59 protein-coding genes, 1 tRNA gene and 1 pseudogene (2 of these 61 cut by a window edge) are annotated in these 57,671 nt (G+C 38.4%); 14 read left to right on the top strand and 47 right to left on the bottom strand.

The window, feature by feature from the left end; genetic code table 11:
• The 6 genes from AB7942_RS10685 to AB7942_RS10710 all read right to left on the bottom strand — a co-directional run.
• A protein-coding gene (locus AB7942_RS10685) for a sulfite exporter TauE/SafE family protein (RefSeq protein ID WP_369446833.1) crosses the window boundary here: on the bottom strand, positions 1 to 434 show its 5' portion. The gene continues 340 nt to the left of window position 1, outside the view; 434 of the gene's 774 nt are visible here — the first part of the coding sequence; the start codon lies at positions 432 to 434; its stop codon lies beyond the left edge, outside the window.
• A gap of 35 nt (positions 435 to 469) precedes the next feature.
• Positions 470 to 697, bottom strand: a complete 228-nt coding sequence (locus AB7942_RS10690; RefSeq protein WP_369446834.1) for a sulfurtransferase TusA family protein — start codon at positions 695 to 697, stop codon at positions 470 to 472.
• Positions 698 to 718: 21 nt separating this feature from the next.
• The gene (locus AB7942_RS10695) at positions 719 to 1,843 is read right to left on the bottom strand and encodes an MBL fold metallo-hydrolase (protein WP_369446835.1); all 1,125 of its coding nucleotides are present in this window, start codon (positions 1,841 to 1,843) and stop codon (positions 719 to 721) included.
• A 61-nt stretch (positions 1,844 to 1,904) separates the two neighbouring features.
• Complete coding sequence (locus tag AB7942_RS10700; protein ID WP_483310861.1) at positions 1,905 to 2,474, bottom strand: sulfurtransferase TusA family protein; 570 nt, start codon at positions 2,472 to 2,474, stop codon at positions 1,905 to 1,907.
• Positions 2,475 to 2,579: 105 nt separating this feature from the next.
• Positions 2,580 to 3,062, bottom strand: coding sequence for a DsrE/DsrF/DrsH-like family protein (locus tag AB7942_RS10705; protein ID WP_369446836.1), 483 nt, complete (start codon positions 3,060 to 3,062; stop codon positions 2,580 to 2,582).
• 155 nt (positions 3,063 to 3,217) lie between these two features.
• On the bottom strand, positions 3,218 to 3,478 hold the full coding sequence (locus AB7942_RS10710; protein WP_098934384.1) for a metal-sensitive transcriptional regulator: 261 nt from the start codon (positions 3,476 to 3,478) through the stop codon (positions 3,218 to 3,220).
• A 125-nt stretch (positions 3,479 to 3,603) separates the two neighbouring features.
• Here AB7942_RS10710 and AB7942_RS10715 point away from each other — a divergent pair, with 125 nt between their 5' ends.
• Positions 3,604 to 3,783, top strand: a complete 180-nt coding sequence (locus AB7942_RS10715; protein WP_369446837.1) for a hypothetical protein — start codon at positions 3,604 to 3,606, stop codon at positions 3,781 to 3,783.
• A gap of 35 nt (positions 3,784 to 3,818) precedes the next feature.
• On the opposite strand, the gene AB7942_RS10720 is transcribed toward AB7942_RS10715, so the two are convergent.
• On the bottom strand, positions 3,819 to 5,252 hold the full coding sequence (locus AB7942_RS10720; protein ID WP_369446838.1) for an MDR family MFS transporter: 1,434 nt from the start codon (positions 5,250 to 5,252) through the stop codon (positions 3,819 to 3,821).
• Between the two features lie 272 nt (positions 5,253 to 5,524).
• Here AB7942_RS10720 and AB7942_RS10725 point away from each other — a divergent pair, with 272 nt between their 5' ends.
• The gene (locus tag AB7942_RS10725) at positions 5,525 to 5,776 is read left to right on the top strand and encodes a DUF2533 family protein (protein WP_335437537.1); all 252 of its coding nucleotides are present in this window, start codon (positions 5,525 to 5,527) and stop codon (positions 5,774 to 5,776) included.
• Between the two features lie 58 nt (positions 5,777 to 5,834).
• On the opposite strand, the gene AB7942_RS10730 is transcribed toward AB7942_RS10725, so the two are convergent.
• From AB7942_RS10730 to AB7942_RS10740, 3 genes are all read right to left on the bottom strand, one after another.
• Entirely contained in the window at positions 5,835 to 6,335 is a 501-nt protein-coding gene (locus AB7942_RS10730) for an aminodeoxychorismate lyase (protein WP_369446839.1), read from the bottom strand.
• Complete coding sequence (locus tag AB7942_RS10735; RefSeq protein WP_369446840.1) at positions 6,325 to 6,708, bottom strand: hypothetical protein; 384 nt, start codon at positions 6,706 to 6,708, stop codon at positions 6,325 to 6,327. Before AB7942_RS10735 ends, AB7942_RS10730 begins: the two co-directional genes overlap by 11 nt.
• Before the next feature lie 202 nt (positions 6,709 to 6,910).
• Positions 6,911 to 7,714, bottom strand: a complete 804-nt coding sequence (locus AB7942_RS10740; protein ID WP_369446841.1) for an RDD family protein — start codon at positions 7,712 to 7,714, stop codon at positions 6,911 to 6,913.
• A 114-nt stretch (positions 7,715 to 7,828) separates the two neighbouring features.
• Here AB7942_RS10740 and AB7942_RS10745 point away from each other — a divergent pair, with 114 nt between their 5' ends.
• Positions 7,829 to 8,800 carry a stage II sporulation protein M gene (locus AB7942_RS10745; protein WP_369446842.1) on the top strand — a complete coding sequence of 324 codons (972 nt, stop codon included), beginning with the start codon at positions 7,829 to 7,831 and terminating at the stop codon, positions 8,798 to 8,800.
• Here AB7942_RS10745 and AB7942_RS10750 read toward each other — a convergent pair.
• The 5 genes from AB7942_RS10750 to AB7942_RS10770 are packed head-to-tail and all read right to left on the bottom strand — an operon-like array spanning position 8,781 to position 13,716.
• Positions 8,781 to 10,139, bottom strand: coding sequence for a DUF58 domain-containing protein (locus AB7942_RS10750; RefSeq protein WP_369446843.1), 1,359 nt, complete (start codon positions 10,137 to 10,139; stop codon positions 8,781 to 8,783). The two genes, AB7942_RS10745 and AB7942_RS10750, sit on opposite strands and share 20 nt — an antisense overlap.
• On the bottom strand, positions 10,090 to 11,019 hold the full coding sequence (locus AB7942_RS10755; protein WP_369446844.1) for an AAA family ATPase: 930 nt from the start codon (positions 11,017 to 11,019) through the stop codon (positions 10,090 to 10,092). Before AB7942_RS10755 ends, AB7942_RS10750 begins: the two co-directional genes overlap by 50 nt.
• A complete protein-coding gene (locus AB7942_RS10760; RefSeq protein WP_369446845.1) occupies positions 11,016 to 12,137 on the bottom strand; it encodes a DUF4350 domain-containing protein in 1,122 nt (373 codons plus the stop codon). Before AB7942_RS10760 ends, AB7942_RS10755 begins: the two co-directional genes overlap by 4 nt.
• Positions 12,134 to 12,772 (bottom strand): DUF4129 domain-containing protein, encoded by a 639-nt coding sequence (locus AB7942_RS10765; RefSeq protein ID WP_369446846.1) that lies wholly within the window; start codon positions 12,770 to 12,772, stop codon positions 12,134 to 12,136. The genes AB7942_RS10760 and AB7942_RS10765 overlap by 4 nt, the downstream gene beginning before the upstream one ends.
• 29 nt (positions 12,773 to 12,801) lie before the next feature.
• Complete coding sequence (locus AB7942_RS10770; protein WP_088087844.1) at positions 12,802 to 13,716, bottom strand: hypothetical protein; 915 nt, start codon at positions 13,714 to 13,716, stop codon at positions 12,802 to 12,804.
• 236 nt (positions 13,717 to 13,952) lie between these two features.
• On the opposite strand from AB7942_RS10770, the gene AB7942_RS10775 reads away from it, so the two are divergent.
• Both AB7942_RS10775 and AB7942_RS10780 read left to right on the top strand, forming a co-directional pair.
• Positions 13,953 to 14,585 carry a glycosyltransferase family 2 protein gene (locus AB7942_RS10775; protein WP_369446847.1) on the top strand — a complete coding sequence of 211 codons (633 nt, stop codon included), beginning with the start codon at positions 13,953 to 13,955 and terminating at the stop codon, positions 14,583 to 14,585.
• A gap of 374 nt (positions 14,586 to 14,959) precedes the next feature.
• A complete protein-coding gene (locus AB7942_RS10780) occupies positions 14,960 to 15,496 on the top strand; it encodes a hypothetical protein (RefSeq protein ID WP_369446848.1) in 537 nt (178 codons plus the stop codon).
• Positions 15,497 to 15,550: 54 nt separating this feature from the next.
• Here AB7942_RS10780 and AB7942_RS10785 read toward each other — a convergent pair whose 3' ends face one another.
• The 3 genes from AB7942_RS10785 to trhO form a co-directional block, all read right to left on the bottom strand.
• Positions 15,551 to 16,738, bottom strand: coding sequence for a CapA family protein (locus AB7942_RS10785; protein ID WP_369446849.1), 1,188 nt, complete (start codon positions 16,736 to 16,738; stop codon positions 15,551 to 15,553).
• 132 nt (positions 16,739 to 16,870) lie between these two features.
• Positions 16,871 to 18,658, bottom strand: coding sequence for an oligoendopeptidase F (gene pepF, locus AB7942_RS10790; RefSeq protein ID WP_369446850.1), 1,788 nt, complete (start codon positions 18,656 to 18,658; stop codon positions 16,871 to 16,873).
• 151 nt (positions 18,659 to 18,809) lie between these two features.
• Positions 18,810 to 19,769, bottom strand: coding sequence for an oxygen-dependent tRNA uridine(34) hydroxylase TrhO (gene trhO / locus AB7942_RS10795; protein WP_369446851.1), 960 nt, complete (start codon positions 19,767 to 19,769; stop codon positions 18,810 to 18,812).
• A gap of 205 nt (positions 19,770 to 19,974) precedes the next feature.
• On the opposite strand from trhO, the gene AB7942_RS10800 reads away from it, so the two are divergent.
• Positions 19,975 to 21,147, top strand: a complete 1,173-nt coding sequence (locus AB7942_RS10800) for a glycosyl hydrolase family 18 protein (protein WP_369446852.1) — start codon at positions 19,975 to 19,977, stop codon at positions 21,145 to 21,147.
• A 231-nt stretch (positions 21,148 to 21,378) separates the two neighbouring features.
• Positions 21,379 to 21,765 carry a hypothetical protein gene (locus AB7942_RS10805; protein WP_098934214.1) on the top strand — a complete coding sequence of 129 codons (387 nt, stop codon included), beginning with the start codon at positions 21,379 to 21,381 and terminating at the stop codon, positions 21,763 to 21,765.
• Between the two features lie 63 nt (positions 21,766 to 21,828).
• Here the strand turns inward: AB7942_RS10805 and AB7942_RS10810 are convergent, their stop codons facing one another.
• From AB7942_RS10810 to AB7942_RS10835, 6 genes are all read right to left on the bottom strand, one after another.
• A complete protein-coding gene (locus AB7942_RS10810) occupies positions 21,829 to 22,605 on the bottom strand; it encodes a dioxygenase family protein (RefSeq protein ID WP_369446853.1) in 777 nt (258 codons plus the stop codon).
• 21 nt (positions 22,606 to 22,626) lie between these two features.
• Entirely contained in the window at positions 22,627 to 23,058 is a 432-nt protein-coding gene (locus AB7942_RS10815; RefSeq protein WP_088087851.1) for a DoxX family protein, read from the bottom strand.
• 30 nt (positions 23,059 to 23,088) lie between these two features.
• Positions 23,089 to 23,739: an alpha/beta hydrolase gene (locus AB7942_RS10820; protein ID WP_373408539.1), complete on the bottom strand. Its 651-nt coding sequence runs from the start codon at positions 23,737 to 23,739 to the stop codon at positions 23,089 to 23,091.
• Between the two features lie 330 nt (positions 23,740 to 24,069).
• Complete coding sequence (locus AB7942_RS10825) at positions 24,070 to 24,855, bottom strand: alpha/beta fold hydrolase (RefSeq protein WP_369446854.1); 786 nt, start codon at positions 24,853 to 24,855, stop codon at positions 24,070 to 24,072.
• A gap of 162 nt (positions 24,856 to 25,017) precedes the next feature.
• Positions 25,018 to 25,266, bottom strand: a complete 249-nt coding sequence (locus AB7942_RS10830; RefSeq protein ID WP_369446855.1) for a hypothetical protein — start codon at positions 25,264 to 25,266, stop codon at positions 25,018 to 25,020.
• A gap of 130 nt (positions 25,267 to 25,396) precedes the next feature.
• Positions 25,397 to 25,678: a DUF1292 domain-containing protein gene (locus AB7942_RS10835; RefSeq protein ID WP_088087854.1), complete on the bottom strand. Its 282-nt coding sequence runs from the start codon at positions 25,676 to 25,678 to the stop codon at positions 25,397 to 25,399.
• 147 nt (positions 25,679 to 25,825) lie between these two features.
• Between AB7942_RS10835 and AB7942_RS10840 the strand changes: the two genes are divergently transcribed.
• On the top strand, positions 25,826 to 26,125 hold the full coding sequence (locus AB7942_RS10840; RefSeq protein WP_369446856.1) for a hypothetical protein: 300 nt from the start codon (positions 25,826 to 25,828) through the stop codon (positions 26,123 to 26,125).
• An 87-nt stretch (positions 26,126 to 26,212) separates the two neighbouring features.
• Here the strand turns inward: AB7942_RS10840 and AB7942_RS10845 are convergent, their stop codons facing one another.
• A complete protein-coding gene (locus tag AB7942_RS10845) occupies positions 26,213 to 27,133 on the bottom strand; it encodes an LCP family protein (protein WP_369446857.1) in 921 nt (306 codons plus the stop codon).
• 180 nt (positions 27,134 to 27,313) lie between these two features.
• Here AB7942_RS10845 and AB7942_RS10850 point away from each other — a divergent pair, with 180 nt between their 5' ends.
• From AB7942_RS10850 to AB7942_RS10865, 4 genes are all read left to right on the top strand, one after another.
• Entirely contained in the window at positions 27,314 to 28,810 is a 1,497-nt protein-coding gene (locus tag AB7942_RS10850; RefSeq protein WP_369446858.1) for a spore germination protein, read from the top strand.
• Between the two features lie 25 nt (positions 28,811 to 28,835).
• On the top strand, positions 28,836 to 29,915 hold the full coding sequence (locus AB7942_RS10855; RefSeq protein ID WP_369446953.1) for a GerAB/ArcD/ProY family transporter: 1,080 nt from the start codon (positions 28,836 to 28,838) through the stop codon (positions 29,913 to 29,915).
• A complete protein-coding gene (locus AB7942_RS10860; RefSeq protein WP_369446859.1) occupies positions 29,908 to 30,993 on the top strand; it encodes a Ger(x)C family spore germination protein in 1,086 nt (361 codons plus the stop codon). The genes AB7942_RS10855 and AB7942_RS10860 overlap by 8 nt, the downstream gene beginning before the upstream one ends.
• A 46-nt stretch (positions 30,994 to 31,039) precedes the next feature.
• A tRNA-Gln gene (locus AB7942_RS10865) sits at positions 31,040 to 31,125 on the top strand.
• Between the two features lie 84 nt (positions 31,126 to 31,209).
• Here the strand turns inward: AB7942_RS10865 and AB7942_RS10870 are convergent.
• The 10 genes from AB7942_RS10870 to AB7942_RS10915 all read right to left on the bottom strand — a co-directional run bounded on the left by AB7942_RS10870 (position 31,210) and on the right by AB7942_RS10915 (position 43,751).
• Positions 31,210 to 32,583, bottom strand: coding sequence for a nucleoside recognition domain-containing protein (locus AB7942_RS10870; protein ID WP_369446860.1), 1,374 nt, complete (start codon positions 32,581 to 32,583; stop codon positions 31,210 to 31,212).
• Entirely contained in the window at positions 32,558 to 33,277 is a 720-nt protein-coding gene (locus AB7942_RS10875) for a FeoB small GTPase domain-containing protein (RefSeq protein ID WP_369446861.1), read from the bottom strand. Before AB7942_RS10875 ends, AB7942_RS10870 begins: the two co-directional genes overlap by 26 nt.
• Entirely contained in the window at positions 33,270 to 33,521 is a 252-nt protein-coding gene (locus AB7942_RS10880) for a FeoA family protein (RefSeq protein ID WP_088087862.1), read from the bottom strand. Before AB7942_RS10880 ends, AB7942_RS10875 begins: the two co-directional genes overlap by 8 nt.
• A gap of 173 nt (positions 33,522 to 33,694) precedes the next feature.
• Positions 33,695 to 36,001, bottom strand: coding sequence for an ATP-dependent DNA helicase (locus tag AB7942_RS10885; RefSeq protein ID WP_369446862.1), 2,307 nt, complete (start codon positions 35,999 to 36,001; stop codon positions 33,695 to 33,697).
• 163 nt (positions 36,002 to 36,164) lie between these two features.
• Positions 36,165 to 37,406 carry a glutamate-5-semialdehyde dehydrogenase gene (locus AB7942_RS10890; protein WP_369446863.1) on the bottom strand — a complete coding sequence of 414 codons (1,242 nt, stop codon included), beginning with the start codon at positions 37,404 to 37,406 and terminating at the stop codon, positions 36,165 to 36,167.
• A 6-nt stretch (positions 37,407 to 37,412) separates the two neighbouring features.
• Positions 37,413 to 38,525 carry a glutamate 5-kinase gene (gene proB, locus AB7942_RS10895; RefSeq protein ID WP_088090457.1) on the bottom strand — a complete coding sequence of 371 codons (1,113 nt, stop codon included), beginning with the start codon at positions 38,523 to 38,525 and terminating at the stop codon, positions 37,413 to 37,415.
• Between the two features lie 347 nt (positions 38,526 to 38,872).
• Complete coding sequence (locus tag AB7942_RS10900; RefSeq protein ID WP_369446864.1) at positions 38,873 to 39,478, bottom strand: alpha/beta hydrolase; 606 nt, start codon at positions 39,476 to 39,478, stop codon at positions 38,873 to 38,875.
• Positions 39,479 to 39,674: 196 nt separating this feature from the next.
• Positions 39,675 to 40,523 (bottom strand): DUF3307 domain-containing protein, encoded by an 849-nt coding sequence (locus AB7942_RS10905; RefSeq protein WP_369446865.1) that lies wholly within the window; start codon positions 40,521 to 40,523, stop codon positions 39,675 to 39,677.
• Positions 40,524 to 40,549: 26 nt separating this feature from the next.
• Entirely contained in the window at positions 40,550 to 41,347 is a 798-nt protein-coding gene (locus AB7942_RS10910) for a hypothetical protein (RefSeq protein ID WP_369446866.1), read from the bottom strand.
• 160 nt (positions 41,348 to 41,507) lie between these two features.
• Complete coding sequence (locus tag AB7942_RS10915; protein WP_369446867.1) at positions 41,508 to 43,751, bottom strand: AAA domain-containing protein; 2,244 nt, start codon at positions 43,749 to 43,751, stop codon at positions 41,508 to 41,510.
• A 107-nt stretch (positions 43,752 to 43,858) separates the two neighbouring features.
• Between AB7942_RS10915 and AB7942_RS10920 the strand changes: the two genes are divergently transcribed.
• A complete protein-coding gene (locus AB7942_RS10920; RefSeq protein WP_369446868.1) occupies positions 43,859 to 44,764 on the top strand; it encodes a hypothetical protein in 906 nt (301 codons plus the stop codon).
• Positions 44,765 to 44,825: 61 nt separating this feature from the next.
• Here the strand turns inward: AB7942_RS10920 and AB7942_RS10925 are convergent, their stop codons facing one another.
• The 11 genes and pseudogenes from AB7942_RS10925 to AB7942_RS10975 all read right to left on the bottom strand — a co-directional run bounded on the left by AB7942_RS10925 (position 44,826) and on the right by AB7942_RS10975 (position 56,953).
• Positions 44,826 to 46,181: an aspartate aminotransferase family protein gene (locus AB7942_RS10925; protein ID WP_369446869.1), complete on the bottom strand. Its 1,356-nt coding sequence runs from the start codon at positions 46,179 to 46,181 to the stop codon at positions 44,826 to 44,828.
• A 60-nt stretch (positions 46,182 to 46,241) separates the two neighbouring features.
• On the bottom strand, positions 46,242 to 47,708 hold the full coding sequence (locus tag AB7942_RS10930; protein ID WP_369446870.1) for a CoA-acylating methylmalonate-semialdehyde dehydrogenase: 1,467 nt from the start codon (positions 47,706 to 47,708) through the stop codon (positions 46,242 to 46,244).
• 158 nt (positions 47,709 to 47,866) lie between these two features.
• Positions 47,867 to 49,495, bottom strand: coding sequence for a PucR family transcriptional regulator (locus AB7942_RS10935; protein ID WP_369446954.1), 1,629 nt, complete (start codon positions 49,493 to 49,495; stop codon positions 47,867 to 47,869).
• 83 nt (positions 49,496 to 49,578) lie between these two features.
• Positions 49,579 to 49,812, bottom strand: coding sequence for a hypothetical protein (locus AB7942_RS10940; RefSeq protein WP_168243998.1), 234 nt, complete (start codon positions 49,810 to 49,812; stop codon positions 49,579 to 49,581).
• A gap of 38 nt (positions 49,813 to 49,850) precedes the next feature.
• The gene (locus AB7942_RS10945; RefSeq protein ID WP_088087879.1) at positions 49,851 to 50,069 is read right to left on the bottom strand and encodes a hypothetical protein; all 219 of its coding nucleotides are present in this window, start codon (positions 50,067 to 50,069) and stop codon (positions 49,851 to 49,853) included.
• Between the two features lie 43 nt (positions 50,070 to 50,112).
• Positions 50,113 to 50,561 (bottom strand): annotated as a pseudogene (locus tag AB7942_RS10950) (cytosine permease); the annotation flags it as partial.
• Between the two features lie 115 nt (positions 50,562 to 50,676).
• Positions 50,677 to 52,095, bottom strand: a complete 1,419-nt coding sequence (gene hydA / locus AB7942_RS10955; RefSeq protein WP_369446871.1) for a dihydropyrimidinase — start codon at positions 52,093 to 52,095, stop codon at positions 50,677 to 50,679.
• Positions 52,096 to 52,116: 21 nt separating this feature from the next.
• Positions 52,117 to 53,403 (bottom strand): NAD-dependent dihydropyrimidine dehydrogenase subunit PreA, encoded by a 1,287-nt coding sequence (gene preA, locus AB7942_RS10960; RefSeq protein WP_369446872.1) that lies wholly within the window; start codon positions 53,401 to 53,403, stop codon positions 52,117 to 52,119.
• A gap of 32 nt (positions 53,404 to 53,435) precedes the next feature.
• On the bottom strand, positions 53,436 to 54,791 hold the full coding sequence (locus AB7942_RS10965; RefSeq protein WP_088090458.1) for an NAD(P)-dependent oxidoreductase: 1,356 nt from the start codon (positions 54,789 to 54,791) through the stop codon (positions 53,436 to 53,438).
• 655 nt (positions 54,792 to 55,446) lie between these two features.
• Positions 55,447 to 56,253 (bottom strand): uroporphyrinogen-III synthase, encoded by an 807-nt coding sequence (locus tag AB7942_RS10970; RefSeq protein WP_369446873.1) that lies wholly within the window; start codon positions 56,251 to 56,253, stop codon positions 55,447 to 55,449.
• A gap of 22 nt (positions 56,254 to 56,275) precedes the next feature.
• Positions 56,276 to 56,953, bottom strand: a complete 678-nt coding sequence (locus tag AB7942_RS10975) for an NAD-dependent epimerase/dehydratase family protein (protein WP_369446874.1) — start codon at positions 56,951 to 56,953, stop codon at positions 56,276 to 56,278.
• Between the two features lie 257 nt (positions 56,954 to 57,210).
• Between AB7942_RS10975 and AB7942_RS10980 the strand changes: the two genes are divergently transcribed.
• Positions 57,211 to 57,510, top strand: coding sequence for a hypothetical protein (locus tag AB7942_RS10980; protein WP_215004417.1), 300 nt, complete (start codon positions 57,211 to 57,213; stop codon positions 57,508 to 57,510).
• A gap of 66 nt (positions 57,511 to 57,576) precedes the next feature.
• Here AB7942_RS10980 and AB7942_RS10985 read toward each other — a convergent pair whose 3' ends face one another.
• Positions 57,577 to 57,671, bottom strand: partial view of a cobalamin-binding protein gene (locus tag AB7942_RS10985; RefSeq protein ID WP_369446875.1) — the 3' portion only. Its footprint extends 679 nt past the window's final position; 95 of the gene's 774 nt are visible here — the last part of the coding sequence; its start codon lies off the right edge, out of view; it ends in the stop codon at positions 57,577 to 57,579.

The following is a 57,671-nucleotide window of genomic DNA, read 5'->3' on the forward strand; positions in this document are numbered from 1 at the left end:
ATTGTCGCCAATCCTTTATTAAAATCTCCGCTCCACTGAAATTCCAATTCCTTTTTAGGAACCAACATAAGTACCCCAGCTATTAACGCCACTAGCCCATAAATTACATTGATACTCTTCTCTGAAAAGAAGTGTGAGCTATAACTCCCAATCAGACTTCCAACTAAGATGCTAGACCCCATATAAACAATCAAAGTTTTTTTTATATATCCTCCATTTCGGTGTGCCCAAATACCCCCAATTGCTGCAAAAAATACTTGAACCGCAACTACTCCAGAGACTTCATGGGCTGTTAACCCATGAAAACCTAATAACGGAGGAATATATAAAAGAAGGGGGAAATTAATGATGGCTCCGCCAATTCCCAACATGCCTGAGAATAATGAACCGATAAATCCAATGATTAAAATGGTGATGATCCAGCCAATCTCCATAATCTCGCCACCTTACATGACTTAGTAATTAACAATTACCCTTTTTTTAAGTAGAATTTTAAAACACCGTTTTCTTCGGTATACTCTAACAATTCATGTCCACCTGACTTTGCCCAAGCACTTAAATCGTTTTTTGCCCCTTTATCGGTGGCGAGAATCTCTAAAATTTGTCCACTTACTAATTGATCCATTGCTTTTTTTGTTTTAACAATTGGCATTGGGCAGGCAAGGCCTTTTGCATCTAAGATTTTATCTGATTTCATTTTTATAGTTCCTCCTAGTTATTATTCATGAACCGCACAACGGTTTGGTCCAATTTCCATTTCTCGTTGCATCTCTGCATCAGGCGTTATTTTCCCCATATTGGTTTGACGAATTTCTTGATAGGAATTTGGTTGTGGAGGTAAGTTATCCGTTACCAATTTGCGAAATTCAACTTCTTCCAAATGAAGCCCTTTATTTCGTTCATATAATTCACCTAAATTTGCACTTACTTCTCCGTTTCCGAGTTCAGAAATTCTAGAAAAGTGAGCTGGTAAAACCATTAAGTCTTTAGGGAACAATTTGTATTTGTTATAAAGAGACTCTCTAAGGTCAGCTACCCAGTCCTCCGCCTTACCAGCCAAATCTGGTCGACCGATGGACTCTACAAACAAAATGTCTCCTGATAATAAATACTTTTCATCAACGACTAAAGATGTGCTTCCGATTGTATGCCCAGGAGTATAAAAAGGATTCACACCTACTTTTGTATTGCCAACCACAATATCGTTTCCTTCTACCAACCCTCTATAATTAAAAACAACTTCCTCCGCATCTTTTGGAGGCAAATAATAGGTTGCTCCTGTTTTTTCTGCAATTTTTCTTCCGCCAGAAATATGATCGGCATGAAGATGAGTGTCCACAACATGTTTAATTTGAATATTATGAGCTGATGCAAATGATTCATACTCTTCAATCATTCGGGATGCATCTACAATTACTGCTTCCCCATTTGATTCGATTAAGTAAGATAAACAACCCTTTCCAATTCGAACAAATTGATAGATGCTTCCTCCATCTTTTAAATCACCAATTTTAACGGGCTCTAAATGTTCACTCCATTCCTTCATTCCACCTTTAAGGTAGTGAACAGTGAGTCCTTTATCAGACAACATTTCAGCAACCATAATAGATGACCCTTCCTTTGCACATACCACTAATATCTCTTTATCTGTTGAAAGTTTATCAATGATTTCTTCCACTCCGTCAAGTAAGTCAAAATACGGCACATTTAGATATTCAAAGTTCACACCTTCGATTTTCCAATCTTTAAAATCATTTTCATTACGAACATCTAAAATAAATAAACTTTCTTGATTGAACACTTTCTTCGTTACCGCTTTACTTGTCATCTGCAATACCGACACTACACATACCCCCTACAGTATATTTTTTCATAAAATTTTTTCTAAATAATCGGTACTTATACTAATTCACTGATTTTTCCGTTACACCATTCCATTCACTCATACCTGGAACGACATTTTTAACTTGTGTGAATCCAGCTGATGCTAATTTTTGTGCAGCTAGATCACTTCGGTTCCCAGTTCTACAAACAACATATATTTCAGTCTCTTTATCGAACTGATTCAAATAGTTATCTAATTCACCTAATGGTGCAGATTTGGCATATGGGATATGGTTAAAAGCATATTCGGCCGATTCACGAACATCCAAAACAATAATATTTTTCTTTTCTTCTAAAACTTTTAGTAATTCATCATTAGAAATCACAACTGGGTGCTTTTTTTCTTCCTTTTCTTCCGTACCTGCTTTACGAATATAATGCTTTAAAACTTGACCTTCCTCAATTGTTCCTAAGTATTGATTTCCTGTACTATTAGCCCATGCCTTCATATCAGCTGTTGACCCTTTGTCTGTCGCTTGGACCTCTATTACTTGACCATCTTCTAAACTGTTCATTGCCTTTTTGGTTTTTACAATGGGCATCGGACAAGCAAATCCTTTTGCGTCTAAAACAATATTTGTTTGAATCATCGTAATCCTCCAGCTTATACCACTATGGGTATATTTTATTGTAAAAAAATTATTGTATTGGACCATGCCACTCCAACATGCCACCAGACAAGTTAATTTGACAGATTATATAAATAAATTAACATTTCCGTCTGTTGCTTCTCCTAAGTATGCAGCAACTCCAGCATACTCAATGCCATCCATTAATTCTTCCTGTTGTAATCCAAGTAAATCCATGGTCATGGTACAAGCGATTAATTTTACTTCTTGCTCTTGTGCCAATTCAATCAACTGTGGAAGTGTCATGGCATTATGTTTCTTAATTACATGTTGAATCATTTTAGGACCCATACCAGCAAAGTTCATTTTAGATAATCCCATTTTTGATGCACCCTGGGGCATCATCTTTCCAAACATTTTTTCTAGGAATCCCTTTTTTACTGGTTTCTGTTCCTCTTTACGTAGTGCGTTCAAACCCCAAAAGGTATGAAAAATAGTCACTTCATGATCATAAGCGGCTGCTCCATTTGCAATAATATAAGCTGCCATTGCTTTGTCATAATCTCCACTAAATAAGACAATTGTTGTTTTTTTCTTCTGTTCAGTCATGATTTGTCCTCCTTGCATTTATACCCATATGGGTATATTTTTGTTCAAAAAAAATACCTTCTTTGAAATTTTATAAAATACCGTTACCCCTATGGGTATATTACTATACAAAAGATAAGTTCGTCAACCTAATTTAAATAAGGTTGATGAACTTTTTATCGGCTCTTGATTAATAATTCAACAGCTTCTTTTACAAGATGTTCCGTTGCTTCACCTTTTTCAACATTTTCCCTTACACATTGTTCTAGATTTTTACTAACAATAACACCCATCGTACGGTCGATTGCACTTCTTGCTGCGGATAATTGAGTAATGATTTCCCTACAATCTTTTCCTTGTTCCATCATGCTTAAAACACCTTTAATTTGTCCTTCAATTCGCTTTAAGCGATTTTTAACATCTTTATCGTATTCCACTAGCTTCACCTCATTCTTTATTTTTGCCTACAAGGGCAATTTATTAACATATAATTAGCTATTTTCAAGCCCATTGAGGTTATTAAGCGTAATCCCAAATTAAGCTCTAATGAGAGGATATTCACATGATATACCCAACAGGGTATATTGTCAATAATATTAAAATTGCTACCCATCCAAACAATTCAAATATGATTGGCATTTCAAGAGATAAATTTAAGTTCTTAACGGTAGAAAACAATGAAACAACAACGGACCATTCTAGTAAAACTTTAATTAGTGAAAAAATGTTGTGTCCCCGTTAACTGAAAAGGGAGCCCCTAGGCTCCCTTTTCGAACATTAATGGATCGAATTCATAGACGCATGTTTGACGACAACGCGGCGGATGAAGAACGCCATAGCCAGACCGATTAGCGTAACGGTCAACGTGAACAAGAACACGTTCTGTGAGCCGAACGTCATCGCGTTAGCCATCTCAGACTGTTTCGTTGGCGTTGGGGAGTTGTGCAAATACTTATCCATACCGCTTGTAAGGATGATAATGGCAATCGCTGTTCCAATTGCTCCTGCGACCTGCTGAAGCGTGTTCATGACTGCCGTACCATGTGGGTAAAGCTCCGGTGGCAGCTCGTTCAGTCCGTTAGTCTGCGCCGGCATCCAGACCATTGAGATACCGACCATTAATCCGATATGCAACGAGACGATAAAAGCAATCGAAGATGCAGCTGATATGTCGGAAAGAAACCATATCGATATCGCTACGACGATGAGACCGGGAATAACTAGCCACTTCGGCCCATATTTATCGAACAAACTCCCCATGCGCGGCGACAGGATGCCGTTCAACGCGCTGCCCGGCAACAGCATAAGTCCAGCGGCAAACGGTGACAGGCTCATACCATTCTGAAGAAACATTGGCAGAATAATCATGCTAGACAAAATGATCATCATCGATGACAGTACCAAAAGCAGCCCCACGATGTACATCGGGTACTTGAAGACGCGCAAGTCCATCATAGGTTCGCGCATAACCGTCTGCCGCCGCGTGAACAACACGAGTGCGACTAGCCCGATGATGATTGAAGTGACCACGACCGGGCTGGTCCAGCCTTCGGTGCCTTCTCCTGCCTTGCTGAAACCGAAGACGACGCCACCGAAGCCGATCGTTGATAATACAACTGACAAAAGATCAATCCGAGGTTTCGTCACCTCTGTGACGTTTTCCAAATACTTCAACCCTACCAAAAGCCCTATCACCAAAAATGGCAGTGATAGCCAAAATATATAATGCCATGTTAAGTATTCAATAAGGAGACCAGCTACAGTCGGGCCGGTCGCCGGAGCGAACATGATGACAAGTCCGACAAACCCCATCGCCGCCCCACGTTTCTCAGGTGGATACACGACGAGGATCGTATTGAACATGAGTGGAATCAACAGGCCCATTCCGACCGCCTGTAGAACACGAGCGACCATAAGAATTTCGAAATTGAACGCAAGCGCCGCAATTAAAGTGCCGATAATCAAGCTCGTAAGTGAACCAGTAAACAATTGCCTTGTCGTAAACCATTGTAGCAGTAACCCAGTCATCGGCATCAAAATGCCGAGAGTAAGTAAGAACCCTGTTGTCAACCACTGTGCGGTTGCCGCTGAAATTTGGAACACATCCATTAAATTACTAATTGCAATGTTGAGCGCCGTCTCGCTGAACATGCCAACGAAACCGCAGATAAGCAGCGACGCCATAATGGCTCGCGTATTGTATTGTTTCATTACCGACTCCACTTCCCTCTACTAAAAAAGTACACCTAATTCTTTATAAAGATTATTTTTGATTTTAATATTAACATATCCTTAATAAAACTAATTTATCTCCCTCCGTCTTCAGGTTTGTTCATCCCCACGTAATCGATGCTGACTTTCGATGTGAGTCTAATATTTTACCATACTTCTCACCTGGAGCTTCAACATAAAATCTTATTGAACTGATAAAAATTATCAATTATGGTATGATTGTATAAGTTAATTATTTAAGGAGTGAAATCATGAGTGTACATAAAGATTTAATTAAACACGCGGCAAATCAACATGAAACCTATCAAAAATTCTTAGCGCTCGATCAACAACGCGAACAATATATCGAAGAAGCGATTGAGTTATGTAAGCAAGGTAAACCTTTTTCAACCGATAAAATCAATGCAGTCACCAATAGTATTAATAAAATAAACCTGCGCTTTATTCCAACGAGGCAAAACGTTACGGGTGAAATGATCCAGGAATTCGTTAAAAAAAACTAATAATAAATAAAGAACGGACAGCATCGTTAGATACTGTCCGTCTTTGTTTTATAGATGGTTACTTTTTAAAAATAGTCGCGATGACTTGATCATAGGTCATTGCTGAATCGACTGTGAATGTACCCGGACGCAAATTTTTCTCGACACCTTTTTTCTCTACATCTCTTGAGAATTTAAAATCATCAGGTACGATTTTTGCTTTTTCAAGCATTCTACCGACATCGATGCTGGTCATCCCTTGTGTCACTGAAATAACTGCTCGATAGACGATCTTTTTGGAATTATTATTGGCTGAAGCTGCTGAAGCTGCTGAAGCCGCTTTTTTGGTTGCTTCTATTGTCTTATCATAGTCTGCCTTCGGTTGAACAATATACCCAGCTGTTAAAAGCTTATCTTTCATCTCTGCTTCAGTTGGCTGAACGACTGTTTTCTGCTCGCTTTTAGTAGGTTTGGGAGCTGCTTTTGTAACTGCAGGATCTTCAGTGAAGTAAACAGCACCACAAATGGTCGAAGCTAGAAGAATTCCGGCCGCAAAACTGCTCACTACATTAAATTTCATTTGCTAATTTGCTCCTTTCATCCTTTGCTGCTAGAAAAGGTGCAAGGAATTGGTTAATTTCACTCTCTGAAACTTGTTTTTTCTGAGCAATGGTCTCAATCGAATATTTGCGTTTATATAAATCTAGTACTTCACGCTTAAATATCATTTCTTCTGGAGTCAGTTGAACGCCCGCTTCCTTTGTGACCACTTCTATATCAAGTTCCAAATTGCGAATTTGCTCGTGCACGTTATTGATATCTTTCATAACAGCCACATGAACCATATCAATTTCCTTATGTTTTTGTTTTTCTAAGTTGCGATTCGATATAATTGAAACGATTAGCAACACAGCTGATATCGCAATCAACAGAATTAAAGTCCATTCCATCATATTAGTTTCCTCCTTTTTTACATAGCAATCCACAATTCCCTATTATACATCCTAAATATAAATATTTCGATTAAAACCGACTAAATGAGACACAAGTCGGATGGATTTGACAAATTGAACCTCCTTTTCTATAAAATTACTACACGAAAAAAAGCAATGCAGGTACGAATGCATTACTTTTTTCATGGTTTTATATTCATCCTCACAGTTCAAACTCCCATTCATCCTTAAGAATTAAATAAAGAACTAGAAGAGTGTTTTCTAAGTCAGAGGTTTTTTCCCCTTCTGGATCCAGGCCGATTTTCGGAAATAACAGTTCGGCGATTTGTTCCGTGAGTTGATTTCTTTCCATTAACGGGATTTGCAAAAAACGGCTGGCATATGTACTGATGAGCTTCCAATCCTTTGTTCCCAATGATTTCAGCGTCCATTCATCAATAGTGAGATCTTCCTTGGTAAGCCCTCTGTTGTTGATTTCTTCCTCGAGAGGTGATTGTTTCTTATTCCGTTTTGCCTTGCGCTCATGAACAACAATCGTCCCAGCGACAAGATCGCCGAGCCGTTTATGCTTTGAATGAAAAAAGATCATAATAATACCAAGAAAATAAGCTGTCGGCAAGGAATCAATGATTCTGATCAGATTCCGGATAAAGCTGGAAAGCAACGTGATGCTATGACCGTTTTCCTGAATGACCCGGATTCCCATTAACTTCTTCCCAAATGTTCTTCCCCCCGAGAAAAACTCAAACGCAAAAAAGTAGCCCCAATTAACGAGAAACAACGCGATAATCGTTATTGCAATAGGCAGTGAATTCCCGATCATAATAAATTCCATTTTTGACATCCCGTCCAGGACAAAAAATAGGACAATCAAGGACAAAATGTTAATGGCCCATAATAGCAACTGATCAATGATAAAGGCTGCAGACCTGCTTCCTAAACCAGCAATTTGAAACTGAATCGACACGAATTCGGGTGTTTTTATATCTACATGTTCTTCATTCATAAGCTTCCCCCGTCACATGGTTGATTATTTCTATTTCTATTTTTCTACAATATTACTATAATAAGGAGAATAAAGACAAAATTAATACATAGCCCCATTAAAGTAGGTGTCAGGATGAATGTAAAACAATTTGTAAAAATACATCGTGAAGAATGGAAACAGCTCGAACAGTTAATCACAACGATAAGCAAGCACAGAAATAATATAACAGGTGACCGAATCACTCAATACCATCGTCTCTATCAAAAGGCGGCTCAACATCTTTCCTACAGTCAAACTTATTTTCCTAAAGATGATGTCACCCAATATTTGAACGGACTTGTAGCTAAATCACATAATCTATTGTATAAAGACCAGGTATCAAGCTTCAAACAAATCCGTCATTTTTTTAGTGAAAAATTTATTGGGCTCTTGTTAGAGCAATGGAAATTTGTCATGTTTGCAATGGTCTTATTTATGATTGGTGCTTTGGGGAGCTTTCTTTCAGTCATGAATGACCCTCTGCATATCTATTCCATTCTCCCAGCGGAAATCGCAAAAGGTGTGGACCCGGAACAACTTGGGACGGGCCATGATGCGGTGGACTCATCCCTCATGTCTGCAAGCATTATGACAAATAATATCAAGGTCGCGGTCTTTGCTTTTGCCGGTGGTATTACATTTGGGCTTGTGACCGTTTATTTGATGGTCTACAATGGCATCATCATTGGTGCGCTCGCTGCCCTATTTTGGCATCACAGTAAATCGTATGACTTTTGGGCATTTATTGTTCCCCATGGGATGATTGAGCTTACAGCCATATTTATTGCCGGAGGAGCTGGTCTTTTAATGGGCTATAAGCTGTTTGTCCCAGGGCAATATTTAAGGAGTTTTCAATTAAAGCAGCAAGCGATGCGCTCCGTTCAACTTCTGCTTGGAACGATTCCCTTGTTTGTTATTGCTGGCATCATTGAAGGGTTTATCACACCAGCAGATATTTCATTAGAAGCAAAGTATATTGTTGCATTCTTAACGGTAATCGGGTTGCTCCTTTATATTGTGATTGGAAAGCTAAAACTTACAAAGGTTATAAAAGATTCTGATTGATAGTGTCAATATAATGCGAAACAGCTGTAATCGCCAACTTTTCTTCACGGGCCTCAATCATTTGGAGGCCTTGTTTTTCCCATTTGATTTTTTCTCTTTTCTTAACAAGAATTTGCTGCTGTGCAATACTTTTTCTCATCGCTGCTTGGACCGTATTCGGTTCCTCTTTGACTCTTCTTAAAAGTGTCTGATCCTCAATCCCAATCATTAAAAATAAATGCCGTTGTCTTAGACGTCTTAATAGCATAAGAGCACTTTCCTCATGAAGAAAGGTGCGGACATCACTAAATAATAGGAGCAGACTTCGTTTCTTTTGAACCATTTCTAAATATTGCAGGATGGCAGCATAATTAGACTCGGCTGCATCCACTTTTAATGAATAGATTGCTTGAAGGATGGTCTGTAGATGGGCGATCCCTTTGGCAGGGGGCACAAAGACCTTCATGTCCTTTGAAAAGGCAAGTACCGACACATAATCCCCCTTTTGGAGTGCTGCCGCAGTAACGGTTAATGCCGCTTCTAATGCTTTTTCTAAGCGATTCCCCTTCGATAATTCTGCCCCCATCATTCTTCCGCAATCAATTAAGATCGTAATATACTTTCCATGCTCCGGTTCATATTCATTCGTCATCACTTCACGAAGCTTCGCTGTTTGGCGCCAGTTGATTTTACGCGGATCATCCCCGACGACATAATTTCTAATCTTGGAAAATTCGCCAACTCCACTGCGCTGTCTTCGAATCTTTAACCCTTCGTAAACCAAATACTTCTGTGCATTTTCTAAATACTGTTTGGTCTCGGTTAAATCAGGAATGACTTTCACTGAATCTGCTAATTCAACTGTCATTTGCTTTTCCCACAACCCCATTAAACTCGCATAACGAAAATATAGCTTCTTGATCTCGTATTTTCCCCGCATCAACGCACTCGTACAATACGAAATCTCGACCGTTGATTCCTTAGATATTGATCCGATGATAGGAAACGGCCTTTCGAAGGACTGCGGCAAACCATCGACCAATCGGTATGAAAAAGGATAAGGAGAGTCATTCTGAACCTCAATCTTTACTGTATATGAAATTCCTCTTTCAAACTCTTCCGCCATCAATCGTTGAAAGAATAGTTGCTTCTTTTTGGGTGAAAAAAACAAGTCTGTCAGACTTATGAAAAGCACAATGATATTAGTAGTAATAACAAAACCCCAAGAAATTTCCCAAATCGTACCGAGACCTAAACCTAAAGATAGGATTAGGAAAACAAGTAGTAATCGTTTAGTTGGTAAAATCCCTCTATCTTGGAACAGGAACCGAGCCCACCAGCTCTTCAATGATTTGGTCAACGGTTGCTCCCTCCAATTCTACATGCGGGGATAACTGAATGCGATGGCGCAGGGCCGGTTTGGCGACTATTTTGATATCGTCTGGCGTCACATAATCCCTTCCTGAAAGGTAGGCCCATGCTTGTGCTGCCTTTCCTATCGATATTCCTGCTCGGGTACTGGCACCAAATCGGATGGCATCTGCATCCCGCGTTTTTCTGACAATTTTCATCATGTAATCTAATACATTCTCACTAACAGTAACTTTTTCGATTTCTTTTCTAATCCTTAAAAAATCTTCCATATCTAAGATGGGTGAAACAACCTTTTCGTCAAAGCTGTTTTCAATTACTTGTTTTAAGACATTTTTCTCTTCCTCATAGCTTGGAAATTCAATTCTCAGTTTAAAAAGGAATCGATCCTGCTGTGCTTCTGGGAGCGGGTAGGTACCTTCAAATTCAATCGGATTTTGAGTGGCCACAACAAAAAACACCTTGGGTAACGGATAGGTTTCACCTTGGATCGTCACCTGTTTTTCTTCCATTGCTTCTAAAAGGGCAGCCTGGGTCTTTGCAGGTGTCCGATTTATTTCATCAGCTAAAAGGATATTTGTAAAAATTGGTCCCTTTAACGTTTGAAAAGTGTTTTCCTTCATATTGTAAATTGTGCTTCCTGTAATATCACTTGGCAATAAGTCAGGTGTAAACTGGATCCGGTTAAAGGTACCTCCTAACAGATTCGCTAGAGTACGCACCATTTGAGTTTTTCCGGTGCCAGGCACTCCTTCTAGCAGGACATGCCCTCCTGCTAAAATAGCGGATAAAAGGAGTCTTAAATTTAGACTCTGACCTAAAATCCTCTCTTCATATTTTTCCAAAAAGGATGTTAATTCTGTTTTCATTCTTCAACCTCTCTCCTTAATTGCTCAAGCTTTTTCGACCATAATAAGTATTCCTGTTTTGTGATCTTTTCTTTTTCGAGGATGTTTACTAACCCTATAAGAAAAGGTCTAATCTCATTTGCGGACACTTTAGTCCATTTTCTTTCAAAATAACTCGATAAATCCTTCCATTCCCGATTATATGGGATTTGCCATCGTTCCTGGAGAAGCAGTTTGACATAGTCTGCTTGGATGATGATTGAATCACAATAGCGTTTGCCGCGTAGAAACCAGGCAGCAACTGCTTGAATTCCCTCATCACTAAAACGAACCGCCTCTTCCCTTGGGACAAAAATAGGTCCGAAACGCTTTCCCTTCGACCATAACCAGAGAATCATCAATAGTCCCCCTTGCAAAACAAGGAGTAAAAACCACATCGGGTACACATTCAAAAAAGTAGACGCATTTTCTCCACCATGAATGTATTCATCAAACAGAATCTTAGCCGTGAACCCTTCATTGATCAGATAGAGAAGAAGTCGTAAATGGTCTTTTTTTAATAGATCCTCATTTGTCATCCACCCAGGGGTTATCGCCACAATTAAATGACCATTTCCATATGATTGTTTAACCGCAATGGGACCAGCCTCATCATATATTAATACTTCCTCTTCCTTCTTGGTCTGCAAACGGATGCCTGAATCGATTTGAGCAAGGTAAGAAGTATGACCTTGAGTGTAAACCTTCATTGTTTCTTGTGTGTCAACTGATACTGTTTTTACGTCAAACATCCCTTGTGGATTGTTTTGTAATAACAAGATGGTGTTTCCGGCCTTCATAAAATTGATATAAGCGTTCATTTCTTCCTTTTTAGGAATAAAAGCAGGTTCAGCCATAACTAGTAATTGGTGGTCAGCTGTTGCTTTTAGTAAATCTGGTGATTGACTCCAGATTTCCCCTGCTTTATCTTTTTTTACATATGTATAAAATGCCTTCACACCAGTCGGCGAAGGTGAATCAGTAAGATATGCTGGGAAAACTTGCGGTTTAGGTGAATAGCTAAAATAGCTGAAGACTAGAAATAAACTGAGCAGGATCAAAAGCCCGATCCAAGTGCGTATTTTGGAAAGAGATTTCATAAAATATTCTTCTCCCCTGTATCGCCAAGTACTTTTCTTGCTTCATAATAAAACTGGGAGTATTCTTCTTTCTGTACGTTGCGTTCCCCATAGGTCACTTCCTCAAAGAAGTGTGCAAGCTTAAAAAAGAGTTCTGCCTTTTGTGAATCTACTTTACTTAGTTCATCATAATATTCCCAATTCGTTTTCCAAATTCTAGCCTCCAGCAATCCCTTTTCATGAAAGTAAAGAAGCAGTGCTAAAAACAAATGGCGGGTGGAAAGTGTATATGCTCCTAACGCCTCTTGTTTTTCTGCCTCTTCCAGATGTTTTTGATACGTCCAATTCATTTCCTTCATCGATTGAAGCGGCTTTTGTTTGCGAAGGAGCCGAGTTCGGCGAGTATGACGGATGAGAAAAAAAGTTGATAAAGCTAACAGGAAGATGATAACCACTATGATTGAAATAAGAATCGGACCGGAAGCTCCGCTTGCTGAATCGATGGCAGGAAACAATTTTTCGAGCTGTGCTGCGATCCAGTCTTTGGCATGATCCCACCATGTTGCAATGAAACCCTTTGATTCGTAATAAACTGTATATTCTTTTGTTTTTAATATTTCTTCAAGGTCATCGCGTGCCTTGTTTGCATCTAACATAATCATCACCTAACATAATAGGTTTTTTATTAAACAGTCTTATAGTCTTCTAGCATCTCTTTGATATCATCCGCATCGTGTCTTGTTTTTAAATCAAGATACATAACCCCATAGCCCACGGAGAAAATCATTGTCGTAACTAGAGTGACGAGGTTTGAAATCAAGGTTAACAACACACTATTACCTAAAACCATTCCAAACGTTACTTGGACACCAAAGCTGATACTTGAAATAATAAAATAAAACACAATATAGAGACCCATCAACACCCATGTACGCTTCCTTGACAATCTCCAGCTTCTTCCTAAACCAGGTGAATCCTTATCCAGTACGACAGAGCCAAAATAAAAGCTCCAGCGGGTTAATAATAGTCCAATTCCAAGGGCAAACCCCAGAAATAGAACAACTCCTAGAAGGATCCCTAAAACCGGATTTACTGTCGTCGCAACCACACCACCGGTGACTCCGACGATCGCGAGTGGAATAATGATAATCCCCATGGTAATCAGAAAGAATAAGATACTGCTGCCAATCATCGGCCAAAATCGTGAAAAGGCTTGTTTAATTACGGAACCGACGGTATATTCTTCATTTTTTCGAACATGATTGATAGTAAATAGGATCGCTGCCTCCGCAACAGGTGCCAAAATGGCACTAATCAAGCCAACTACGATTAATCCGATATCTGCGCTCAAACTGCTGGAATCGAAGGTCCCTGATTCTTCAAAGCTCGTAAGTATTTGCTCAAACCAAGCACCATCGCTGCCAACCTCTCGAAAAAAGCTGGTTCCAGCCATGAGCTGGAGTATCGCTTGAAGCAAGTAAACCGGTCCCATGAAAATCAGTAAAATCATAAAAAAGTCCTTAAAGCGATTTTTAGTTAAATGAAAAGTATGATCGAGTATTTCTCCAAAACCTTTTGGGCTAGAAAACTTTTTATCCACTGGTAATATCCTCCTAGAATCATTATCAATAAGAATTATTTTAACATTATTCAGATATATTTAGTGTAAAAAGTTGTCAAAGAACGTAAATTATGGACTGCTTCCAAAGTAATTATACGTAGGAGATCTGTTTTTCGAATAATATTGTAATTTTTGTCAAAGAATAAATAATGGTTTTGCTTTTTACATATTAGTAAAAGTAATAAAAAGAGGGACAGAAAGTTGAGGTATAAAACATGCTATGGAAATGGAAACAAAAGCAGCAAATAATGAATTATAACGCTGAAGGATATTATATCGTTGATCAAAAATTAAACACCCAGCGGAATCCCACATTAGTTTCTGTCATTACCCCCGTTTATAATGCTGAAAAATATCTGAGAAAAACGATTAACTCTGTCCTAAATCAATCCCTTGGCATGGAAAATTTCGAATATATATTAATCGATGATGGTTCTACCGATTCCTCAAGAGATATTTTATTAGAATACTCTTCAAAATTTGATAACATCATTGTCGTTTTTCTTAAAAAAAATACTGGTACACCTGGACATCCGCGTAATATCGGTATTCAATTGGCTAGCTCCAAATATATTACTTTTTTGGATGCGGATGATTGGCTTGAACCCAATGGACTCGAAGTATTATCGACCATTTTGGAAGAAACAAGTGATGATTATGCAGTTGGGAAAACCATTCAGATTCAAGCAAAAGGTAAGACAATTATTATCGGAGAGCATGAATCATGTAAAGAAAGAAGAAGTGAATCACCATTTACGATCCCACATATCTTTCATCATTTAGGACCCAGGGCACGAATGATAAAAACGAGTGTAATTAAGGACAATCAGATTTTTTTCCTGAAATGAAATTTGCTGAAGACAAACAATTTTTCATTGACGTTTTAACGCATTGTCAGTCAATTTCCACGACGCAACATCCAATTTATTATTTGAATCGAATCGATAATCAAAACACTCGTTTGTCAAATCAGACCAACATTATCCAAAAGACAAATTGTAATCTTAAAGTGATTAACCATATTATAAACAAGAATTTAGAAATAGAAAAAAAGAAGATGGTTTTAAATCGATTATATGAATTTGATTCAATTACGAGATTTTTCACTACACCTCATTTTCAAAAAACAAGACTTAAGCGCGTCTATTACTATAAGTTTAATCAAGTGTTAAAAACAACGAAAAAGTTAAATTATGAGTTTTCAGGGGAATTCTTTCAACCAATGAACAAAGTCGTATATAACTTGTACACTGATCGAAAATATAAGCAACTTGAGAACCTTTTTGCGTGGGATAAGAATGAAAAAATAAAGGATGTTATCATTAAAGATAATCTTCCCTATGTTGTTGTCCCCTTTCTAGAAGACCCATTCAAATATATAAGAATTCCAATGCATTCGACATTTGAAGAAGAATATGTTGATAAGAATAAATATTATCTTAAATTTAAGGTATTTGGTGATCATCTGGATTCACTCACACATGGACTGATTCGTGATACAAACAATGGCCTGCTTGAATCTTCCCTGCCTGTGAACGTTGATAAGAGTGGGAATGGGATATTAGAGTTGGATTTAGAGCTACTAAACCATTATCCGTCATCAAATTATGCTATCTTTCTACGTTTCAATGATTATTTAAAAATTAATATCAGAAAACAGATCCAAAGTAAGAACCAATATCAATATAAGAATCGTGATTTTACTTTTTACAATACCACCTACTCGAACGTTGGATTAAAAATATCTTCCATAAAATAAAGGGTCAGTGGTTACTGACCCATTAAACTTTATTATTAAGCCACTAGAAAAAGACTAATTCTCTTTGTTCACTACTTGATCTTTATTTTCATATACAAGCCAAGCAGAGCCATTGATTTTGTTAGAACCATCAATGATCTTCTGCTTGACCCTTTCCCGTTCTGAGCCAGTTAATAACGTAGGTTGATAATCATTTCTCGAGGAAACCGAAGAAATTGAAAAAGGAACCACATTAATTTCTTTTGCATCTGAAAGTACTCCATTTTTCAAATGAAAGGTCTGTTGAAAAACAAACGTATCCTTGTCACTTGGATTTCTATTTCCGCCAAACATAAAGTTGCCTAGACTATAGACAATAAATTTCCCTTTGTATTCTTCAATCCCTTGAACTACATGAGGATGATGTCCAAGAATAAGGTCTGCACCGCTATCGATGGTAAACCGTGCTAGTGACTTTTGGGAGCTATCAGGAACATAATGCCGTTCACTACCCCAATGATAATGAACTAGAACGATTCGCGCACCTTGTGTCCGTAAATCCTTAATATCCTGCTCCACCTGACTGCGTATTTCTGGTGTGTCCGCCCACCCCTCATAACCTAAAGCGCCAATTTTCGTATCTTTGACAGTCGTAATATATTTATGATCATAACCAAAGTAACCAATTTTCTCATTTTGCAATGAAGTTATCGTATCCTGATAGCCTTTATCTAGGTAATCATGGATATGATTGTTTGCTAGATTTACCGCTTCAATTCCGCCAAATTCTAAAATTTTCGCATAGGATGGATCACCTTTAAAACGAAATGTCTTCACCGCTTTTTGGGTTGCATTTGTTAGTGTCGTTTCCAAATTGACAGTTGTGAAATCATCATTTAAAAAAATATTATCCATGCCTTTGACAAAATACGCTAGTCCTTTGTCAGAAGCTGCTTTGATGAAGGAAGAACTATAATTAAATGATTCATCCGACCCAAGTGTAAAATCCCCAGCAGCACTTATTTTTATCGTTGTTTCTTTAACTGGTTCAGGTTTTACTTCCGGTTTAGTTCCTTGCTTTGGTTCCTCTTTTATCTTCTTAGCAGGTTTTTCCTTAATCTTGGTTGTTTTTGAAACAGCATTCTTTTCCTTCATACTACTATTTAAGTAAAAACCACCAGTAATAAGTAATATAACCGCAATGATAATGAACGGTACCAATGATTTCATTTTTCCTCGTTTTTTGTCTTTTCTACTCATCATAGTACCAATTACCCCTTTTATTTACTGAACTTTCCTAATTCTACAATAATTTCACCCATAACTCTATAAAAAAATAACCCACGATTGTCTCCATTAGGAAGACAACATGGGTTTTTTTTGAGTAGGTTATTTTTACAATCGTGAGAATTCTTCTACCAATTCACCAAACCGTTTCATTGAATTCTCAATTGGAAATGGAGTGGTTAGGTCGACGCCGGTCTTTTTTAACAGTTCAAGCGGATAATCCGAACTACCGCTCTTTAAGAATTCCAAATAGGAAGTTAGCGTTTCTTGGTCGCCTTCAAGAATCTTAGTCGCCAAATGAATCGCAGATGCAAATCCTGTGGCATACTTGTAAACATAGAATGGGCGGTAGAAATGAGGGATTCTGGACCATCCAAATTTTACTTCCTCATCAAAGACAACCTCATCCCCGTTGTATTCCCGGAATAGTGTCTCATAGGTTTGATTAAATACTTCCACATTTAAAGGCAGCCCCTTTTCAGCCATTTCATGTGTCTTCATCTCAAACTCGGCAAACATGACTTGTGTGAAAAATGTCCCCTTAAATTGATCGATAAAATGATTAACTAAATGTTTTCGAACATCAGGATCTTTCTCGTTGTTTAGTAAATAGTTAATTAACAGAACTTCATTGACGGTTGACGCCACTTCGGCCACAAAGATGCTGTAACGTGCCGTAATCTGTGGCTGGTACTGCGAACTCAGCCGGCTGTGGACACCATGCCCGCATTCATGTACCAATGTGAATAAACTGTCCAAATCATCCTGATGATTTAAGAGGATATATGGATGGACCCCATAGACACCAAGATTGTAGGCACCTGAACGCTTTCCTGGTGTTTCCCTAACATCAAGATAACGAGCATCTTTAAACTCCTTAAGAATCTGGATATAATCTTCCCCGAGCGGTGCTAAAGCTTTACACATCGTGTCATAGGCTTCATCATATGAAATCACTTGTTTGACTCCACTGACAAGCGGGACACTCATATCATATTGACGTAGTTCAACTAGCTCCAACTTTTCCTTGCGGATTCGTGAATATTGATGGAGTGGACCGATATTTTGTTTGGTTGTTTTGATTAGATTCTCATAGACCTCTTTTGGCACCTTATCCCCAAATAATGCCTTTTCTAATGCAGAAGGATATTGACGGATTTTAGCAGTTGTCACATTATTTTTGATGGCGGCGGATAGGGTGGCGGCAATCGAATTTTTCAATTGCAGGTATGGTTGATAATAAGCTTTATAGGCCTCTCTTCGCTTTTCACGATCTTTTTCTTCGATTAACTTTGAATACATGCCCCTTGTTAATTCCACCCGTTCCCCGTTATCACTGGTTACTTCCCCAAACTTAATATCAGCGTTATTCATCATTCCAAAGATATTACCTGGGGCCGAGAGTGCTTCACCTAATTGGGAAAGAACTCCTTCCTGTTCCTTTGTTAATACATGCTGCTTGTATCGAAACGACTCCCATAAATCCTCTTCAAAGTAATCCAGCCTCTTTTCAGATGATATGTACCCTGATAAAGTCTTTTCATCCAGGCTTAATAAATAAGGCATAAAGAAAGAGGTGGCAGCACTAACCTTAACACTCAGTTGTTTTGCTCTGTCTAAGTGGGACTGTGCCTGGGTATCCCTTGTATTTTCATCTACACTCAACATAGCATAGGCATAAACTTTGTTGAATAGAAAAGATAACTCTTCTCTTTGCTTAAGATATTGATATAGTGAGTGTCCGTCTTGAATGGTTCCATCATATTGTTTTAGGTTAGCTGCCATCTTTTCAATTAGCAGATAATCTTCTTCCCATTTCTTGATATCCGAATAAATATCAGTTAAGTTCCACTTTTCATGCGCTGGGACTTCTTTTCGATTTGTATAGGTTACCATTTGTCCAATCCGCTCCTCTCAATGTAAAAAATTACAATCAACTTATACTTTCTATCATAATAAATCTATTCTTAAATTCCTATTCGCAAACCTTAAAAAAGAAGAACAAAAAAAGCAGGCCATTAATTTTGACCTACTTCTTAAATATTACTTATTGGATTAATTCTTTCTCAATCACCGCTAATCTTTCCTTTACCTCATCTTCGCTTAAACCGTGCTGTGCAACATAACGGTTGCGAGGATGAACGCGGCACTCATGGGAACAACTCCGTAAGTGTTTATGTTCGTTTTCCTCAGAGCAAAGGATTTTTCGATTACATGCAGGGTTAGCACAATTTACATAGCGCTCGCAAGGCTCACCAGTGTAATAATCCTTTCCGACAATTACTTGCTCTTTTTGGTTAACAGGAACACTTATTCGCTCATCGAAAACATAGAGCTGACCATCCCATAAATCCCCTTTAACTTCTGGGTCTTTTCCGTAGGTAACAATTCCGCCCTCTAGTTGCGATACATCCTCAAAGCCTTCTTTCAATAACCAGCCTGAGAATTTTTCACAACGAATGCCACCCGTGCAATAGGTAAGTATCTTTTTGCCTTCAAACTCCTGCTTATTTTCTCTTATCCATTGTGGGAGGTCACGGAAGTTAAGAATATCCGGTCTTACAGCCCCTCTAAAATGACCTAAATCATATTCATAATCATTTCGGGCATCGATGACAACCGTATCTTCCTTTTGCATTTCCGCAAAGAATTCTTTTGGTTTCAAATGCTTACCGGTTTGCAAATTGGGGTTCACATCATCTTCCAAACGCAAAGTAACAAGCTCTGGTCTAAACCGTACCTTCATTTTTTTGAAAGCATGCTCGGACACTTCATCAATTTTAAAAATAGTCCCTGCAAAAAGTGGATGCTCATTCATATATTTCATGTAAGCGTCAGTTTGTTCAATGGTGCCTGACACCGTTCCATTAATTCCTTCCGCCGCAATGATAATTCGACCTTTTAGACCTAGTTCATTACAGTAGTTAAGATGTTCCTGGGTCACTTCTTCAGGATTCTCTATTGAGACATATTTATAATACAATAACACTCTATAGTCTTGATTCATGTTTACCACCTTACAATTTTATATATATTAAATACTTAGTTTTTAACATTAACCTTATGATTATAGCAATAACCAACAAATAAATTCAAATTATTTTACTCTCCGTAGGCTGTTTTACCTACATAGGTTGATATTACCAACCGTTCTTCTTCGTTTTTTCTGTTACAATTTTATATATGAGAAATAATAAGGAGGAACACAATCTATGAATAAACGTCATCTCCTCCTTGGTCTGGTCATTGGAGTGACCTTCATTGGAGGAATACTAACTGGAGTCATTTTCACTAATAATAATGAAAAGCAAGATCGTCCCAATACGCAAATATTAGAAGATGCACCTAAATCGGCCATAAAGCCAAATTCAAAAGAACTCCCTAAATTGAAGAAGGCATCATCAAAGGTGCTGATCGGCTATGTTCAGGATTTTCGTGATCCAAACATGGTTGATTATTCCAAATTAACACATGTCATTTTCTCCTTTGTTCATCCTACTAAGGATGGAGGAATTTTATTTAATGGTGATCCAGCTTTAAAAAACCTTAGAGCTGTTGTTAAAAATGCAAAAAAGCATGACACGAAGGTGATGCTGGCGATTGGTGGATGGTACCACATCAAGGGTGGAGAATCCTATAATTATTTTAAACCGGCGATATCTGATCCTAAATCTAGGGCAAAGCTAGTTAAAGAGCTTACTAATATCGCAGTCCGTGAAAATCTGGATGGGATTGATATCGATTTTGAACACCCTCGTTCAACAGAGGATGCACAAAATCTCTCTGCTTTTGCGAAAGAGTTAAGTGCCCAGCTTCATCCAAAAAAGAAAGAGCTATCTATTGCTGTTTATTCAAAGATTCATGCGGTGACGTTAACGGAAGTAGCCTTTATTCAGTATGATCCATCTATGTTCAAAACGGTAGACCATGTTAATATTATGGCATATGATGGTCAGTATGACGGCAGTTACAATGCCGCAAATTTATCGCCCTATCCATATACAGAGAAAATCGTAAACTATTGGACGAACCTATTTGAAACTCAGAAACTTTCAAAGGAAAAATTAGTATTGGGCGTCCCGTCTTACGCCACACCGGAAGATCCTAAAATCAAACAGGTATCCTTTGCTGCAATAATTAACAATAATCCTGCCAATGCTGGAAAGGACACTGTTCAGATGAATGGTACGACCTACCATTATAATGGCGGTGTTACGATGATAAAAAAAACACGTCTGGCCCTCGATCACGGCTTTGGCGGCATGATGATGTGGGAAGTTGGTCTTGATGCACAAGGGTCACATAGTCTGACAGGGACAATTTTTACAGAACTTAAAGCATCGGGTAAAGAACCAGTTAAATATTATACTGCAAAAGGATATTAACAAAAAAAGGCTGTTCCCACAGGAACGGCCTTTTTTCGGACGTCAATAGCCTCCATACCTTCGACTGAAGCCTCTTTCCCCTTTTTCAAACAACTAGGTGCCTAACACCCATTTTGACACGAAATTGTAATAAATATTGGTATTTGTCGTATATTTTTCCAAACTTTTTGAAGGAGATTGTCGAAAAAGAGAGAATCAAGTTAAGGAGGTTAAATAAAGGAGGAAATAGATATGAAGAAATTGCTAACAGTTTTATGTGGAATCATTATTGCATTATCGTTGTTTGTGACTACTGGGAATACGGCAAAAGCAGAAGAGTTAGTGCAAGCACCAGAAGAATCCCATGAATGTGGTTGCGTTGTTTCACAAGTTTTTGGAGCTGAAAAAAATAAAATTGTTGCTGATTTAATAAGTAGTCAAGAGTTTAAGAATGTAAAACACTCGTTTAAAAGCGACGGATATAGATGGAGAGGAATAAAAAATATCGAGGTATTCATCAATCATACGATGGGAGAAATGATAATGGTCGGAGTACCTTTTAATAAGGAGGATGGAACTATAGAGATGGCTGTTTTTTTTAATGGAATTTATATGGATCCAAACCTTCTTGGAAATTAATATTTTATTAATAAAAAAATCCTTCCCAAGGAAGGATTTTTATGTTGCTTTCATTGGTACAGATCACCCAAACTGCCAAACACTATGACTGAGGTTTCCATATCGAAAACTGCGATGCAGCAAAGTAGCTTTTTGACTATCATCGGCTGCTCCCATCGCATAGAAAATCGGGATGAAGTGTTCATTGCCATAGCGAGGTACGGCATATTCAGCATTTGGAGCAAGTGAATCATACTTAAATAAGGAATCCAAATCCCAATTATTCAGATGGGTTGCCAACCAATCATCAAACTCAAGGGCCCATTGATCAATCTCGTTATCTGCCCATTTCACCGCGCGGAGATTGTGCACTGTTCCCCCGCTTGCAATAATTAAAACATCATTAGCTCGTAATGCCGATAAGCTTTTGCCGATTTTATATTGTTCCTCTGGTTTAAGTTTCGGGTTGACTGACATCGCAATGACCGGTATATCAGCATCTGGATAAAGTAGACGAAGAACCACCCATGCCCCATGATCCAAGCCGCGTTTTGATTCGACATCAAATGGAACACCGTTTTTTGCAAACAGATCCTTAATTTCTTGTGAAAGCTGCGGATTACCTTGAGCTGGATACTTAATCTGGTATAAAGTTGGATCAAATCCACCGAAATCATAAATAGTATCATACGTATCAACTTCGCTTACTTTTTGCATTGATGATTCCCAATGGGCCGAAAACAAGATAATTGCCTTTGGGCGAGGCAGATTTTGCCCGAGTTGATTTAGAAACTGAGTATATTCATTGTTCTCAACCGCAAGTAAAGGTGCACCATGAGCAATAAAAAATGATGGCATCATACTACTTCCCCCTCTTTATGATTAATTTCTTGTTAATGAAGTTGAATCTGTTCGTTGACCTTTAAAAATAATCTGATCTAATGCAAACATTTTGCTGCCATTGATGGCAATAAACACAGCCATCGCCATTAAAGCTAAATCTAATTCATAACCAGCCATTTGTCCATTCCCTAAAAAGCCTATAGCTAGTTTCACTTTGATTGTTGCACCAATCATTAACAAAGCCAATAAAGCTGAAACGATTCTACTGCCTAAACCTAAAACTAATGCAGCTCCACCGATCATTTCTACTAAAGCAACACCATATGCTAAGAATCCAGGTAAACCAATGCTTTCAAACCATCCTACGATATTTTCGATTCCGCCTTGGAATTTAACTAACCCATGAACAAAAAACGTCACACCTAATATTACTCTTAAAATTAATGTACTTGCCTCATATTTTTTTAACATTATTATTTCCCCTTTTTAGTAAATTTGTTTTTATTTCTCCACTTTTTCTAATAACCATTGCGTGAAATCTTTATGGTTTTCTACTGATACTGAATGTCCTTCTTGATACGTTTTAAAAGTTACCATCGCCCCGAGCTTTCGAAAATATTCGTTATTAGCTAGACCCCATTCAAATGGAAGCACCTGATCCATCTCACCATGTGAAATAAACAAGGATAATTGTTCGACGGGCAGAATGTTGTACTCTTCTTTGACAAAAGCAGGTACGTAACCGCTGAGGGCAATTATACCCTTGATCCGATTTCCCAGTGATAGGCCAAGCGTCATAGAAAGGATTGCTCCTTGGCTAAAGCCGAGTAAAAATATCTGACTCTCATCAATCGAGTATTCGCTGCAGGCGTAATCAATAAAACTAGTCAGTTTACTAATTCCTTCATCGAACACTTCCCGATGAGGTTTTCCATATCCCTGAATAGTAAAATATGCATAGCCTGGCGGCTGCGAAAGATGCCCGCGGACACTAAAAATAAAGAAGTGGTCTTCTAACCCGTTAACCAAAGACAGCATATTTTGTTCATTACTTCCAATTCCATGCATTAGAAACAGTGCAGGATATTTTTTACCAGGTTCAATTTGTGCTGGTCGACGAAGTTCATAAATCATCGGTGAATTCAATTCCATCATCCTTTCTTAAAAAATTCACTCCTAATACCATTAGGGTGGCTGTTTATTTGAATACTTAACCTCTATAAAAGGTAAATATCTTCTAACGGTATCAACCCTTAAATACAAATAAATAAAAATGATTCATATTAAGAAACAAATAGGCAAAAAAAGAAGATGGCTCATTTGTTTTTATATATGAATATTTATTGTTTATAGGATAACAAAGAACTAGTCAGATTGTCAATAAATATTTTCTAATATAAAAATTTGTTTCACATTAGAAAACACATAAAAAGAGAAACCGAATTGGTTTCTCTAAATGGTATCGATAATCTTTCAAGATACTTATATAGTAGACACAAAATCCTTTATCTCTTTAATCAGATCATGTGGATTCTCATACATACTCATATGACCGGAATCTTTTATGATTGATTGTTTAATATTCGCTCTGCTGACCGAAAATGTCTTTTCTGCCGGAATGATTTGATCTTGTTCACCTGCGATTAATAGAACGGGCATGGTAGAAGCTTCTAATACTTGATTACGGTCAGGACGGTCTTTCATTGCATTTAATGCATCGATCGCGCCCTCTGCGGAAGTAGTATAGCCAATTTCCATTGCTGCTCCAACATAATTCTCATCCTGGTTAACAGGCGAGAATAGTTTCGGTACCAAGCCGTCGATAAGCGAATAAATGCCTGACTGGTTTACTTTCTCAATATTTGACAGCCTGCCTTTTTTCGCTTCCTCCGAATCTGGAAAGGCCGTGGAATGAATGAGCGAAAAGCCGTTTAATTGATTGCTGTACTTTTCTGCAAAGGCCAGGGTGATATAGCCGCCTAAAGAGTGACCAAACATCGTTACTTCCTGTAAATTTAATTCAGCCAAAAGGTTTTTTACTTGATCCGCAAGATTCTCAATCGTACTGCTTCCTTTTAGAGGTCCTGACTGTCCATGTCCCGGAAGATCAAGAGCAATCACCCGGCAGCTGTCTGACAACACAGGAATAACATGTTCCCAGTAACGGGAGCTTCCACAAAAACCGTGCAAAAGAACGATTGGTTTCCCTTCACCCTCATCTATGTAGGCTATCGTTGAATCTTGAAGCGTAACTTTCTTAGATTCCATATTGGTACCAGCTCCTTTTCATTTTTATTTTATTCAAAATTGCTGCTTACTAGTTTTCATTACTAAATATTCGAGTCTTCCTTGGTATTTCCTTTAAAAATCTTCACTTTCAAAAAGAGAGAGCATAATTGCCCTCTCTTTAACTTTTCTATATTTAACTTTTCAACTAATTTGCTCTTCACTATTATCAATACTCAGTAAGGTTCTTTTACTTGGAACTTGCGTTAAATTTGATTTTTTCAATAAATACGTTAAATGTTCAATCGGCATGGAACCGTGACCTTTGCTATCTGCAAGTATGAATTGGACAGTAACACCATTATAACTTTTGACAGTCATTGTCTCAGCTGAATTAAAAAAACCTTTAATACCTTGTGAAATTTGATATTTCATACCTTCTTCAATTAACATTAGATTACTCCTTTTTATATGTTTTTCATAGGTAGTATGCCAAGAAAGATTTTATACATACATAATTTTCCCAATTGAATCAGGAAAAAATAAAAGAGAGATTAATTAATCCCTCTCAGACCAAGGCATATTACTCTCCCTTTTCCTCTTCTTCGTCCATTATTTCATCAAATGCTGCAGACACCTTTTCGAACTCTTCATCACTTTCAATCGCGGAAAAATCACCATCTTCATCTACCTTCAGAAAGAAGATATCAATATCTTCATCGGATTCTTGTGCGACATCTTCAGCAAATCCGACAGCCACATATTCATTTCCTTCTATAGTCATTACCCCTAGCACTTCCACTTCTTGTTCTTCGCCGGTTTCATCGCTAATGGTAAAAATTTCGCCTACTTCAATTTTACTCATCTATACGTTCCCCTTTCATATAAAAAGTATATACTTAACACAGTATCCCTAAAAAGATTAGTTTTCATTCGAAAACATGGTTTACCACTACATATTCGACAAAAATCTAATATAATAAGTTTATAAAGCTTTCTAAGGAGAATCTCAATGAATCAAAAACAGCTAGAAGAAAAGATTATCGAAAACTATCGCGGTGAAGAGAAAATGATGATTCTTGTATTTGCTCAATGGTGCGTGAATCATGATCTTGATCCGGAAGAGTTATATTTGCGAGCCTATCCGAATCAGTCTACCAATCCTACCTTAAAAGAAGCCATTGAGCTAACCGTTTCGAAAGAAGAAGCGGGAGAAGTAGGTGACCAGACGTTGCTCGGTGTATTAGCGTTGTTTGGCAATGATGATCTGGCTTTTGTTGTTACAGAAGAAATAAGCAAATTGAAAAAATAAGTTTTGTGCAATTCCAGAGTGGTTTTTACGTTTAGACATTGCTAAAAAGCAGACATACTTAACAGCTATGTCTGCTTAATGGTCTATTTAATAATTATATTCCCTGTTAACTGGGGAAGGCTTGAGCAAGAAATCTTTTAAAGCCTCTCTATTTTCTTCCAAATTAATCTCAAGAACAGCACCCGAATGTGGATAGGTTTTATTTACATAGCTATTTTGAACTGGAATCCGTAAACTATCGATATTCTTAACTGGATAAAAGACCAATTTAGATAAAACCGATAAAATTTCTCCTTTTTCCATATCAGACTCCACATGATTTAAACCTTGATCCACAAAATCTGGAAGTGCTGCTAACGACTCAAAATGACTAAATTTATTCCTTAATTGTTCCTTTACCTTTACAAGGACTTCTTGCTGGCGTCGAACGCGACCAAAATCACTTTCATCATCGTGTCTAAACCGTACATATTTAAGTAACTCCCTTCCTTTAAGCGCATTTTCTCCAGGTTTTACCTTCATATTGAAATCATCAATCATTTTTTGACTTACATTCACTGAGATTCCTTCTGGGGAAATCAGATCAATAAAATTAGCAAACCCTTCAAAATCGATCGAAACGGAGTGGTCCACTTTAATTCCGAAATTATCATTAATCGTCTTTTTTAATAATTCATTTCCGCCGATAAAATAGGCCATGTTAAGCTTGTCGTACCCTTTTGGATGCCCGGGAATTTTGACATAACTGTCTCTCATCAAGGAAATTAACTTGATATTACCTTCTTTAGGAACATATTGGGCAATAATGATTGCATCTGAGAAGGATTGAGGTTCGCCTCTTGAATCGCTGCCAATTAAAAGAAAATTCATGATTCCTTTTGAATCTTTATGTGTACTGTCTTCAATTTTTGATGGTGAAGAGGGTTGAACTTGATTTTGATCACTTAAATCTCCCGCTGAACAACCTCCTAATAACAAGGAAAGTACAATTAATTTGATTAATTTCACACTTTTCACCAACTTTCAATAATATTCGCTCAAAGATAAAAGTTGCTACCATCTTAATTTCTCATTTATTACTTTTGTTTATTCTTTCTACCATTATCTTTCCTATTTTCTATCCTTGGAAAATTTGCATAAAAATTCCTATTCTACACAAAATAAAAAAAAATATTTTGAGGGATACCAATGACACCCAAGGCAGAACAACCAGGCAAGGAAGGAACTCCGCAAAAATCTAACGAACAAGATTGGCTCCAACGTTTATCAAAATCAAATGACTTTGTTCATGAGCATACTTCCATAAAAGAAGATCATCCTTTTTGGCTTTCGTATTATCGCACACTGATTTCATCTGACATCCTCCATCAGGATGTTTTGCCCTTTTTGAATGAGCAGCTATCATTAGAGGAATTAAAAAGTGTTATACCTGTACAAGAAATTCTTTGTACAAATGATCCAAAGGTAATCATTGAAAACCTAATGCGGGGATTCTTGGCTCTTCAAAAGGATGAACAAGATGAAGAATGTTTATTAATTAATATTGCTAACAGTAAATTCCGTGATGTTAGTATAGCAATGATGGAATCGTCGACAGTTGGACCACAAGTTGGTTTTATTGAAGAATTAGACACCAATCTTAATCTTATTCGAAAGCGATTACCTGTCCCTGAACTGCTTGTAATCGAAATGAAGGTTGGCGAACTTTCAAAAACAAATGTTGCCGTTATTTATATGGATGGGATTGCGGATCCGGAAAATGTGAACACGGTTGTTCAAAGAATAAACGATGTTCAATATGATCATATCCAGGACAGTGCTTATCTTTCTTCAATGATTGAAGACAATTCGAATTCCTTGTTCCCACAATCGATATCAACCGAACGAGTCGATCGTGTGGCAGCAGGGCTAACGGAAGGGAAAATAATCATTGCTGTGGATGGGTCACCAAATCTAGTCCTTGTTCCAGTTACCTTAGTTGAATCGTTTATAGCGATGGAAGATTATAGTTATTCCTGGATTATTGGAAATTTCTTTCGACTCTTACGCTTTTTTGCTTCGTTCATTTCTGGGCTAGCTAGTCCATTGTATGTAGCGATCATGACCTATCATTATGAATTGATTCCTGCCCCATTGCTCGAAACTTTAGTTGGTTCAAGGGTGACTGTTCCCTTTCCTCCTTTTTTAGAGGCTTTAATGTTAGAAATCATGATTGAAATGGTAAAAGAAGCAGGGATTCGATTACCCTTTAAAATCGGACAATCTCTTGGGGTTGTGGGTGGTATTGTTATAGGACAGGCAGTGGTTGAAGCGGGGTTAACTAGTAATGTATTGCTTATTTTAGTAGGGTTCGGTACCTTAGCTTCCTATACTGCGCCGGTTTATAAATTTAGCAACACTGTTCGGTTTATTAAGTTTCCAATAATTTTTCTTTCCCAATGGTTTGGATTGTTTGGGGTGTTTATAGGATTCCAATTTACATTCATCCATTTATTACGGTTAACTTCTCTCGGGCGTCCTTATATGAGCTTATACCCATTACGATTAACATCCTTTCAAGATCTTTGGTTTAGACTTCCTTTTTCCAAGCAGAAAGAAAATCCGACCACCCTTAGACCACAAAAGAAAAGAAAATCAACTGGGAATCGAGAAAACCCAGAACCAGTGAACGATTTTTATGAATAAATCGTAAAGGGGTATTCCATTGCAAGTGAATAAAAGGCATCAAGTTTCTCCCTATTTAGTTTTCTTTATTGTTTACAATTCACAAGTTGGGGTTGGCATATTAGGATTCCAAAGAACCATTGCTGCAAAAGCAGGATATGATGCATGGATTGGTGTAATCTTGGCAGGGTGTTTAGTTCAACTATTCATATGGATGATGTTTAAACTGCTCGAAAATGCCGATGGAGATATCCTTGATGTACATTCAAAAGTGTTTGGGAATATTCTTGGTAATCTTTTTAGTCTTATCATTATGATTTATTATTGGTTGGCCAGTGTCTCGGTCTTACTTGGATTTATTGAGATTATTCAAGTTTGGATGTTCCCTACATTACCCTCATGGATAATTTGTTCATTAATCTTAGTTTTAGTTTATTATTGTGTGTCCGGAGGATTTCGGGTTGTTGTTGGTGTTTCTTTTTTGTCATTTTTATTTCCACAAATCACCCTAATCGTCCTTTATATTTTTCCATTGAAAGCTGCTCATATTACCAATTTACTGCCAATCATGAATCACTCTTTTTTGGATATGCTGGATGCAGTCAAAAGTTCTATGTATACGTTAGCAGGAACAGAAACGTTACTCATGTTCTATCCATTTATTAGAAATCCTAAATCGTCAAAAAAGTTCACTCATTTAGCTGTATTGTTTACTACCTTACTATATACGCTTTCTGCGATTGTATCATTTATGTACTATAGTGAAAGACAATTAAATGAAACCATTTGGCCAGAATTAACTTTAATAAAAATTATCCGGCTATCTTATTTAGAGCGCTTTGAATACCTTTATATCTCCATGTATTTAATTATCGTTTCATCGTTGATCGCTCTTCTATTATGGTGTTCGACACGAGGTCTAAAGAGAATTTTTAAAAAGAAACAAAAGAACTATTTAATCATTCTAAGTCTACTTAGTGTGGTTATATCTCAATTAATAAACGAACAATTGAAAGAAACACTGGATAAATACGTAACCCAAATGAATTTATGGATCTTTTATGGCTACATCCCAATCCTCCTAATAATTTTCACAATACTAAGAAGGAGAAAACAAAATGGCTAATCGAACCTTAATAGGAATAGGGGTTACTATTTTCTTATTATCCGGTTGTTCATTGATACCCACCAATATCGTCAATCAAATAAACATGATCCAGGGTGCAGGATATGATTGGGCCGGAAAGAATACGATAAAAGGAACCATTACCTATCCAATTTATAAGAAGGATCAGCCCTCTACCACTGAAGTCAAAATAAGCTTAGGTGAAACGAGTAAAGAAATTCGGAGCAACATAAATAATGAGTCACGGTATCCATTAGTCAGCGGTCAATTACGGGTTGCACTTTTTGGAAAATCACTAGCCAAAAAAGGAATTACTGATGTGGTTGACACCCTAAACCGTGACCCTGCCATTGGCAGTATTATTCAAATGGCTGTTGTCGATGGAGATGCCAGTGAGCTACTTAAAATGGAGAAATTCAAAACAGAAAATGTTTCGTTGTTTGTACAAGAAATGCTAGATCAAGCCATGAAATCAGATAATCTTCCTGAATCAAATTTACAAACATATTCCTTTCAATTTAACCAAAATGGACAGGATCCCTACTTGCCATTAATCAAACAGATAGAAGATAATATTAAAATTATTGGCCTGGCGATATTAAAAGATGATCGATATGTCTTTCCTATTTTTATGGAGGATGCATTCACATTTAAATGTTTAGTTGATAAATATATACAAGGCTTACAGCGTTTCACTTTAGAAACTGGTGAAAGGGTCGTTCTAGATAATCTTCATTCAAAAGCACACTATCAAGTAAAAATAAAAAAAGGCCGACCGGAATTTACGATTAATCTTAAGTTGAAAACAAGGCTTCAAGAATTCACATCTCCAAAGAAAAAAAGGGTAGCATTGGATAAAAAACATATCCAAAAAGATATTGCCGAGCAATTAGAAGAGCACTCATTAAAACTCATCAAAAAGTTTCAAAAACATGGCGTGGACCCTTTAGGTCTAGGTGCAAAATATAGAGAGCAGGATCGCGGTTTTAATGAAAAACAATGGAAGAAATTCTATCCAACTGCAAAAGTTCATGTACATGTAAAGGTGAATATCAAGCAAACTGGGACTGTAGATTAATTCTTTAAAAAGGATATTTTCGAGGAACATGGTCAAAATAAAATCAGGGCTTGTAGCTCAAGTGGTAGAGCAACCTGTAGTCCTTCATGTTGACTGCAGTGTTTCTTGTGGGTTCAAATCCCACCAAGCCCTTTTACTTTTTATCCAATGAAAAAAGGTAAGCCAGTATAAACACTGACTTACCTTTTTTATTTTTTTATTTTTTTATTTTTTTAATTACACTAAGCCAAAATATCTAACTGTTTGTGTGATAATGAGTGGAACAAGAATCGCAATAACAGTCGGAATCATAAACGCAAGAAATGTCCATTTCTTACTCTTCGTTTCCTTATAAATATTAATCAAGGTAGTGCCGCAAGGATAATGAAGCAGCGAAAATAACATCATGTTCAATGCTGTAAGCCACGTCCAACCGTGATCAACAAAAATTTTCTTCAAATCTACCATGCTATCAACTTCGGTTAAAGATCCTGTTGATAAATAACCCATCAAAAGGATTGGAAGGACAATTTCGTTTGCTGGTAACCCTAAAATAAACGCCATCATGATGTAACCGTCAAGGCCAAGCATTTTTCCAAATGGATCCAAAAACTCAACAGCATACATCAAAATACTGGTATCACCAATGTAAATATTCGCAAAAACCCAAGTTAAAATCGCTGCTGGAGCTGCCACTTTAACGGCACGCACTAACACAGACCAGGACTTTGTTAAAGATGAGCGTATCACGGTATCAAATATCTTCGGTTTACGGTAAGGCGGTAGTTCTAATGTATAATGAGTAGGTACTCCTTTAAGGGCCGTTTTCGACAGAACCCAAGAAACAAAAAAGGTAACCACTATACCAAATAAAACAATACCGACAACGACCCCTGTGGTAATAAGTGATGCTACCCCACCTGTAAAATTGGCAGCCATGAATAACGATGCTAAAACAATTAAAGTTCCCCATCGGCCATTACATGGAACAAAGTTGTTTGTTAGGATGGCCAGCATCCGCTCTCTTGGTGATTCAATAATCCTCGTGGAAATCACCGCAGCTGCATTACATCCAAACCCCATCGCCATTGTTAATGATTGCTTCCCATGGGCACCGACTCTTTTAAACAGCCGATCCATGTTGAAGGCTACCCTAGGAAGATAACCATAATTTTCCAATAACGCAAATGTTGGAAAAAAGATCGCCATCGGCGGGAGCATAACGCTAATCACCCATGTTGTTCCCCGGTATAAACCGAGAACAAGGATCCCGTGCAACCAATCGGGTGCATGCAGGAAGGTAAAAAATGATGTAATATACCCCTCTAAGAATCCAAAAAACTCAGCTATCATTGAGGATGGGATATTTGCTCCAGCGATTGTTAAATAAAATAGAACTCCTAACATGGTAATCATGATGGGAAAGCCAAATATAGGTGAAGTAAAAACCGCATCCAGTTTTTCCGTCCTTGTGTCCCTTTTCGATTTTGTATAGGAAATTCCTTCATGACATAATTTATGACTGTGATCGTAAAGGTTTTGGACAATATCATCTCTCAGCTTTGGTGTCGACAGCTCCTGAGCTTCAGCATAAAGCTTTTGAATATTCATTCCCTAAACCACCTCCTGCAACTACTCGGTTACTAATTTCATTCAGTAATGTTTCATCTCCATCTAGCAATCTCAAAGAAACCCAACGAGCAGATAATTGATCACCAACAAATTCACGTACTTTAGGTTCAATTATTTTGATCTTGGCTTCGATCTCAGCAGGATAGGACACTTGAACCGGGTTGCATTCAATCACCCCTGTCACAATGCGGTCAATGGTATCTAAGAGCATAGGGAATCCCTTTTTGTTCCTGGCAGAAATCTTGATGACGGGAACCCCCAACCGATTGGTCAACAATCGCTCATTAATCTGAATTCCTTGTTCTTCCGCAACATCAATTAAATTGATACAAATGACAACATTTGTTGCCATCTCTAATACCTGCAACGCTAGATTTAAATTACGCTCTAATGAAGTCGCATCTAATACCACAACCGTCACATCTGGTTTTTCAAAAACGATATAATTTCGTGCTACTTCTTCATCCGTTGAATTCGAGAAAAGTGAGTAGGTGCCAGGAAGGTCAATAAGATTAAACGTTTTATCTTTATGCTGAACAGTCCCGTGTGCAAGTGAAACGGTTTTTCCTGCCCAATTCCCTGTATGTTGTCTGAGGCCGGTTAAGGCATTGAACAAGGTACTTTTCCCCGTATTCGGATTTCCAGCTAAGGCAATTCGATATTCTTTACTCATAAGACACCAGCTCCCCCTCTATTCTTGAACTTTCCTCTCTTCGAAGAGCAATCGTTGTTTGACTGACACGAAAGGCAATCGGGTCTCCCAACGGACTTTTACGCATGACCTCAACTAATGCACCTGCCACAAATCCTAAGTCTAATAATCTTCTTCTCATCACACCGTCCAGATTTAAAGAAGTAATTTTAATTAAATTGCCTTTTTCACCATTTACCAGTTTGATAATGTTAGGGTTATCCATCTCTCTTTCCCCTCCTTCAAAGTTTTTACCTAGTGCAACTTTTTATTAATTATATGTTTAATTTCCAAAATTGTCACCTTTTTTGTAAAAATAAATATTATCTGCGTGTTGGAAACTAGGATTTTATCAAAAATTTAACTAAAAAAGCCCTTATGGATATTTTCCATAAGGGTTTATTTGCTTTTTAATAGAGGTGTTTGTGGAGAACCAACTGTATACTCCTGCCATTCCAGCGGCATGAGCATTTGATACTGCCGCTCCAGGAATCGGTCATCAATCAATACGATGGTTCCGTGGTCCTCCTCCGAGCGAATCAACCTTCCCCCTGCTTGCAGCACTTTATTCATCCCAGGATATACGTAGGCATAGTCATAACCGTTTTTGTTTTTCTTAATAAAATGATCCTTAATGAGGTTCCGCTCAAAACAAAGTTGCGGCAATCCTACACCTACAACGACAACCCCATTTAAACGATCTCCAATTAAATCGACACCCTCCGAAAAAATACCGCCGAGGACAGCGAAGCCAAGTAATGTTTCTGTTTGATTGGGTTTAAATGCCGCCAAGAAAGCTTCCCTTTCAGTTTCGGTCATCCCTGATGCTTGGATGATCGTATTGGTTACTTGGTCTTGTTGCTTGAACTGATCATAAACAGTAAGTAAATACTGATAGGATGGGAAAAAGATGAAATAATTCCCAGGCCGGTTTTTAATCAAGGCTTGGATTGAAGATACAATTGAACGCTTTGTCTGTTCCCGGTCTCGGTAACGAGTAGATAATGGATTGATAAAGACGTCGACTTGGTCGCTTGAAAATGGTGAAGGGATGGATATTGCATAAGCATCGTCCTGCCCACCAAGGATTTCTTGATAATAGGATAAAGGTGACAATGTGGCCGAAAAGAATAATTTTGATCGATAGCCCTTCCCCATTTGTCTAAGAAGCTTTGAAGGATCAATGCAAAAAAGCTTCACGTGTAAATCGTTTTTAATTTTTTCGGCATAAACGACATAATGTTCATCAAGCAACTCGGTAATTTTAAAAAAATTATTTACCACAAAGTATGCTTCCAAAAGAGTTTGGGACGTTTCTGTTTGAAGAAACTGTTCTGCGCTTTCTACAAATTGAATCAGTTGTTCAATTAATTCTTCATCCAAATGATCAATGGTGAATTCATATTTATCTAGATTTTCTTTTTTGAGGGAAATAAACCAAGCATTTAGCTTGGTTGCAGCCTCATATATTACTTTATTGACACCTTTAAAATCCTTTTTCAATTGGAGAAATAATTCTTTGTTTAAGGTTGCTGAAAACATCTCACGCCCCCGGTCCACTAGATTATGTGCCTCATCGACTAGGAGTGCGGTATGTTTTTTTTGCTCTTCAAACAGACGTTTTAGCGATACCCGCGGGTCGAAAATATAATTGTAGTCACAGATGATACAGTCCACTGTATAGGCAAGGTCAATCGAAAATTCAAATGGACAGACCGTATGTTTTCTTGCATATATTTCAATTACTTCACGGGTCATGCCGGTTTCATTTGTTAGAATATCATGAATTGCGTCATTGATCCGATCATAATAGCCATTTGCAAATTCACAATAATCCTTTTGGCAAACAGTTTCCTCTTTAAAACAAACCTTGTCCTTTGCCGTAATGGTCAGCGTGTTGATACAAAGACCTGAAGAGCGCATTTTTTTAAACGCCTCTTCGGCAGTTGTACGGGTAATCGTTTTAGCCGTAAGGTAGAAAACTCGATTCAGAAGCCCCTCCCCGATTGCCTTTACTGATGGAAACAGTGTCGATATCGTCTTGCCGATTCCGGTTGGCGCTTTAGCGAACAGATTTTTTTCATCTAAAATCGTCTTATAAACCACCCCAGCTAATTTCCGCTGTCCCTCGCGATAGGAATCAAATGGGAAGGCTAGCTCATTACAGCTTCCATTTCGTTTTTCCCGATGCTCATGCAGCAGCTTAGCGTATGGGGCATAGTCTTCAATTATCATTCCAACAAATGCTTCTAGTTCTGAAATCTGACACTTCTTTTTATAATATGTTTTCACTTCTGTTTCAACATGGACATAGGTAAGTTGGACAAAGATTTCCTCTAACACCTTGTCCTTGGCATACATATAGGCATACATCTTTGCCTGCGCCCAGTGCACAGGATACCCTCCATTTTGTATATGCTCTGACATCTGGGAAAATGATTTGATTTCCTCGATGATCACTTCATCCCCACGAAACAATAACCCATCACACCTGCCATCAATAATGAAGGAAAGCTCTTCAAATGGGACTTCCGCACGGAAATACACTTCTTTTTGATCAGCTTCTTGATACGTTTTTTGAATTTTTTGATGAATCCTTGTCCCATCCAGAAGCGTCGATTGAGAGCGGAAACGTGAATCAATACTGCCGCTCTTGAAAACATGTTCAACGAGCGTTCTTACCGATATATGAATAGCCTCTGACATTGGCCCACCAACTTACTAGAAAATCAATCATGAGAATATATGTTTGCTACTTTAAATTATACCATATTTTCATAACCATCTGACAGCATCAAACGAAAGACAAGTCAAATAAAAAACAAGTAAGGACTAACCAGCCTCCTTACTTGTTCTTTTCTTGAAATGATTATGACCGAATTTGTCCAGTGCCACGGACAATCGCTTTTGTCGTTGTGAGTGCACGTAGCCCCATTGGTCCACGAGCATGAAGCTTTTGTGTGCTTATTCCAATTTCTGCCCCATATCCAAACTGCTCACCATCTGTGAACCGAGTCGATGCATTATGGTATAACACTGCTGCATCCACTGCCTGAAAAAACAAACCAACATTTTCTGGATTTTCACTGATAATTGCCTCAGAATGTTTTGTTCCATATTGATCGATATGGTCAATTGCTTCCTTCACATCACTTACCAGTTTTACCGCCAAAATTGGTGCTAAAAATTCTGAGCACCAATCTTCTTCTGTTGCTTGTTTTACAAATGAATAGGCGGAAGCTAATTCTTCATCTCCACGCAACTCCACCCCATGGTCATGAAGCGAACTTAATAATTCAGCTGCAAAAGGCCACTTTTTGTGAATAATTACGGTTTCGGCTGCATTACAAACAGATGGACGGTGCAATTTTGCATTAATTGCAATATCTATTGCCATCGTTTCATTTGCTGTTTCATCAATGAAAACATGACAGTTGCCTACACCCGTCTCCAAAACTGGAACCGTAGCGTTTTGGATCACTGATTGAATTAACCCCGCTCCGCCGCGTGGTATGAGAACATCTAGGTATTGATTCAATTTAAACATTTCTGAAGCTGTTTCACGGCTCGTGTCCTCCAATAGTTGAACGGCATCGACAGGTATTGCCGTTTCTGAAAGTGCCTTGCGCATTACATGGACAAGTGCCTTATTTGAATGAATGGCGGAAGAGCTCCCTCTTAAAAGAACTGCATTTCCAGCTTTTAAGCAAAGACTTCCCGCATCAACGGTAACATTGGGGCGTGCTTCATACACCATTCCAACCACCCCGAGCGGGACACGGATCATCTCTATTTGTAAACCATTCGGACGGTCCCATGCTTCGATTATTTCACCAATTGGATCCTTCAAATCAATTAACTGGCGAACTCCATCCACGATCTGCTCGATTCTTTCTTCTGTTAACATAAGTCGATCCAAAAGGGACGGTGAAAATCCATTTTCTTTTCCCGCTTCAATATCCTTGGCATTTTCAGAAATTAACCATTCTTTTTCAGTTAATAAATGGTCAGCCATCATCAATAACGCATTGTTTTTTTCTTCCGCTGACAGCATTCCCAATTGTTTAGCAGCTTTCTTTAATTTACTGGCTTTTTCTAACAACTCACTCATTCCGTTTCACTCCTTTGGCATTGTGACCCAATTGTCACGATGAATGACTTCTGCTTTTTTATTAATGGAATAATCCTTCGATTGTTCACTTGGCAAGCCTTTTACTTTTAGTAAATTCTTAGAAGAATAATAAATTTGGCCTTTCCCGACAATTTTGCCTTTTTGATTCTGGACAACGACCACATCTAAGGCGTTAAACTCACCAATGACATTCGTGACACCCACTGGAAGTAAACTTTTACCCTGGAACACAACGGCCTTTTCCGCGCCATCATCAATTTCGATCACACCACCGACCTGAGAGTGGTAAGCAATCCATTGTTTTCTCATTTGCATTTGCGTCTGGAATGGTCCGCCGATATAAGTCCCATCACCCTTACCAGTTAAAATATCAACCAGTTTTTCCTTTCCAGCACCAGTGCCGACGAAGACACTGACACCAAGGGAAAGAGCTTTTTTTGATGCTAGTAATTTTGATTTCATTCCACCTGTTCCAACAGAAGAACCACTTTCTCCGGCAACACCGAGGAGTTTTTCAGATATTTCAGGAATAAAATGATATTTTTTTGCCTCTTTCGATGATTTTGGATTGCCATCATATAAACCATTTACATCTGTTAAAATAATCAATGCATTCGCATGTAAAAAACCACTTACGAGCGCTGACAGCATATCATTGTCACCGAAAGTCAATTCCTCAATCGCAACCGAATCATTTTCATTAATGATTGGTAAAACACCTTTTTGAAGTAACTCATGAATGGTATTAAAGAGGTTATGAAACCGAACCTGGCTGTAAAAATCTTCACGAGTTAATAGGATTTGGGCTGGCACTATTGCAAACTCTTTAAATAACTGTATATAATTCTGCATCAACAACCCTTGTCCCACAGCTGCGGCCGCTTGTTTCCCAGCAACTGTCTTTGGACGAGATGGATATCCAAGTGAGCCAAATCCTGCTGCAACTGCTCCGGATGAAATAAGGAGAACATCATGCCCTTGCTCTTTCAAAAAGGCAAGTGCCTCTACATGGTCTCGTATTTTCTCTTCAGAAATTGTTCCTGAGGCATTCGTGAGCGAGCTGCTCCCAATCTTTACAACCACCAGCTGTTTTTTCATCGCATTCCGAACCTTTCTTTTTGTAAAATAAAAAAACGACTCTTCTGTCCTAAAAAAAGGACGGAAAGTCGTTTCCGCGGTACCACCTTTATTGATGCCATGCACCCACTTTAATCCCGTAACGAGGGTGACGGCTTATGTTTGCATAAGCAGCGTGTGAGGGCAGGTTCAGACTTTTTTCCGTGAGAAACCTTTCAGCCAACGGGTTTCACTCTCTATCACGTTCCAAAGATTTACTAATCCCAAACTGTTTTCGATTTATATTTCTTTGATTATCCTTAGAAATCGGATAAAAGTCAATAGAATATTTTAAATTATTGAAAAAAGAGCTAAATAGATTAGCTCTTTTAAATGAGTTTTTTATACCATTGCGCTGCTGCCTCAACTTCATCAAAGGTTAATTGATGTCCATTATGCTCCCAATGAAGATGGACCTTCGCCTGAGCCTGCTCCAACATCTTTTCGAGTTCACCTGATTCCAATGGTGAACAAATAGGATCATTTGTTCCAGCACCAATAAATACGGATGTTCCTGATAAATCAGGCAAAGAAATCCCTCTTAAAGGAACCATTGGATGATGGAGAATGGCTCCTTTTAATGCATCTTCATAATGAAACAACAAACTGGCAGCAATATTTGCACCATTTGAATACCCAATCACAATGACATTGTTTCGATCAAATTCATATTTTTTAGCTGCATCTTCTAGAAATTCATATAATTCTTTTGTGCGAAAAATAAGATCCTCTTCATCAAAAATACCCTCCGCTAATCTTCTGAAAAAACGCCGCATCCCATTTTCAAGGACATTTCCACGCACACTTAGAAAAGAAGCCTCCTCATCAATTTTCCCTGCTAAAGGAATCAAATCTAATTCTGTTCCGCCAGTCCCATGCAGCAATAAAAATGTTGGTTTGCTTGCGTCTTTCCCTTTTTGAAAAATATGTTTCATCGTGGTACGTCCCCTTCCTCAATCTAAAAAGTTTCCTTACAGTTATTGTTAGAAACTTGGCCATTTCCTAATCGTCCTAAAATGTTCATCACTTTTTTAATTATCTCGAATACGAGATAATAGTAATGCTAAATGATTTTTCCGTCAAATTTTTTGAAACCTTCCGATAAATAATAAAAAAGCACCCACGCAATGCTTACGTAATTACTACTTTTAACAAAATGCCAAGTGTGATTCCTAGAAACATTGAGGAAAGTGTTCCCAGCAAAAAATATTCTGCCCAGTCCCTGTCATCCATTTGTTTAAACCGGGCAATCGATTTGGCAGTGACAATAAATCCTATTGCTGGATAGGCACTATAAAACGTTAGCAATAAAACTAGTAATCTCTCAATATAGCCGATTAATTTGCCACGCGAAAGTTCATGCTTACTAAATATAGTATAATTGTATACCTCGGTTAATCCGTTTTTACCCCTATGTACAAACTCTGCTTCATTTCGTTCATTTTTAAATGTATATTTTCCCTCAAAGGTTAAAAGCTGGTTGGGTAAGGAGCCTAGGAGAATTTTGATCATATGCCCGCTTACACTTGTTGCTAAGATGACAATGATGACTATAAATAGGACGGAATCAATAAAATTCAGGTCCGATTGCTTCTGAAAAAAACGCTCAATTTTAAAATCAAAACACAACTGACATGCTAAAATAATTACTCCTAGATGCAGTAACTGATCTAGAACGAAGAAACCTAACCGCTTCATGTTTTCTTCGTTAGTCAATTTTATATTTTCAAACAGTTTAATCTTAAAAAAATCCACCAAAAGATGCGTCAGCACGATAACAATCAAGGGGATTAATAGGTTTTTAAGGACATTCTCAACATTGAACTTGAAAATCCAGAAACTGATTAGGACAAGTGCAGTCATTAAAAAATGGTGAACGATATGCTTTCGTAAATTCTTTCGTTTTTCAATGACCATGTCATCTGTTTGTAAATAAAAATCAGCAATTAAGTGCGCAATAACTAGACAGAAAAATAACATGGTTTCTCCTCTCTCTATGTTGGAATCTAAGAATCAATGAATGTATTCATTCTTCCCTTCAAATCATTCCGGATGCTTTTAGTTAATTTTTCATTTATCTGTTGTGGATTGTTTGTACATTCAGGGTAGGTCTTTTCCTGTAATGAATGCAGTATACTAATAATTTTTGAAAAAGTATCTAGGATTTCTTCACTATTTCCCTTTTTAAAATGGCTCGATATTGTAGGGGCCGTTCTCCCTAGAAGCTTTCCAATCGCCTTTTGCTGATTTAAAATAAGGTAGAGTGAACATACGAGCTCCTGAATTTCCGTTTGACTCCTAATAAATTTTAGCTGCAAATTTAATAACGTATTCATCAGTGTCTCAAATTCATTTCTGAACTGGTGATATGGTAACGAGTTATTCATATCACTTGGGTAAAACTGGTCCAGTTCAAACTTAAATAGCGTTCTGTTCTTTTCTTGTTTTATTAAATCATTTGCATATCTAGCCTGTTTGACTAATGGATGGATCCATTTTTCAAGATCTACTTCCTTTAATTCCTTTTCAATATCACCAAATGCCAAGCCAAAGTAAGGCATATGATCCTTGTATCTCCATATCCTGCTTACAAAAAATGCAATCGTATAAGCGGTCGAATAACCAGGTCCAACAAAAATAATTTCATCTCCAGCACGATGCTTTATTTGAATAGGACCAATATTCTTTGACCAACAAGTAATCCTGTCGACTAACTCATCCAAATAAACGGTGAGTTCCTCCCCCATTTTTTCTGATGAGGAATTGCTTACATCCAGTATAAAAATTGATATAGGATAATTCATTTTTTATCCCCTTTAACCAAATTAATTAGATTATATAATCTAATTTTAATTAAATTAGGTTATTATGTCAAACTATAGACAAATTAGTTCATTTAGTGAAATTATCATTCTGGTTATTTAAAAGTGGAGGGACTCCCCTCCACTTAAACTTATATTACAACTACTCCCGAGCCTGAAACTGTCCAATAAAATACTCACATACCTTCTCTGAATTGAGTCTGGCTGCAATATAAGGCGGTTGTACTCCTTTTGCCGCTTCAACCGGTAAACCTAACCACAAAAGCTGCTCATCAATCATGATAAATGGAAACGACAGGCTTTCGTGCAACAATTGATTTGGTTGCAACTCCGCCCAAGGCTCTCCTGAAAAGACAGTTAATTTTACAGAATGGCTCCTATTTTTCAGCTTATCCTTCCATTGTGCGGAAAGAAATGTTTGTTCTGGTAAAGAAATAATGATCGATGATCTAGCAGAATCAATGTCTCTGAATACTTTCTCTAACTTAAGTGCATGGATCCATTGCAATCTTGGGTGCTGATCCTTTATCCATTTTCCAATATCTTTTGTCCCGATAGTTTGCTGATTTCTTTCTTGATGTTCTACAAGCTGACGTATTGTTTTTCGATTATATACATGCTTCCGGATAAAGGATTGATTGCTGACATGAATGAACTTTCCCTTCGTTCTTGTGATCGCAACATTGATCAACCGTTCACTATCCTTGCCAGTTAGAAGCATCCCAGCCCGTGTTTGTGGCTCACTGTCAACGGTGTCAAAAACCATGACATCACGCTCACTGCCCTGGAATCTGTGTACGGTCGCAGCAATAATATCGGCTGCTAAGAGTTCTTGTTCATATAAATCTGATAGAATCAGCTCCATTAAATTGGCTTGAGCGCGGTATGGTGTGGCATATCCAATTGATTTTGACCCAGCCTGGTAGGATTCATGGATTAATTGAAAAGACAATAATACCTGCCACAAATTCAACCGTGAATTTGACCCCTTTTCTGTCATGCAATGTGCCCCAAGATGACTTGTATCAAGAAGTACCGCTGCCATTCCTGGAAAAGGGGCAAGGTCGACGATTCTTTTTCTACTTTTTAGAACACTTTCATGATCCCCCACAAGCGAATGATAAATAGTCTGATTCGTAAACGCAGAAATATCCGGGTGCATTCTCCGTTGCTCTTTTAATAAAAATAAGTGCGGATGAAGCATCCCATTCTTTACCCAATCGACAACGCCTGCCCGGTGGAAGATGTCCTCTTTTAGCCACATCGTGACTAACGGATCTCGAGAGGAGGCAATTGGTGGTAATTGTTTAAAATCGCCACAAATAATGACACGCTTTCCGAGTGAAGCAGCGAATGCCACCTGAGGAACATAAGCCATGCTGGCCTCATCAAGGATTACAATCTCAAATTCTTTTTCATAGATGGCTGAATCACCCGCTGCCTTAGCCAATGTTGTCCCGACAATAAACGCATCCTTGATAAATTCAAGTTCCTTTTGGCGAATCTTTTCGAGGACCCTGGCAATCTTGGTCTCAAGCTCTAGCAATTGATTTGTATCCCTTTTGCTGAAAGAACGGGCGATATCCTGTTTTAGTTTCCGTCTTTCCTCTATTAACATTTCTTTCTCTTCCGCAAGCTGAGGGTCTTCTTTCTGAAGGAGCTGGCTTGTTGTAACCGCTTCATGATGTACGAGCTGCTCTCCAGTATTGAAGCCATAGCGGAGAACATCCCCTTCACGGAACCGGTCTTTCTTTTTAATAAAGGTCGATATCTCATTAATTAAAACATCGACCGCTTGGTTACTGTGCGATAAAATCAACACTTTTTTTTCCTGAAAATACTTATTAGCAGCTACTCGAGCCAAGGTATAGGTTTTACCTGTTCCAGGTGGGCCCCAAACAAAGGTAACGGGGTTGTATTTGGAACGTAAAACTAACTCATGAACATTGCTTTTACTTTTTTCAACCGGATGCTTAGCAGGCATCGAAGGGTCCATCAACCGTTTCACTCTGATTCGTTTTTGCTTATTTTTTTTCATCTCATCGAGACGTTCAATGAGCTGGTCTAGCAGCTCCCAAGGATCGTGAAAAAGCTGCGCTTCAGGGATTAAATCTCCGAAAGATTGCTCCAAGGAGAGCATCACTCCTTTACCTTCTGAAGAAAGGACTCGTCCACTCAGTTTCATGCTTCCCCATTCAAGTCGAACCTGAGACCCAATCGGTATACGGATAGAAATAGCGGTATCAAAGTAGTATGTATAGGAACCTTCCGTTGAAAGCAACCTGCCATTTGAAACTTGAAATTTATTACTGCCAAATTTTTTTAAATGGAATATTTCATTTTGAAGAGCCTGCTGCCACTCTTTAATAAAATTTATCACTTTCATAAAAATAATCCCTTCTATATGCATATTCCCCACATATCTTAAATAAAAAAGACCATTGCGCTGCTTCCGAATATTATACATTAAATATATATGGAGGGATATTTCTTATGAGTAATTTTGATTTTCTACAAGTAAGCCGGAATTTTAAGAGTTATTATCAAACCCTACGGGATGTCCATTATTATCTAACGAATGATTCTGATTTAAGTGAGGAGGAATTGCAAGCCGTTTCTAAGGTAGTGAGTAAATTAATTTATGGATTTATTCGTATTAAAGGGACTTCTTTTAGAGAAATGGACCGCGAACAGTTCGAACAAGAATTTAATCTATTTCATCAGGATTTTCTAAAAGTCATCCAAACTAGCGGTGAAAATTATGTGGACTTTGATCAATTCACTGCTCTAATTGATGAAATAATTGGTATCGCTGTTAAGAGGACAAATGCACTTGGAAAAATTATAAAAGTAAAACAACAACCTTTAATCGAAGATGACGAAATGATTGAAGTAACTGAGGATGAAGCGGAATTAAGTAATGAAATTGAGGACAATGTTGCCGATGAAGAAGTGGTGGTTGAGGTGATCGAAGTAATGGATGAAATTAAAGAGGAAGTACCTGAAGTTAGAACTAATAGTTCTGAATTAAAAACTTTTAATACTGAATTAAAAACTTTTAATACTGAATTAAAAACTTTTAGTACTGATGATGAAACTCTAAGTACTGATGGTGAAATTCTAAGTACTGACGTTAAAACTTTTAGTACTGATGTTGAGACTCTGAGTACTGAGGTTGAAGGTGTCCAAGATGAAACTGGAAATGCTAAGAACAAAAAGCGGCAACAGGATATTGAAGTGATAGTAGCTGATGTAGTTAAGGAGGTTAAAGTGGCGGCTGTGATGCCTAAAAAAGTGAAAAATAATTTTGTGGATGCTGCCCCAGTTGTTAATACCTTTACCGATTATGAAAGTAGTGACGATTTCCGGTTTCGACCTAGAAGGAGAAAAAATAGATAACCTCTGAAAAAAAGAACCCATGAAATTTACATTTGTAAATACATGGGTTCTTTTTTTAATTTTATCTAATTTTCTGAAGTGACTCAGTAAGTGTTTTGATCAGGAAGGTTAAATCTACCTGCTTAATCGTTAATGGCGGTGCCAGTGTTAATACATTGTTATATCCTGCTACTGTTGCGCCATTTTTTCCGATGATTATTCCTTCCTGCTTACAATTGACGATAACCTGATTGACAAGGTCATTCTCCAATGGTTCCTTGGTCCGCTTATCCTTTACTAATTCAATTCCGATCAATAACCCTTTTCCACGGACATCGCCAACATGGGGATGGTCTTGTAAAAGATTCTTTAAATCATTTAAGAGTTGCTCCCCTAAATCACGGGAACGAACAAATAATTTTTCATTTTCCATAATTTCAAGATTTTTTAAGGCGAGCGCACAAGCAGCTGGATTTCCTCCAAACGTATTGACATGGCGGAAGTAATCATACTCCTCTGTGCCTTTAAATGCTTCGTAAATGTCTTTACGGACAGCTGTAGCGGAAAGGGGCAGGTACGCACTGGTAATCCCTTTTGCCATCGTTATGATGTCTGGCTTCACGCCATAGTTCATATACCCGAATGGCTTTCCTGTACGGCCGAAGCCACAAATAACCTCATCGACAATGAGCAGTGCTCCGTGTTTTTCACATACCTCTTTTGCCGCTTTCATATAGCCATCGGGCGGAATGAGGACACCACCTCCGGTAATAATCGGTTCCATAATCATTGCCGCAATTGTTTCACTTAACTCCCATGTCATGGTCCGGTCAATTTCTTTGACGGAAGACAATTCCTTCGGATCTCCTACATTCGTATCATCCCGGTAGGAATCCGGTGGTGAGACATGAATAAAACCTGGTGCAAGCGGTTCGTACTTGTATTTTCTTTGCGCTTGCCCGGTGGCAGCCAAGGCCCCCATAGAATTCCCGTGATACGCTCGATAGCGGGAGACAATTTTGTAACGATTTTGTTCACCCTTTTGCTGATGGTACTGTCTTACTATTTTAAAGGCGGTTTCGTTTGCCTCAGAGCCGCTGTTTGAGAAAAAGATGACATATTCATCACCTAACATCTGATTCAGCTTTTCTGCTAGTTTAATTGCTGGAACATGGCTTTGTGAAAGTGGAAAATAGGCCATTTCCTTCAGTTGTTCATAGGCCGCTTCGGCAAGCTCGGTCCTGCCGTAACCGACGTTCACACACCAAAGGCCTGCCATCGCATCTAAGTAACGTTTCCCGTCGGCATCAGTCACCCATGACCCTTCAGCCTTGGCTGCAACGATTGTGGCTTTAGGGTTATAAGGCTTCATTGAGTGCCATACATATTTATCATCCTGCTCCAATAAAGTTTCCTGTGGACGACTTGTTTGAACCATCGTGCTTCCCTCCATTTCAAAAAATTGGTGCCAGACACCAAAAGTAATATTGCCACTTGCTTAACCGTCAAAACGAGAGGTGATCATTTTTTTGCGCGTATAGAAATTTAAGCCGTCTTTCCCGTTTACATGCATGTCACCATAGAAGGAATCCTTCCAGCCCGAAAATGGGAAGAATGCCATTGTTGCCGGTACGCCAACATTAATGCCAAGCATACCTGCTTCTGCTTCTTCACGGAATTGACGGATCGCTTTCGCATTGTTCGTATAGATGGTTGCGCCGTTGCCATACCTGGACTTTCGAATATATTCCAACCCTTCGTCTAAATCATTGGCACGTAGGAGACTTAATACCGGGGCAAAGAGTTCCTCCTTGGCAATTGTCATTTCAGGTGTGACGTGATCAAAAATAGTAGGTCCCAAGAAATTTCCTTCTGGGAGCTCATCCATTTCTCTGCGTCCATCCCTAATCAAATCAGCGCCTTCCGCAAGGCCTTTTTCAATAAAGCCAAGTACTTTTTCACGGTGTTCCCTCCGGATAATCGGTGTTAATAACACTTCATCATCCATTCCGTTACCAATGATTAGTTCATCTGCCTTTTTCTTTAATGCAGCTACAAACGGCTCATTATCACCGACAACAACAACTGCACTGCAGGCCATACAACGTTGTCCCGCACTTCCAAACGTAGAAGTTATCACATGTTGGACAGCCTTATCCATATCTGCATCAGGCATGACAATATGATGATTTTTAGCTCCAGATAGGGCTTGAACTCTCTTTCCTTCTGCAGCAGCTCGCTGATAAACATACTTTGCAACAGGTTGTGAGCCAACAAATGAAATGGCCGCAATGTCCATATGCTCGATTAAGCCATTGACAACATCATGAGCACCGTGGACCACATTTAACACGCCTTTTGGTGCACCAGCTTCCATGAATAACTCTGCTAATCTATTAGCTAATATTGGTGTGCGTTCAGATGGCTTCAGCACAAACGTATTACCACAAGCGATCGCTAGAGGGAACATCCATAGCGGGACCATCATCGGGAAGTTAAAGGGTGTAATCCCGCCGACAACCCCTACAGGGTAACGGAACATTTCGGAATCAATATCTTCAGCAATACCTGATAACGTTTCTCCCATCATTAACGTTGGAGCACCTGATGCAAATTCAACACACTCAATCCCGCGCTGAACCTCACCGTAAGCTTCTTTGTATGCCTTTCCATTTTCTAGCACAATTAATCTTGCTAATTCTTTATGGTTTTCAGTTAACAGATGGTGGTATTTAAAAAGAATTCTGGCTCTTTTTGGAACCGGGACATTCTTCCACTCCTTAAATGCAGCCTTAGCCGCTGCCACTGCTAGATTTACATCCTCTTTCGTTGACACAGGCACCTTTGTTAACAGCTCATTCGTAGCAGGATTGGGTACATCTAGTGTTTGGACGCTGTTCGAGTTCACCCATTCACCGTTAATGAAATTTTTTAAAATGGCCGTATCTTTTTTAGTTACACTCATATATCTAACCTCCTAAATTTTTTATATATAGTGCTTTGAATTTTCTACCTTGATAGCCTTATAATCTCATTATCTCGTATCTAAACCATGCTTTCATTAGACGAAATGTTAATTGAGGCGAACCAATTCTTTGACGATTTGAATAGTCAATTGGACATTTATTCTGTTTTTCTGAAACTGGTATTGCTTGTATTTTGTTGGGAAGCTGATAAGTAATCTTGGACAAGTAGCATGAATTCGATAGCTACTCGTTTTTCATGTTCCATAAAGTCTTCTCCCAGAATGTTTTCAAGCTTTTGTAGGCGATGGTACAGGGTTTGCCTGACAATAAAAAGCTTGCTTGCGGCTTCTTGTTTTGATCCATTACATTCTAAATAGACCTTTAATGTCTCTAGCAGCTTGCCATTATATTTTTGATCATATTGAATAACAGGCTGTAAATACTCTGCTGCAATCTCTTTTAGGTTAACGTGTTTACTCATTTGTGAAATAAGACGATATAAATGCAGATCCTCATAAAAATAATAGGTCGCTTTATTGGTCATCTTTTGCTGTATTCGCTGAGTTTCCTTCGCTGTGAGATAACTTTTATGTACTTCATTTAAATTTCCAATAAAATTTCCTACCGCAATCAAGATTTTTGCTGAGCACTGTTTTCTAATAAACTCTGATTCGGTAATGGATTCAATTGCCTTCTTAATCCGTTCCTTTACATTCTTTTTCATCCGATTATTTACAAGAATGAATGTAAGCTCATTCCTTTTTTCAACAGGAAACACAGTAAAGCCATTCTGTTCAAATACCGAGCGAAATAATAACTTTAAATAGGTAACATCTTGGGTTATTTTTTCTTTTAGAGGAATAAGCTTTGTGATTAAGACCACTGCTTCATTCGTTTTTGTTTTAATCCCGTTCTGGGTAAAATATTCACTAATGCTTTCGAGTGAATGTTCACCCTCAAGCCAGCCGTAAAGCCACTCAAACTCCTCGACGCGTTTTTTTTCTTCGACATACATTTCCCTTAATAAATGCTGGGCCAGTGCTGTTGCGGTACGATCCAAAATCAATAAATCGTATTCACTGATAGGGATATCCTCTGAATAAATAAATAACTCTGCATATTCTTGACCAAACAAGAATATAGGGGCAGACGCTATATGATCACATGATTGTATTTCGGTCCCTTCAAGCTGGGTCATTAGTTTTTTTTGTTCAGTTTGACTAATTTCCGGGACAAATTCATAGTCCAGATTCTTTAAGCGAAAAATAATTTGTAAGTCCAATGCAGAAAAAATGCATTGAAGAATATCACCATAACTCTCCATCGTTAGAAGTCGTTTATTTAAGCTTTGTGAGTAATGCTCTAAATCTGAAATCTTCTGGTATTGCTGATTAATAATGATTGAGTGGATGTCTTGAGTAATTTTCACAAACGGAACTTCCTGTGTAAAAATAATAATCGGAAATTGATGTTCATTAGCAATATCTATGACTTCCGCTGGGATGGCTGTCATGTATGTCCCCATTTCAATACATAAACCAGCTGCATTGTTTTCAAGAAATTCCATTATCATCGAAACAAATAAATCGGTATTATCTTTCCAGGCAACGCCTGTTGCTAGAATAAGTTCATCTCCATTAAGAAGATTTCGAATACTGGTGACCTCGACGATATGAACCCATTTGACGAATCGATGAATACCGTCTTCCCCAGCGATAACCCGTGCATTTTCAAAATACTTTCGATTTAAAATATCTGCCACCGTTAATTGAAAATGTTCTTTCATCATTTGGCTCTCCTCGCAAAAGTGAAAACAGATTGAATAGGTGAAAAAGGATTGGTCCTGCAACCAATCCTTTCACTAAATATCTAGAGTATTATCGGGAAGTATACTTTTATTTCACTAAGCATTGACTCAAATTCATTTCGATCTAGAAAGTCTTCAGACTGCCAATTTTCCATGATCCAGGCCACTAATTCTTTAGGAGAGTTGAAATACTCACCGCTAGAATCAGATTTTCGTATCGTATAACGTCCATTGTCTTCGTCTATCGTGACTACACAAGGGTACGCATTATCCTTCGATCTTAAATAGAATTCCAACCTTCCCACCCCTATTATTATCTTTTAACACTTAGCACTCACGAACTTGTGTGATTCTGCTTCAATAAAAGACTAGTAAAATATTTTCGTGCATTTGCTGTTCCAATCAAAAGTGTTTCAAATACATTTCCTTTGGGATGTAAAAATTCCACAGTAGCCCCATTTAAATGTTCTTTAACACCATTTATGCGATAGCCCTTCTGAATAAGGAAATCAATTTTGTCTCTTTCATCTAGAAATTGCTGATAATCTGACATCCAATCTCCCCCTTTTAATTTCATAAACTATTTGTTATATCCCCCCTGCCCAAAATGGGAACTTCGGACCGCCCACGTTTGAAAAAATGGTTGCTGCTGGCACAACATTTGCTGCCGTAATGGTCGACCACTGGGCTAGGACAATCATTAACAGTAATATAGCAAGGATAAAGCCGCTTGCTGCCTTTTGAGTGCGACCACTGGATCAGCGTTTAATACGGCAATATAGGAAATCGCACCAATGACAATCATAAATGTTTGTGTAAGTGGCATTGCGACAAGGTTCCCCATTAAAGAAGTTCTATTTCGCTTAAACTAGTTCTTTTCATTTTTTGGTGCCTTGAAGAAGCGTGAAATAGTGGGAATATCTGCACTTAATGTCGCCCAAAAACCCATATTACTAAAAATAACAACTAAAAAGGCTGAAAAAGCAGCGCCGCCGGTTACAGGGGACTAGACCCAACTCCAGACCTCTCTGCCCGCAGCTGTTGCCTGACAAATTCAACAAACCGTCAACATACAATTAATCAAGCAATTGCTCAGCAAATCTGAGCAATTGCAGATAGGAGTAGTTCGATTAGTGTTTAAGTGAAGCTAAGATAATTAGCTAGATAGATAGTGTTTCACTTTGGTTTACTAGTGTATTTTTATTATATTTTTCCCTCTTCAAATATTGGCCAGAACCTGGTTTTCCAACAAATTGCTTGTCGCGAACAACAAATTGCCCACGTGACAACACCGAAACCGGCTCGCCGGTTACCTTCATACCTTCAAACGCATTGTAATCGACAGCCATATGATGTGTTTCGGCCGAAATCACACGTTCGATATTCGGATCAAAGATAACAAGGTCTGCATCTGCACCAATGGTGATTGTCCCTTTTTTCGGGAATAAGCCAAAAAGTTTTGCGCTGCGGGTTGAGGTAATATCAACAAATTGATTTAGACTAATCCGTCCCTTCTTGACCCCCTCAGAGAATAATACCGACAAACGATCTTCAATAATTGGACCGCCGTTTGGTATTTTAGTAAAATCATCTCTTCCTAAATCCTTTTGCCCTTTAAAATCAAAGGAACATTGGTCAGAACCAATCGTTTGCAATTGACCACTCTTCAAAGCATTCCAAAGAACATCCTGATTCCACTTCTCTCTTAATGGCGGTGACCAAACATATTTAGCTCCTTCAAAATTAGGCTTTTCTAAATAGTCTTGATCAAGGACTAAATATTGAGGACAGGTTTCTCCCCAGACATCAAAGCCCTTGCTTCGGGCTATCGCTATTTGTTCCACTGCATCTGCACAAGAGACATGTACTACGTATAGCTGTGAATTGGCAAGTCCCGTAAATTTTGCTGCACGCCCTGTAGCTTCGCCCTCTAATTCCTGCGGTCTCGTTAGTGCGTGATAAATCGGGGCCGTTTTCCCTTCATCAAGGGCTTTTTTCGTTAAGTAATCAATGACATCCCCATTTTCTGCATGGACCATGACCAAGGCTCCGTGTTCTTTTGCAGAGATAAGTGTCTTGAACAATGTTTCATCATCCGCTTGAAATACATTTTTGTAAGCCATAAATACCTTAAAAGAGGTAATTCCTTCTTCAGTAATAACTTGAGGGAGCTCACTGAGAACATTCTCGTTGATTTCTGAGATCATTAAGTGGAAACCATAATCAATAACAGCTTTTTCTCCTGATTTATCATGCCATGTTTGAATCGCATTTTTCAGCGGCTCCCCCTTATTCGTTAAGCAAAAATCAATAACCGTTGTCGTTCCACCAAAGGCAGCAGCAATGGTCCCTGATTCGAAATCATCCTTTGTCACCGTTCCACCAAATGGCATATCGAGATGGGTGTGTGGATCGATCCCTCCAGGAAAAACAAAACAGCCTTTCGCATCGATTATTTCCGCGCCTGTCGCTGATAGATCCGTCCCGATTTGTGATATTTTACCATCTTCAATTAATATTTCTGCTTGGTATGTGTCTGTAGCCGTGACAATGGTTCCGTTTTTGATAATTTTTTTCATCAATAATTCCCTCCATATCTTCTACTTGGTTAGATCTGCTTTACATTCTACAACTCCACTTAAGGCAGCCTGTCGTTCATTCCAAGTCATCGGCGGCAGTTCTCTTGCTGCTTCGACCATATCAATCGCCCCATCTACAGGACATACGATCGAACATAAATTACAACCGACACAATCCTCTTCCCTCACTTTGAGGAAGCTCTTTCCATTTGCGTCCGTCAACATATCGATACATTGATGCGAGGTATCTTCGCAGGCAATATGACACTTATTGCAATTGATACAGACATCGTTATTGATTTTTGCGACGATATTGTAATTTAAATCCAAGTTGCCCCAATCCGAGTATCTAGGCACGGATTTTCCGATGATTTCAGTCACAGAGGCAATTCCTTTACTATCTAGATAATTGCTGAGTCCTTCAATCATATCTTCAACGATTCGGAACCCATGGTGCATGGCGGCCGTACAAATTTGAACGCCAGCGGCTCCCATCAACATAAATTCAACGGCATCCCTCCAATTGGAAATACCGCCAATCCCCGAAATTGGCACGTTAATATGCGGATGTCTTGCACATTCAGCGACCATGTTTAAGGCAATCGGCTTAACTGCAGGTCCGCAATAGCCGCCGTGTGCACCCTTTCCGGCCACATGTGGAATCGTATTCCATGAATCGAGATCAACACCCATGAGACTGTTAATCGTATTGATCATACTGATCGCGTCCGCACCGCCATTGCAGGCAGCTTCTGCGGTCGCCGTAATATCAGTGATATTTGGCGTTAATTTTACAATCACAGGTGTCTTTGCAACTTCTTTCACCCAAAAGGTCTGACGCTCAACAAGTGCAGGGACCTGGCCCGAAGCCGAACCCATGCCGCGCTCTGCCATCCCGTGGGGACAGCCAAAATTCAACTCAAGTCCATCAACACCGACATCCTCCACACGTTTAACGATTTCATGCCACTTTTCCTGCTTTGGTTCCACCATTAACGAAGCAATGATCGCATGGTTAGGAAATCGCTTTTTGGTTTCATAGATTTCTTTTAAATTGACATCTAAAGGTCGGTCGGTGATTAGTTCAATATTATTGAAACCGGCCACCCTTTGTCCGTTAAAACTAATTGCAGCAAACCTTGATGATACATTCAAAATAGGATCACCCAATGTTTTCCAGACTGCCCCGCCCCAACCAGCATCAAAGGCTCTTTGTACCTGATAGCCAGAGTTGGTAGGCGGTGCTGATGCCAGCCAGAACGGGTTAGGAGATTTTATCCCTGCAAGATTAATACGTAAATCAGCCATCTATTTTTCTCCCCTTTTTATCAAATAAGAAGTTATTTTGCCGTTCCGACAACAGAATATTGTTTATGAATGGCATAGGCCACATCTTTTCCCTGTTGCGCAGCGGTTACGACCATGGCGTCCCCATTCCCCTTACCAAACACAACATCTCCGCATCCAAACACTTTGGGATTGGAGGTTTGGAACGTTTCTTGATTTACCTTGACAACCCCGCCATCATGGCTAAGATCGAACCCTTCAATTAACTTCAGGTGTCTGGTTTGACCGATTGCTTTTACCACAGCATCGACAGGAAGTACATATTCGGAACCCTCGATTGCTACAGGTCTGCGCCGTCCATCTTTTTCTGGATCCCCAAGTTTCATTTTGATACACTCTATTCCGGTTACCTTCCCGGTTTCATCACCGATAATCCTTTTTGGTGCTGTTAACCAGCGGAATTCCACACCGTCTTGTTTGGCAAAATCATATTCAAATTCATAGGCCGTCATTTCTTCTTCCGTTCTCCGGTATAAGATTTTGACGTTTTCAGCTCCTAACCGAACGGAACAAGTCGCACCATCAATCGCGGTATTCCCAGCACCAATTACGACAACCCGTTTTCCAACAAACTCTTCGGATAACTGGCCACTTTTTGTTGCCTTGACAAATTCAATCGCATCAAATACACCCGCTAAGTTTTCGCCTTCAACACCCAGGTTTGGAACATGTGCCATACCTATTGCTAATACTATATAATCAAAATTTTCAGTAATTTCTTCGGCTGAAATATCCTTGCCGACCATTGTGTTCGTTTTAATGGTTACATTCAATTTCTCAACCTGCTCTACTTCCCAGAAGGAAATTCTTTGAGGTAAACGGAAAGAGACAATTCCATACGTATTTAAGCCGCCTGCTTTCTCGGCCCCCTCAAATATTGTAACCTCGTATCCCAATCTCGCCAGTTCCCTTGCCGCCGATAGTCCAGCCGGACCACCGCCGATGACAGCAACTGTTCGTCCATTCGCTTGACCTGGTCGAAAAAGTACTTGCTCATTTGTCATTGCCCAATCCGTAGCATATCTTTGTAGATTGCCTATCATAATCGGCTTGGTTGAATGATTTAGGACGCAAGCACCTTCACATAGTTCATCGGTTGGACAAACCCTAGAACAGCTTGCACCAACTGGATTTGAAGACATGATTGTTTTAGCGGAACCTAGTAAGTTTCCTGAGGCAATTTTTTTAATAAAGGTTGGAATATCAATACCTGTCGGGCAGGCCTTTATACATGGAGCATCATAGCAATAGAGGCACCGATTGGATTCTTCAACAGCTTCTTGGTTTGTCAGTCCCTGCTCCACCTCTAGAAAGTTCTTTTCAAGATTGGATAAGGATATACGCTGCATTTTTTCATTCGCCAAAGAGAAGCCCTCCTTCTTATATGAATGGTTTATGGCCAATACATATGGAATAAATAAATTATTTAAGTGCTGATCTTTAAAATGTAAGCGCTTTAATAAACTGATATTACCAAAAAGGGACCAACTCCTTTAGTCATTTATCTATTTCGCAGAAAATTCTGCATCTTATTATTATTTTACAGACTGATTTTAGACATTTCACCTAACAATCTGTAAATTGATGCAAGCATTTAATTAATCATTATGTAAAAAGAAAGTAGTTTCCTATGAATGCAAACCTAGGGGAGTATTGTTGTTAGGTGAAAATTAGAAATTATATGGAATATTATAAATAGTTTTATCAGAGGGCAGATTGCTTGTACACTTTTCTGAATCCTTTTTCAATTTAACACAATAATACCAAAAATATTGTAAAAAGAAATCGAATTGTCAATTAATCTTACAAGCTTTATTTGTTCATTTTCAAATGTCTAATCAGTAAAGTATTACTTACCTAACAATGCATCTTCCTTATAAGGAAAACTGACTTATTATAAAACAATCGTAAAAAACTTCTCGACATTTTCTACGAATGTGGAGGAAACGAACCCCTTTTTATAAAAAAAAGTGTACCCCATTAAGAAGGTACACCCAGACATGTTCAACTTTGGAAATATTTAGACAACTCGATAATCATTGCTCCCATTCTCTCATTTTCAGGAACAAGGATCCGTTCTACCCCTTGCTCTTTTAATGCTGCTGCGGTAACTTTTCCAACGGCTGCAGCTACTGTTTTTTCCTTGAATGAATTAACAATGTCTGTAAAGATTTCATGTTCTCTTGCATAGTCAAAAAGCGAGTGAACCTGGGTTGCCGTAGTAAAGCATACCGCGTCACATTCACCTGACTGAAGTTCATTACATAACCTTGCCACCATCTCTTTTTCAGGAGCTATATGCTGGTATGGGAGTAACTTCTGGACAATAGCACCGCGATCTTCGAGAAATTTTGTTAAAACTGGTGCTGTTTCCCCGTGAAGTTGCAACATAACTCTTTTTCCAGAGAGATCTATGGTTTCGAGTGATTGAGCTAATCCCTTTGTTGTTCCATCATCATCGACCACGATTGGTTTAATCTCATATTTCTTTAATGCAGATAGGGTTTTATAGCCTCTAGATGCTATCTGTGCTTCACGAAGGTTCTTTAAAAAGGACTCTTTTAATCCAAGCTTTGTTGCTAATTCCACGAGTGTCTCAAAACCAATCCCCGTTGTGAAGATCACCCAATCGGCACCTTTCTTTACAAATTCGCGTAAATCAGGTTCCACTTCCTTTTCTGCTAAAAATACAGTCCCTTGAAGAGTACGGACTAGAGGAACACCTCCTTGTTTTCCAATTATCGTACTTATTTCTTCTATTTTTCGCGAACCGCAAATGACAACTCGCTTTCCAGTTAAACCCTTCTCCATTGCACTAACCTCTCAAATCGTATTAATTTTTTTCTCTTGCGATTCTTTCAATCTCATGTGAAGGATAAATGTTCACACCACTTTTATCAGTCTGGGCCACGGCTGCCATTGCTGCTGCGACGTTCCTTGCTTCAATCGCTTTATAAGGTCGTAATGCGCCAACCATAAGTAAATTTAAAAAGGCACTTGCTTTTTCCGCAATTCTTTCCCCAAAACGAAACTCTGTCCGCTCTCCTAACAATAGTGATGGCCTGAAAATATGAACAGATGGTATAATTAACTTACCCAGAGCTTCCTCAACTTGTCCCTTCACTTGATTGTAGAAAATTAATGATTTAGAATTTGACCCCATCGCGGTAATAATGAGAAATTTTTCTACACCAGTTTTTGATGAGATTTTTGCTGCCTCGACCGGATATTCATAGTCTACTTTTCGAAAAGCTTCCTTGCTTTTTGCCTTTTTAATAGTAGTCCCTAAACAACAAAAAACATCTGTTACCTGAAATAATTCCGAGTATGTATCTAGCTTGTCAAAATCAACGACATGCACTTCACAGGAGGGATGATTGCTTTCAATTGGTCTTCGGACTAATATATGGATCTTTTCATAATTTTTTTGTTGAATGAGGATTTTTACTAATTCATTTCCTACTAGTCCGCTAGCACCTAGAACAAGTGCCGTTTTTTTTCTGTTTTTCATATCTAATCCCCTTTACGATCCAACCTTTATCTCATTAAATCGGTATCATTAAGATTATTACACAATCCTCGTGAATAATGAAGAATATTAATCCTTAGATGTATAATTTTGACTTTTTATCTTACCCTAAAAAGGAAGATACAAAATTCAATAAGGTAAATCACGATAAAGTTGTCAATATTATAGATTATTTTTGTTCAATTATTTTTTCCTTGGACATACTGAGGAAGTGAAAATTTTTTTAAGGAGGAACATGGATGCCTAACGATTTCCAATTTAGTAATTTTATTAATGATGTATCTCTGCAAACGAAAATGGAGAATGTATGGAGTAATACTTGTGGTTCATGGGAGAATTGCAACCAAGAAACGATTCAATCTTTCCTAGCCCAGTGCCTCGATTATAATATTGACCCACAGTACTGCATGAGTTGGGTTGAACAACATAAGGAAGAAATACCCAATTGGACTAATGTCTCGGAAACCTCGTTAGGCTGGGTAAACCAGCACACATCAACGGGTTCAGCCATTTCGATTACAGAGCAGGATTTTAGTTGATTTTTAGGGAGGGGGGTAATACCCTCCCTTTTCATTTATCCAAAAATTAAAAAAGTGCTTCTGTGGTCATTTAAATCTATGAATCAAATCTACTAACCTTTCTAATCCATCGAGCAGTCTGGGTGAGGGGCGGCAGTACAGTTCTTCCTCAAGAATGAGAA

The organism is Neobacillus sp. BF23-41 (genome assembly GCF_041106275.1).

What these genes read in the sequence shown, in the direction of transcription:
- AB7942_RS10690 (WP_369446834.1), bottom strand. Translation starts at nt 697, where the DNA reads ATGAAATCAGATAAAATCTTAGATGCAAAAGGCCTTGCCTGCCCAATG.
- AB7942_RS10700 (WP_483310861.1), bottom strand. Translation starts at nt 2,474, where the DNA reads ATGATTCAAACAAATATTGTTTTAGACGCAAAAGGATTTGCTTGTCCG.
- AB7942_RS10705 (WP_369446836.1), bottom strand. Translation starts at nt 3,062, where the DNA reads ATGACTGAACAGAAGAAAAAAACAACAATTGTCTTATTTAGTGGAGAT.
- AB7942_RS10715 (WP_369446837.1), top strand. Translation starts at nt 3,604, where the DNA reads ATGATATACCCAACAGGGTATATTGTCAATAATATTAAAATTGCTACC.
- AB7942_RS10720 (WP_369446838.1), bottom strand. Translation starts at nt 5,252, where the DNA reads ATGAAACAATACAATACGCGAGCCATTATGGCGTCGCTGCTTATCTGC.
- AB7942_RS10725 (WP_335437537.1), top strand. Translation starts at nt 5,525, where the DNA reads ATGAGTGTACATAAAGATTTAATTAAACACGCGGCAAATCAACATGAA.
- AB7942_RS10730 (WP_369446839.1), bottom strand. Translation starts at nt 6,335, where the DNA reads ATGAAATTTAATGTAGTGAGCAGTTTTGCGGCCGGAATTCTTCTAGCT.
- AB7942_RS10735 (WP_369446840.1), bottom strand. Translation starts at nt 6,708, where the DNA reads ATGATGGAATGGACTTTAATTCTGTTGATTGCGATATCAGCTGTGTTG.
- AB7942_RS10740 (WP_369446841.1), bottom strand. Translation starts at nt 7,714, where the DNA reads ATGAATGAAGAACATGTAGATATAAAAACACCCGAATTCGTGTCGATT.
- AB7942_RS10745 (WP_369446842.1), top strand. Translation starts at nt 7,829, where the DNA reads ATGAATGTAAAACAATTTGTAAAAATACATCGTGAAGAATGGAAACAG.
- AB7942_RS10755 (WP_369446844.1), bottom strand. Translation starts at nt 11,019, where the DNA reads ATGAAAACAGAATTAACATCCTTTTTGGAAAAATATGAAGAGAGGATT.
- AB7942_RS10760 (WP_369446845.1), bottom strand. Translation starts at nt 12,137, where the DNA reads ATGAAATCTCTTTCCAAAATACGCACTTGGATCGGGCTTTTGATCCTG.
- AB7942_RS10765 (WP_369446846.1), bottom strand. Translation starts at nt 12,772, where the DNA reads ATGTTAGATGCAAACAAGGCACGCGATGACCTTGAAGAAATATTAAAA.
- AB7942_RS10775 (WP_369446847.1), top strand. Translation starts at nt 13,953, where the DNA reads ATGCTATGGAAATGGAAACAAAAGCAGCAAATAATGAATTATAACGCT.
- AB7942_RS10780 (WP_369446848.1), top strand. Translation starts at nt 14,960, where the DNA reads ATGAACAAAGTCGTATATAACTTGTACACTGATCGAAAATATAAGCAA.
- AB7942_RS10785 (WP_369446849.1), bottom strand. Translation starts at nt 16,738, where the DNA reads ATGATGAGTAGAAAAGACAAAAAACGAGGAAAAATGAAATCATTGGTA.
- pepF (WP_369446850.1), bottom strand. Translation starts at nt 18,658, where the DNA reads ATGGTAACCTATACAAATCGAAAAGAAGTCCCAGCGCATGAAAAGTGG.
- trhO (WP_369446851.1), bottom strand. Translation starts at nt 19,769, where the DNA reads ATGAATCAAGACTATAGAGTGTTATTGTATTATAAATATGTCTCAATA.
- AB7942_RS10800 (WP_369446852.1), top strand. Translation starts at nt 19,975, where the DNA reads ATGAATAAACGTCATCTCCTCCTTGGTCTGGTCATTGGAGTGACCTTC.
- AB7942_RS10805 (WP_098934214.1), top strand. Translation starts at nt 21,379, where the DNA reads ATGAAGAAATTGCTAACAGTTTTATGTGGAATCATTATTGCATTATCG.
- AB7942_RS10810 (WP_369446853.1), bottom strand. Translation starts at nt 22,605, where the DNA reads ATGATGCCATCATTTTTTATTGCTCATGGTGCACCTTTACTTGCGGTT.
- AB7942_RS10815 (WP_088087851.1), bottom strand. Translation starts at nt 23,058, where the DNA reads ATGTTAAAAAAATATGAGGCAAGTACATTAATTTTAAGAGTAATATTA.
- AB7942_RS10820 (WP_373408539.1), bottom strand. Translation starts at nt 23,739, where the DNA reads ATGGAATTGAATTCACCGATGATTTATGAACTTCGTCGACCAGCACAA.
- AB7942_RS10825 (WP_369446854.1), bottom strand. Translation starts at nt 24,855, where the DNA reads ATGGAATCTAAGAAAGTTACGCTTCAAGATTCAACGATAGCCTACATA.
- AB7942_RS10830 (WP_369446855.1), bottom strand. Translation starts at nt 25,266, where the DNA reads ATGTTAATTGAAGAAGGTATGAAATATCAAATTTCACAAGGTATTAAA.
- AB7942_RS10835 (WP_088087854.1), bottom strand. Translation starts at nt 25,678, where the DNA reads ATGAGTAAAATTGAAGTAGGCGAAATTTTTACCATTAGCGATGAAACC.
- AB7942_RS10840 (WP_369446856.1), top strand. Translation starts at nt 25,826, where the DNA reads ATGAATCAAAAACAGCTAGAAGAAAAGATTATCGAAAACTATCGCGGT.
- AB7942_RS10850 (WP_369446858.1), top strand. Translation starts at nt 27,314, where the DNA reads ATGACACCCAAGGCAGAACAACCAGGCAAGGAAGGAACTCCGCAAAAA.
- AB7942_RS10860 (WP_369446859.1), top strand. Translation starts at nt 29,908, where the DNA reads ATGGCTAATCGAACCTTAATAGGAATAGGGGTTACTATTTTCTTATTA.
- AB7942_RS10870 (WP_369446860.1), bottom strand. Translation starts at nt 32,583, where the DNA reads ATGAATATTCAAAAGCTTTATGCTGAAGCTCAGGAGCTGTCGACACCA.
- AB7942_RS10875 (WP_369446861.1), bottom strand. Translation starts at nt 33,277, where the DNA reads ATGAGTAAAGAATATCGAATTGCCTTAGCTGGAAATCCGAATACGGGG.
- AB7942_RS10880 (WP_088087862.1), bottom strand. Translation starts at nt 33,521, where the DNA reads ATGGATAACCCTAACATTATCAAACTGGTAAATGGTGAAAAAGGCAAT.
- AB7942_RS10885 (WP_369446862.1), bottom strand. Translation starts at nt 36,001, where the DNA reads ATGTCAGAGGCTATTCATATATCGGTAAGAACGCTCGTTGAACATGTT.
- AB7942_RS10890 (WP_369446863.1), bottom strand. Translation starts at nt 37,406, where the DNA reads ATGAGTGAGTTGTTAGAAAAAGCCAGTAAATTAAAGAAAGCTGCTAAA.
- proB (WP_088090457.1), bottom strand. Translation starts at nt 38,525, where the DNA reads ATGAAAAAACAGCTGGTGGTTGTAAAGATTGGGAGCAGCTCGCTCACG.
- AB7942_RS10900 (WP_369446864.1), bottom strand. Translation starts at nt 39,478, where the DNA reads ATGAAACATATTTTTCAAAAAGGGAAAGACGCAAGCAAACCAACATTT.
- AB7942_RS10905 (WP_369446865.1), bottom strand. Translation starts at nt 40,523, where the DNA reads ATGTTATTTTTCTGTCTAGTTATTGCGCACTTAATTGCTGATTTTTAT.
- AB7942_RS10910 (WP_369446866.1), bottom strand. Translation starts at nt 41,347, where the DNA reads ATGAATTATCCTATATCAATTTTTATACTGGATGTAAGCAATTCCTCA.
- AB7942_RS10915 (WP_369446867.1), bottom strand. Translation starts at nt 43,751, where the DNA reads ATGAAAGTGATAAATTTTATTAAAGAGTGGCAGCAGGCTCTTCAAAAT.
- AB7942_RS10920 (WP_369446868.1), top strand. Translation starts at nt 43,859, where the DNA reads ATGAGTAATTTTGATTTTCTACAAGTAAGCCGGAATTTTAAGAGTTAT.
- AB7942_RS10925 (WP_369446869.1), bottom strand. Translation starts at nt 46,181, where the DNA reads ATGGTTCAAACAAGTCGTCCACAGGAAACTTTATTGGAGCAGGATGAT.
- AB7942_RS10930 (WP_369446870.1), bottom strand. Translation starts at nt 47,708, where the DNA reads ATGAGTGTAACTAAAAAAGATACGGCCATTTTAAAAAATTTCATTAAC.
- AB7942_RS10935 (WP_369446954.1), bottom strand. Translation starts at nt 49,495, where the DNA reads ATGAAAGAACATTTTCAATTAACGGTGGCAGATATTTTAAATCGAAAG.
- AB7942_RS10945 (WP_088087879.1), bottom strand. Translation starts at nt 50,069, where the DNA reads ATGTCAGATTATCAGCAATTTCTAGATGAAAGAGACAAAATTGATTTC.
- hydA (WP_369446871.1), bottom strand. Translation starts at nt 52,095, where the DNA reads ATGAAAAAAATTATCAAAAACGGAACCATTGTCACGGCTACAGACACA.
- preA (WP_369446872.1), bottom strand. Translation starts at nt 53,403, where the DNA reads ATGGCTGATTTACGTATTAATCTTGCAGGGATAAAATCTCCTAACCCG.
- AB7942_RS10965 (WP_088090458.1), bottom strand. Translation starts at nt 54,791, where the DNA reads ATGCAGCGTATATCCTTATCCAATCTTGAAAAGAACTTTCTAGAGGTG.
- AB7942_RS10970 (WP_369446873.1), bottom strand. Translation starts at nt 56,253, where the DNA reads ATGGAGAAGGGTTTAACTGGAAAGCGAGTTGTCATTTGCGGTTCGCGA.
- AB7942_RS10975 (WP_369446874.1), bottom strand. Translation starts at nt 56,953, where the DNA reads ATGAAAAACAGAAAAAAAACGGCACTTGTTCTAGGTGCTAGCGGACTA.
- AB7942_RS10980 (WP_215004417.1), top strand. Translation starts at nt 57,211, where the DNA reads ATGCCTAACGATTTCCAATTTAGTAATTTTATTAATGATGTATCTCTG.